The organism is Tatumella sp. JGM91 (assembly GCF_018257575.1).
GTDB classification, from domain to species: domain Bacteria; phylum Pseudomonadota; class Gammaproteobacteria; order Enterobacterales; family Enterobacteriaceae; genus Tatumella; species Tatumella punctata.
Genome location: NZ_JAERJP010000009.1, coordinates 57,672 through 115,342, shown reverse-complemented (window position 1 = coordinate 115,342; position 57,671 = coordinate 57,672). Strand labels below are relative to the sequence as shown.

General features: G+C 49.1%; 54 protein-coding genes and 2 pseudogenes (1 of these 56 only partly in view). 30 read left to right on the top strand and 26 right to left on the bottom strand.

All coding sequences use genetic code 11. From position 1 onward, the window contains the following. Positions 1-72 carry the 3' end of a protease inhibitor I42 family protein gene (locus JK198_RS08155; protein WP_212708952.1) on the top strand. It extends 309 nt beyond the left edge of the window, so 72 of the gene's 381 nt are visible here — the last part of the coding sequence; its start codon lies off the left edge, out of view; its stop codon occupies positions 70-72. Between the two features lie 22 nt (positions 73-94). On the opposite strand, the gene JK198_RS08150 is transcribed toward JK198_RS08155, so the two are convergent. Next, positions 95-1,129, bottom strand: coding sequence for a PilT/PilU family type 4a pilus ATPase (locus JK198_RS08150; RefSeq protein WP_212708951.1), 1,035 nt, complete (start codon positions 1,127-1,129; stop codon positions 95-97). Between the two features lie 14 nt (positions 1,130-1,143). On the opposite strand from JK198_RS08150, the gene JK198_RS08145 reads away from it, so the two are divergent. From JK198_RS08145 to hemW, 4 genes are read left to right on the top strand one after another with little or no spacing between them, the layout of a single operon-like run. Next, a complete protein-coding gene (locus JK198_RS08145; protein WP_212710363.1) occupies positions 1,144-1,851 on the top strand; it encodes a YggS family pyridoxal phosphate-dependent enzyme in 708 nt (235 codons plus the stop codon). Positions 1,852-1,863: 12 nt separating this feature from the next. Further along, on the top strand, positions 1,864-2,418 hold the full coding sequence (locus JK198_RS08140) for a YggT family protein (protein WP_212708949.1): 555 nt from the start codon (positions 1,864-1,866) through the stop codon (positions 2,416-2,418). Positions 2,419-2,438: 20 nt separating this feature from the next. Beyond that, on the top strand, positions 2,439-3,032 hold the full coding sequence (rdgB, locus tag JK198_RS08135; protein ID WP_212708948.1) for an RdgB/HAM1 family non-canonical purine NTP pyrophosphatase: 594 nt from the start codon (positions 2,439-2,441) through the stop codon (positions 3,030-3,032). Then, a complete protein-coding gene (gene hemW, locus JK198_RS08130; RefSeq protein ID WP_212710362.1) occupies positions 3,025-4,164 on the top strand; it encodes a radical SAM family heme chaperone HemW in 1,140 nt (379 codons plus the stop codon). The genes rdgB and hemW overlap by 8 nt, the downstream gene beginning before the upstream one ends. Before the next feature lie 52 nt (positions 4,165-4,216). Here hemW and JK198_RS08125 read toward each other — a convergent pair whose 3' ends face one another. The 3 genes from JK198_RS08125 to trmB all read right to left on the bottom strand — a co-directional run bounded on the left by JK198_RS08125 (position 4,217) and on the right by trmB (position 6,075). Beyond that, on the bottom strand, positions 4,217-4,930 hold the full coding sequence (locus tag JK198_RS08125; protein WP_212708946.1) for a DUF2884 family protein: 714 nt from the start codon (positions 4,928-4,930) through the stop codon (positions 4,217-4,219). A gap of 99 nt (positions 4,931-5,029) precedes the next feature. Then, positions 5,030-5,356 (bottom strand): YggL family protein, encoded by a 327-nt coding sequence (locus tag JK198_RS08120; protein ID WP_212708945.1) that lies wholly within the window; start codon positions 5,354-5,356, stop codon positions 5,030-5,032. Further along, a complete protein-coding gene (gene trmB, locus JK198_RS08115) occupies positions 5,356-6,075 on the bottom strand; it encodes a tRNA (guanosine(46)-N7)-methyltransferase TrmB (RefSeq protein ID WP_212710361.1) in 720 nt (239 codons plus the stop codon). The genes JK198_RS08120 and trmB overlap by 1 nt, the downstream gene beginning before the upstream one ends. Before the next feature lie 154 nt (positions 6,076-6,229). On the opposite strand from trmB, the gene mutY reads away from it, so the two are divergent. From mutY to mltC, 3 genes are read left to right on the top strand one after another with little or no spacing between them, the layout of a single operon-like run. After that, entirely contained in the window at positions 6,230-7,315 is a 1,086-nt protein-coding gene (gene mutY, locus JK198_RS08110; RefSeq protein ID WP_212710360.1) for an A/G-specific adenine glycosylase, read from the top strand. Then, complete coding sequence (locus JK198_RS08105; protein ID WP_212708942.1) at positions 7,315-7,587, top strand: oxidative damage protection protein; 273 nt, start codon at positions 7,315-7,317, stop codon at positions 7,585-7,587. The genes mutY and JK198_RS08105 overlap by 1 nt, the downstream gene beginning before the upstream one ends. Positions 7,588-7,638: 51 nt before the next feature. After that, positions 7,639-8,715 (top strand): membrane-bound lytic murein transglycosylase MltC, encoded by a 1,077-nt coding sequence (gene mltC / locus JK198_RS08100; RefSeq protein WP_212708941.1) that lies wholly within the window; start codon positions 7,639-7,641, stop codon positions 8,713-8,715. A gap of 49 nt (positions 8,716-8,764) precedes the next feature. Here the strand turns inward: mltC and JK198_RS08095 are convergent, their stop codons facing one another. Next, positions 8,765-10,915, bottom strand: coding sequence for an ornithine decarboxylase (locus JK198_RS08095; RefSeq protein ID WP_212708940.1), 2,151 nt, complete (start codon positions 10,913-10,915; stop codon positions 8,765-8,767). 972 nt (positions 10,916-11,887) lie between these two features. Between JK198_RS08095 and JK198_RS08090 the strand changes: the two genes are divergently transcribed. Next, a complete protein-coding gene (locus tag JK198_RS08090; RefSeq protein ID WP_212708939.1) occupies positions 11,888-12,898 on the top strand; it encodes an MDR family oxidoreductase in 1,011 nt (336 codons plus the stop codon). A 68-nt stretch (positions 12,899-12,966) separates the two neighbouring features. Here the strand turns inward: JK198_RS08090 and JK198_RS08085 are convergent, their stop codons facing one another. The 3 genes from JK198_RS08085 to JK198_RS08075 form a co-directional block, all read right to left on the bottom strand. Further along, positions 12,967-13,467: a PadR family transcriptional regulator gene (locus tag JK198_RS08085; RefSeq protein ID WP_212708938.1), complete on the bottom strand. Its 501-nt coding sequence runs from the start codon at positions 13,465-13,467 to the stop codon at positions 12,967-12,969. A 46-nt stretch (positions 13,468-13,513) separates the two neighbouring features. Then, complete coding sequence (locus JK198_RS08080; RefSeq protein WP_212710359.1) at positions 13,514-14,308, bottom strand: siderophore-interacting protein; 795 nt, start codon at positions 14,306-14,308, stop codon at positions 13,514-13,516. Positions 14,309-14,554: 246 nt separating this feature from the next. After that, complete coding sequence (locus JK198_RS08075; RefSeq protein WP_212708936.1) at positions 14,555-14,953, bottom strand: helix-turn-helix domain-containing protein; 399 nt, start codon at positions 14,951-14,953, stop codon at positions 14,555-14,557. 95 nt (positions 14,954-15,048) lie between these two features. On the opposite strand from JK198_RS08075, the gene JK198_RS08070 reads away from it, so the two are divergent. Beyond that, positions 15,049-15,900, top strand: a complete 852-nt coding sequence (locus JK198_RS08070) for an SDR family oxidoreductase (RefSeq protein ID WP_212710358.1) — start codon at positions 15,049-15,051, stop codon at positions 15,898-15,900. Positions 15,901-15,982: 82 nt separating this feature from the next. On the opposite strand, the gene JK198_RS08065 is transcribed toward JK198_RS08070, so the two are convergent. Further along, positions 15,983-16,486 carry a hypothetical protein gene (locus JK198_RS08065; RefSeq protein ID WP_212708934.1) on the bottom strand — a complete coding sequence of 168 codons (504 nt, stop codon included), beginning with the start codon at positions 16,484-16,486 and terminating at the stop codon, positions 15,983-15,985. 292 nt (positions 16,487-16,778) lie between these two features. Between JK198_RS08065 and nirB the strand changes: the two genes are divergently transcribed. The 8 genes from nirB to narI all read left to right on the top strand — a co-directional run bounded on the left by nirB (position 16,779) and on the right by narI (position 29,266). Next, entirely contained in the window at positions 16,779-19,322 is a 2,544-nt protein-coding gene (gene nirB, locus JK198_RS08060) for a nitrite reductase large subunit NirB (protein WP_212708933.1), read from the top strand. Further along, entirely contained in the window at positions 19,319-19,684 is a 366-nt protein-coding gene (gene nirD / locus JK198_RS08055) for a nitrite reductase small subunit NirD (RefSeq protein WP_212708932.1), read from the top strand. The genes nirB and nirD overlap by 4 nt, the downstream gene beginning before the upstream one ends. 6 nt (positions 19,685-19,690) lie before the next feature. Next, positions 19,691-20,818, top strand: coding sequence for a uroporphyrinogen-III C-methyltransferase (cobA, locus tag JK198_RS08050; RefSeq protein WP_212708931.1), 1,128 nt, complete (start codon positions 19,691-19,693; stop codon positions 20,816-20,818). Positions 20,819-21,155: 337 nt separating this feature from the next. Continuing rightward, the gene (locus tag JK198_RS08045) at positions 21,156-22,544 is read left to right on the top strand and encodes a NarK family nitrate/nitrite MFS transporter (protein WP_212708930.1); all 1,389 of its coding nucleotides are present in this window, start codon (positions 21,156-21,158) and stop codon (positions 22,542-22,544) included. 86 nt (positions 22,545-22,630) lie between these two features. Further along, the gene (locus tag JK198_RS08040) at positions 22,631-26,371 is read left to right on the top strand and encodes a nitrate reductase subunit alpha (protein ID WP_212708929.1); all 3,741 of its coding nucleotides are present in this window, start codon (positions 22,631-22,633) and stop codon (positions 26,369-26,371) included. After that, positions 26,368-27,900 carry a nitrate reductase subunit beta gene (gene narH / locus JK198_RS08035; protein WP_212710357.1) on the top strand — a complete coding sequence of 511 codons (1,533 nt, stop codon included), beginning with the start codon at positions 26,368-26,370 and terminating at the stop codon, positions 27,898-27,900. The genes JK198_RS08040 and narH overlap by 4 nt, the downstream gene beginning before the upstream one ends. Then, entirely contained in the window at positions 27,900-28,589 is a 690-nt protein-coding gene (gene narJ / locus JK198_RS08030; RefSeq protein WP_212708927.1) for a nitrate reductase molybdenum cofactor assembly chaperone, read from the top strand. Before narH ends, narJ begins: the two co-directional genes overlap by 1 nt. Beyond that, on the top strand, positions 28,586-29,266 hold the full coding sequence (gene narI, locus JK198_RS08025) for a respiratory nitrate reductase subunit gamma (protein WP_249213282.1): 681 nt from the start codon (positions 28,586-28,588) through the stop codon (positions 29,264-29,266). Before narJ ends, narI begins: the two co-directional genes overlap by 4 nt. A gap of 44 nt (positions 29,267-29,310) precedes the next feature. On the opposite strand, the gene JK198_RS08020 is transcribed toward narI, so the two are convergent. The 3 genes from JK198_RS08020 to idnO form a co-directional block, all read right to left on the bottom strand. After that, positions 29,311-30,318, bottom strand: coding sequence for a substrate-binding domain-containing protein (locus JK198_RS08020; RefSeq protein ID WP_212710356.1), 1,008 nt, complete (start codon positions 30,316-30,318; stop codon positions 29,311-29,313). Positions 30,319-30,330: 12 nt separating this feature from the next. Next, on the bottom strand, positions 30,331-31,608 hold the full coding sequence (locus tag JK198_RS08015) for an MFS transporter (RefSeq protein WP_212710355.1): 1,278 nt from the start codon (positions 31,606-31,608) through the stop codon (positions 30,331-30,333). Positions 31,609-31,689: 81 nt separating this feature from the next. Continuing rightward, positions 31,690-32,454 (bottom strand): gluconate 5-dehydrogenase, encoded by a 765-nt coding sequence (gene idnO, locus JK198_RS08010; protein WP_212708923.1) that lies wholly within the window; start codon positions 32,452-32,454, stop codon positions 31,690-31,692. A 601-nt stretch (positions 32,455-33,055) separates the two neighbouring features. On the opposite strand from idnO, the gene JK198_RS08005 reads away from it, so the two are divergent. From JK198_RS08005 to JK198_RS07995, 3 genes are all read left to right on the top strand, one after another. Beyond that, positions 33,056-33,664: a hypothetical protein gene (locus JK198_RS08005; RefSeq protein WP_212708922.1), complete on the top strand. Its 609-nt coding sequence runs from the start codon at positions 33,056-33,058 to the stop codon at positions 33,662-33,664. 187 nt (positions 33,665-33,851) lie between these two features. Next, on the top strand, positions 33,852-34,844 hold the full coding sequence (locus JK198_RS08000; protein ID WP_212708921.1) for a LacI family DNA-binding transcriptional regulator: 993 nt from the start codon (positions 33,852-33,854) through the stop codon (positions 34,842-34,844). Between the two features lie 210 nt (positions 34,845-35,054). Next, entirely contained in the window at positions 35,055-36,368 is a 1,314-nt protein-coding gene (locus JK198_RS07995) for an MFS transporter (RefSeq protein WP_212710354.1), read from the top strand. Positions 36,369-36,410: 42 nt separating this feature from the next. Here the strand turns inward: JK198_RS07995 and JK198_RS07990 are convergent, their stop codons facing one another. The 12 genes and pseudogenes from JK198_RS07990 to JK198_RS07930 form a co-directional block, all read right to left on the bottom strand. After that, complete coding sequence (locus JK198_RS07990; RefSeq protein ID WP_212708919.1) at positions 36,411-36,689, bottom strand: FaeA/PapI family transcriptional regulator; 279 nt, start codon at positions 36,687-36,689, stop codon at positions 36,411-36,413. Positions 36,690-36,715: 26 nt separating this feature from the next. Next, a pseudogene (locus JK198_RS16980) lies at positions 36,716-37,809 on the bottom strand (acyltransferase). 112 nt (positions 37,810-37,921) lie between these two features. Continuing rightward, entirely contained in the window at positions 37,922-39,940 is a 2,019-nt protein-coding gene (locus JK198_RS07975) for an autotransporter domain-containing protein (RefSeq protein ID WP_212710352.1), read from the bottom strand. Between the two features lie 52 nt (positions 39,941-39,992). Continuing rightward, the gene (locus JK198_RS07970; RefSeq protein ID WP_212710351.1) at positions 39,993-41,057 is read right to left on the bottom strand and encodes a sugar phosphate nucleotidyltransferase; all 1,065 of its coding nucleotides are present in this window, start codon (positions 41,055-41,057) and stop codon (positions 39,993-39,995) included. After that, a complete protein-coding gene (locus JK198_RS07965) occupies positions 41,057-41,692 on the bottom strand; it encodes an HAD family phosphatase (RefSeq protein ID WP_212710350.1) in 636 nt (211 codons plus the stop codon). Before JK198_RS07965 ends, JK198_RS07970 begins: the two co-directional genes overlap by 1 nt. Beyond that, on the bottom strand, positions 41,685-42,320 hold the full coding sequence (locus JK198_RS07960; protein ID WP_212710349.1) for a hypothetical protein: 636 nt from the start codon (positions 42,318-42,320) through the stop codon (positions 41,685-41,687). Before JK198_RS07960 ends, JK198_RS07965 begins: the two co-directional genes overlap by 8 nt. A 41-nt stretch (positions 42,321-42,361) precedes the next feature. Then, the gene (locus JK198_RS07955; RefSeq protein ID WP_212710348.1) at positions 42,362-43,378 is read right to left on the bottom strand and encodes a WavE lipopolysaccharide synthesis family protein; all 1,017 of its coding nucleotides are present in this window, start codon (positions 43,376-43,378) and stop codon (positions 42,362-42,364) included. Between the two features lie 2 nt (positions 43,379-43,380). Next, positions 43,381-43,878: a hypothetical protein gene (locus JK198_RS07950; protein WP_212710347.1), complete on the bottom strand. Its 498-nt coding sequence runs from the start codon at positions 43,876-43,878 to the stop codon at positions 43,381-43,383. A gap of 11 nt (positions 43,879-43,889) precedes the next feature. Next, positions 43,890-45,626, bottom strand: coding sequence for a hypothetical protein (locus JK198_RS07945; RefSeq protein ID WP_212710346.1), 1,737 nt, complete (start codon positions 45,624-45,626; stop codon positions 43,890-43,892). Positions 45,627-45,650: 24 nt separating this feature from the next. Then, the gene (locus JK198_RS07940) at positions 45,651-46,406 is read right to left on the bottom strand and encodes a glycosyltransferase family 2 protein (protein WP_212709424.1); all 756 of its coding nucleotides are present in this window, start codon (positions 46,404-46,406) and stop codon (positions 45,651-45,653) included. Continuing rightward, entirely contained in the window at positions 46,403-46,738 is a 336-nt protein-coding gene (locus JK198_RS07935; protein ID WP_249213152.1) for a hypothetical protein, read from the bottom strand. Before JK198_RS07935 ends, JK198_RS07940 begins: the two co-directional genes overlap by 4 nt. Positions 46,739-47,300: 562 nt before the next feature. After that, positions 47,301-49,253 (bottom strand): ligand-gated channel protein, encoded by a 1,953-nt coding sequence (locus JK198_RS07930; protein WP_249213285.1) that lies wholly within the window; start codon positions 49,251-49,253, stop codon positions 47,301-47,303. Positions 49,254-49,713: 460 nt separating this feature from the next. On the opposite strand from JK198_RS07930, the gene JK198_RS07925 reads away from it, so the two are divergent. Then, positions 49,714-50,901, top strand: a complete 1,188-nt coding sequence (locus tag JK198_RS07925; RefSeq protein WP_212709426.1) for an MFS transporter — start codon at positions 49,714-49,716, stop codon at positions 50,899-50,901. A 71-nt stretch (positions 50,902-50,972) separates the two neighbouring features. Here the strand turns inward: JK198_RS07925 and JK198_RS07920 are convergent, their stop codons facing one another. After that, positions 50,973-51,485, bottom strand: coding sequence for an SRPBCC domain-containing protein (locus tag JK198_RS07920; protein ID WP_212709443.1), 513 nt, complete (start codon positions 51,483-51,485; stop codon positions 50,973-50,975). Positions 51,486-51,745: 260 nt separating this feature from the next. On the opposite strand from JK198_RS07920, the gene JK198_RS07915 reads away from it, so the two are divergent. Next, positions 51,746-52,645 carry a LysR family transcriptional regulator gene (locus tag JK198_RS07915; RefSeq protein ID WP_212709444.1) on the top strand — a complete coding sequence of 300 codons (900 nt, stop codon included), beginning with the start codon at positions 51,746-51,748 and terminating at the stop codon, positions 52,643-52,645. Between the two features lie 120 nt (positions 52,646-52,765). On the opposite strand, the gene JK198_RS16975 is transcribed toward JK198_RS07915, so the two are convergent. Continuing rightward, positions 52,766-52,897 carry a S24 family peptidase gene (locus tag JK198_RS16975; RefSeq protein ID WP_343878094.1) on the bottom strand — a complete coding sequence of 44 codons (132 nt, stop codon included), beginning with the start codon at positions 52,895-52,897 and terminating at the stop codon, positions 52,766-52,768. 671 nt (positions 52,898-53,568) lie between these two features. Here JK198_RS16975 and JK198_RS07905 point away from each other — a divergent pair. The 7 genes and pseudogenes from JK198_RS07905 (at position 53,569) to JK198_RS07875 (ending at position 57,643) form a co-directional block, all read left to right on the top strand. Further along, entirely contained in the window at positions 53,569-54,306 is a 738-nt protein-coding gene (locus JK198_RS07905) for an aspartyl/asparaginyl beta-hydroxylase domain-containing protein (RefSeq protein WP_212709427.1), read from the top strand. A 134-nt stretch (positions 54,307-54,440) separates the two neighbouring features. Further along, on the top strand, positions 54,441-55,373 hold the full coding sequence (gene glsA / locus JK198_RS07900) for a glutaminase A (protein ID WP_212709428.1): 933 nt from the start codon (positions 54,441-54,443) through the stop codon (positions 55,371-55,373). A 109-nt stretch (positions 55,374-55,482) separates the two neighbouring features. Beyond that, a complete protein-coding gene (hdeB, locus tag JK198_RS07895) occupies positions 55,483-55,791 on the top strand; it encodes an acid-activated periplasmic chaperone HdeB (RefSeq protein ID WP_212709429.1) in 309 nt (102 codons plus the stop codon). Positions 55,792-55,902: 111 nt separating this feature from the next. After that, entirely contained in the window at positions 55,903-56,226 is a 324-nt protein-coding gene (gene hdeA / locus JK198_RS07890) for an acid-activated periplasmic chaperone HdeA (RefSeq protein WP_212709430.1), read from the top strand. 389 nt (positions 56,227-56,615) lie between these two features. Beyond that, a pseudogene (gene ssb, locus JK198_RS07885) lies at positions 56,616-57,150 on the top strand (single-stranded DNA-binding protein). Between the two features lie 13 nt (positions 57,151-57,163). Beyond that, positions 57,164-57,361 carry a DUF4160 domain-containing protein gene (locus JK198_RS07880; protein WP_249213209.1) on the top strand — a complete coding sequence of 66 codons (198 nt, stop codon included), beginning with the start codon at positions 57,164-57,166 and terminating at the stop codon, positions 57,359-57,361. An 18-nt stretch (positions 57,362-57,379) separates the two neighbouring features. Beyond that, entirely contained in the window at positions 57,380-57,643 is a 264-nt protein-coding gene (locus JK198_RS07875; protein WP_212710344.1) for a DUF2442 domain-containing protein, read from the top strand. The last annotated feature ends 28 nt before the right edge of the window (positions 57,644-57,671 follow it).

Below are 57,671 nucleotides of genomic sequence, written 5' to 3'. Positions count from 1 at the left end.
AGAACTTTTGATAAATCCGGCTGGCAGGAAAAAAGTATCCGGGTGGTGATTAAACCTTCCCATAACGGATAAGCCGGTGACCGGCGATAGCTAATCAATCCCCTGTTATCGCCTGTCTGTCCCCGCTGAGTAGTCCACCGGTATCAGAGAAGCCCCTGCCCTGCGGTGGCGGAAAACTCTGCATACCGGCTTCCGCACCGGTCTGTATGATCCCCGGCAACTGATGCATTCGCCCTTCACGGATAACACTGGCCACCGCCGGTGTGTTGATTAAAACTTCGAAAACTGCCCGTAACTGTCCGGGCCGGGTGTCGCTTTCTGTCAGCCGCTGGGCAATCACCGCAGATAAACACCCGGCAAGTTGCGCCCTGACCTGGTTCTTTTCAGCCGCCGGAAAGCTGTCTGTCAGGCGTTCTGGTGCCTGCGCTGCTGTCACGGTATGTAAGGTGGACAACACCAGATGGCCGGTTTCTGCCGCCATCAGAGCATGGCGGATGGTCTGGTGGTCGCGTAATTCACCGATCATAATAATATCCGGATCCTGCCTTAAGGCGGCGATTAACCCCTGATGAAATGATGAGAAATCAGCGCCGGCTTGCCGCTGCTGGATCAGGCATCCGGTGCTGTGATGCAGATACTCAACCGGATCTTCGAGGGTAATGATATGCAGCCCGCGGCGGCGGTTAATTTCTGCAATCATTGCCGCCATGGAGGTCGATTTCCCGCAACCGGTCGCCCCGCACACTAAAATCAGTCCGGCCTGTTTTTCGATAAGCCGGTAACTGACTGGCGGTAATCCGAGGCTTTCCATTGACGGGATTTGCGGTCGTAACAGACGTAATGCCAGAGACAGTCCGCTCTGCTGGCGAAAAACACAGACACGCAGCCGCAGGCCACTGGCTAACGTCAGCCCGGCATCACAGTGCCCTTCTCTGTGCAGCAGTTGCTGCTGACTACTGTTCAGCCAGCGCTGACAAAATATTGCGAGTTGTTTTTCACTGATTACCGGCAGGTCCGGAGGCGATACCAGACGCCCCTGACAACGCCACCAGGGTAAATGTCCACAGCAGAGGTGCAGATCAGAGGCATTATGTTTTACACTACGCTCAATAATTTCATCTAACTCCATAAAATAGTCCGGTTATGACTTCCATTCAGCATAATTTACAGCAAGTCCGTGAGCGTATTACCGCGGCTGCCGAAGGTTGCGGCAGAGATCCACAGCAGATCACTCTGCTGGCAGTCAGTAAAACCAAACCTGTGAGCGCTATCCGTGAGGCCTGGCTGGCGGGGCAGCGTTGCTTTGGTGAAAACTATGTACAGGAGGGGGTCGATAAAATTGCCCTGACAACAGATTTAGACGGTCTGGAATGGCACTTTATCGGGCCGCTGCAATCTAATAAAAGCCGTCTGGTTGCCGGACATTTTGACTGGTGCCATACCCTGGATCGTCAGAAACTGGCACAGCGACTGAATGATCAGCGTCCGCCACAGTCTGACCCGCTGAATGTTCTTATCCAGGTGAATATCAGTGACGAAGCGAGCAAATCGGGGATCAGCGTTGCCGAAATTCCTCAGCTTGCCCGCCAGATTGTGGCATTACCCCGTCTGAAATTACGCGGTCTGATGGCCATCCCTGCGCCTTCGGACGATTATCAGTCCCGGCTGGCAGTTTGCCTGCGTATGGCCGAAGCCTTCGCTGTCTTACAGAGCGAACACGCGGGTATTGATACACTATCGCTGGGTATGAGCGATGATATGGATGCTGCCATTGAAGCCGGCAGTACGATGGTACGTATCGGCTCCGCCATTTTTGGTGCCCGCCAGTACCCGCCATCTTCACCCCAATAACTGAGGACACTCATGTACACTCTGACTTTTCTGGTCAAAACGGTTATCGATCTTTACGTCATGGTACTGCTGCTGCGCATCTGGATGCAGTGGGCACGCTGTGATTTTTATAATCCGCTGGCACAGTTTATCGTTAAACTGACTCAGCCAGTGATCCGCCCTCTGCGCCGGGTGATCCCCGCTATCGGCCCTGTCGATACCGCCTCCTTATTACTGGCTCTGGTACTGACTATTATTAAATTCCCGCTGCTGATGCTGGTTCAGTCAGGCAGCTTCGCTATCGGGCTGGATAATGTACTGATTGGCGTGCTATCTCTGCTGAAAGCTGCCGGTAACCTGATTTTCTGGGTGATCCTGATCCGTTCTCTGATGAGCTGGGTCAGCCAGGGCCGCAGCCCGATTGATTATGTACTGGTGCAGCTGACGGAACCTCTGATGTCCCCTGTGCGCCGTATTCTGCCGGCGATGGGCGGGATCGATTTTTCCGCTATGGTCGTGGTGTTGATCCTCTACGGACTGAATTTTCTCGGAATGGATCTGTTTCCGGGACTCTGGTATCTGCTGTAATTCTGAGGATTGAATTGATTATGCAAAAAGTTGTACTGGCGACCGGTAACCCCGGAAAAGTGCGTGAACTGGCCGCCCCGCTGGCAGAGTTCGGGATGGAGATCGTCGCCCAGACCGACCTCGGCGTGGAGTCTGCAGAAGAGACCGGCCTGACCTTTATCGAAAATGCTCTGTTAAAAGCCCGCCACGCTTCGCGGCTCACCGGGCTGCCGGCAATTGCTGATGACTCCGGGCTGGCGACCGATGCGCTGGGCGGCGCACCGGGTATCTGGTCTGCCCGCTATGCCGGCAGCGATGCCAGTGATCAGCAGAACCTGGAAAAACTGCTTGATGCGATGCAGGATGTCCCGGACGATAAACGCCAGGCCGCATTTCATTGTGTACTGGTCTATCTGCGTCACTGGGATGACCCGACCCCGCTGGTATTCCATGGCTGCTGGCCGGGAATGATCGCCCGTGAAAGTCATGGTGAAGGCGGATTTGGTTATGACCCGGTGTTTTATCTGCCGGCGCTCCGGAAAACTGCGGCAGAGATGACCAAAGCAGAAAAGCTGGCGATCTCTCACCGCGGACAGGCCCTTAAAATGTTACTGGATGCACTGGGTAATGGGTAATCTGCCGCCACTGAGTCTGTATATTCATATTCCCTGGTGTGTACAGAAATGTCCCTACTGTGATTTTAATTCACATGCCCTGAAAGGCGATGTCCCGCATATGGAATATGTGGATCATCTGCTGGCCGATCTGGATACGGATATTGCGCTGACGTCCGGCAGGGAAGTCTCCACGATCTTTATCGGCGGCGGGACCCCGAGCCTGTTAAGCAGTGAAGCGATGCAGGCATTACTCGACGGAGTTCGCCAGCGTTTGCCGGTGTCTGCCACTGCAGAAATTACCATGGAAGCTAACCCGGGCACGGTGGAAGCGGATCGTTTCAGTGGTTATCAGCAGGCCGGTGTTAACCGTATTTCTATCGGGGTTCAGAGTTTCAGCAGCAGTAAACTGCAGCGCCTGGGACGGATTCACGGTCCGGACGAAGCCCGACGTGCGGCAAAGCTGGCTGCCGGTCTGGGGCTGCGCAGTTTTAATCTCGACCTGATGCATGGCTTACCTGACCAGTCCCTGGAAGAAGCGCTGGATGACCTGCGTCAGGCAATTGAGCTCTCGCCGCCCCATTTGTCCTGGTATCAGCTGACAATTGAACCGAACACACTGTTTGCCTCCCGGCCTCCGGTTTTGCCGGATGATGATGATCTGTGGGATATTTTCGAGCAGGGACATCAGTTACTGACAGCCGCCGGGTACCAGCAATATGAAACGTCTGCCTATGCACGCCCCGGTATGCAATGTCAGCACAATCTGAACTACTGGCGGTTTGGTGATTATCTGGGCATTGGCTGTGGTGCTCACGGAAAACTGACTCAGCCGGATGGTCAGATTATCCGTACAGTTAAAACCCGTCATCCCCGTGGTTTTATGCGCGGAGAGTATCTGGATAAACGCTATACGGTCGCAGACCAGGAAAAACCGTTCGAATACTTTATGAACCGTTTCCGGTTAGCTGAACCCTGCCCGCAGGAGGAATTTAGTCGTTTTACAGGACTGCCCGTGCAGCAGATTCGTCCGGCACTGGATAAAGCGATTGCCGCCGGATATTTGCAGGAGTCCGCCGGACACTGGCAGGTGACAGAGAAAGGCCGGCTGTTTCTTAACAGCCTGCTGGAGTTATTTCTCGGCCCGGAATAGTAATAAACAGCAGTATCAGGCGAACCTGATACTGCTTACAGACCGCGGGATATCAGTGGCTGACTTGCTGCCAGAGGGATGTGCGTTGTTTTTCCAGCGCCACCACTTTGCCACACACCTGTTTACCGAAGGCCTGGAAATCTTTTTCCTGCTTATCGGCTTCACTGCGGATCGACTGCTGAAGCCCGCCGAGGTTACCCATCAGCGCCTGCAGCGGGTTATCTCCGGACGTTTTAGCGCTCCCCAGTTCATTCAGGCTGTCCTGCAGAATTCCGCCCAGCGCACTCTGTACCAGCTTCTGGCCTTCTGACCTCACCTGGTCGATGGCCTGATGGTGGAACATTACCCCGTCGCTGCGCTGTTCAATAATACGATTCATCTGCTCTTTCAGCTGAGTATCCAGCGTCGCCAGCCGCGTACGCACATGGCTGTCAGCCCCCAGTTTTTCGACGATCACTTTATCCAGCGCAGCTCTGCTGTTTTCCAGCCGCTGACGGGCACCCGAGTCAATCCACGGCAGGTCATTACGCAATGCGTTCTGATAAGAGATCGCCTGCTGACGCAGTGCGTTATCAGTCCGGACCGGCTGACCGTTAAAAGTGATCTCTCCGCGCGGGGTAATTATCATCTGTCCATTGCTGCCGGTGATTTCGACCTGTTGCCCGGTGATGGCAATATCATCCTGCGGTGTAACCGGACATTGATAATCTGCCCTGGCCTGGGCTGCGGCCAGTAACAGCCCGACAGCGATCGCTTTACGTAACATGTATACTCCTTTCTGTCCCGGCAAAGCATCGTTTGCTGTCGGGCGCTATTGACTGACTGATGACTGACTGATTAAAGACGGTCGGTTAACCGCTACAACTTAGTCCCACCAGACGTCAAACAGTTCCGTCACTTTTACATCAGACAAGCCACGCGCTTCCAGCCACTGACGCACGGTTTCGCGGTGCTGTTCGGTACATTTACCGGTTTCCTGCAGACAAACCAGCCCTTCCCACTGCAGATAACCGCTACCGTCATAGGCCAGACCGTTTGGTTCGATCACTTCATTAACGAAAGCATCAAGCGTGGAATCCAGTTCCTGCTCTGAAGTTCCTGCAGCAAAGGTCCAGCTGACAGAAAAACCCAGTTCCTGGAATTCCGCCAGATGCATTTTTTTGCGTAAACGACGACTACGTTGTACTGCCATTATTTAATCCTCTCAAACATCAAATCCCAAACTCCGTGACCAAGACGCTGGCCGCGTTGTTCAAACTTAGTTAACGGACGGCTTTCCGGGCGTGGCACATAATTGCCTGCCGCTGACTGGTTACGATAGCCGGGAATGTTCTGCATCACTTCCAGCATATGCTCTGCATAGTTCTCCCAGTCTGTCGCCATATGGAATACACCGCCCAGTTTCAGCTTGCGTAATACCAGCTCAGCAAAGGGTACCTGAACAATACGACGTTTATTATGACGGGCTTTATGCCACGGGTCCGGGAAAAACAGTTGCACCATCCGCAGTGAATTATCCGGAATCATGGTTTCCAGAACTTCCATCGCATCGTGGCACATTACGCGCAGGTTACTGATGCCGGCCTCATGGGCCGATGCCAGGCAGGCACCGACGCCGGGTGCATGAACCTCAATACCGAAAAAGTTCTGATGAGGGTTTTGCTGCGCCATACTGACCAGCGATGCCCCCATCCCAAAACCGATTTCTAAAACCACCGGGGCTTCACGGCCAAACAGTTCGGAAAAACTGACCGGTTGTGGTGTAAACTCAACCCCCATCTCCGGCCAGTAGTGGTCCAGCGCATGCTGCTGGCCGTTGGTCAGTCGCCCCTGGCGACGGACAAAGCTGCGAATCCGACGTAACGGGCGACCGTTCTCATCAAATTCCGGCGTGATGACATCATTGATCATAGTAATGCCTGTAGGTTGATATTTTAACAAAGACGGGAATTATGCAAACTTCGCTGCCGGAAGCAAGCCTTTGCAATGTTCATGTTTACAGTGTGGCAGGTCTGTGCTGGAATTCCTGCCCTTTGTTAGCTTTTGGTGGAAATTAATCGCGATCATGATGCAATCATCGCAATTTGCGCAATATACACTCGACTGGTACCAGAAATTCGGCCGCAAGACCCTGCCCTGGCAACAGCAAAAAACGCCTTATAACGTCTGGTTATCCGAGGTCATGTTACAACAGACCCAGGTTGCCACGGTGATCCCTTATTTTGAGCGTTTTATGGCCCGTTTCCCGACGGTCAGCGATCTGGCGGCGGCCCCGCTGGATGAAGTCCTGCATCTGTGGACAGGGCTGGGATACTATGCGCGCGCCCGAAACTTACATAAAGCGGCCTGTCAGGTGGTCGATAAACACCACGGAATTTTCCCACACAACTTCGACGATGTCGCAGACTTACCTGGCGTTGGCCGCTCAACAGCCGGGGCGATCCTGTCCTTGTCGCTGGGCCAGCATTATCCCATTCTTGATGGCAATGTAAAACGGGTACTGGCGCGCTGTTATGCCGTAGACGGCTGGCCCGGTAAAAGTGAGGTGGAGAAACGTCTGTGGCAGCTAAGTGAACAGGTGACTCCGGCCTGCGGGGTAAGCCAGTTTAATCAGGCAATGATGGATCTCGGTGCCATGGTATGTACCCGTTCACGGCCTAAGTGTGAGCTGTGTCCGTTACAGTCCGGTTGTATCGCCCATGCCCATCATTCGTGGGAAAAATATCCCGGGAAAAAACCGAAAAAGACACTGCCGGTAAAAACAGCCTGGTTTTTATTGCTGCAAAAGGGTGAAAATGTGCTGTTACAGCAACGGCCTCCGGTGGGGATCTGGGGCGGATTGTACTGTTTCCCGCAGTTTGATAATGAAGAAGGGTTACAGCACTGGCTTGCTGAACAGCGGATTTCAGGCACCGTACAGCAGATGACCGCATTTCGTCATACCTTCAGCCACTTTCATCTGGATATTGTGCCCTGCTATCTTAACCAGCCCCGCTTCGGCTCTCTGATGGATGAAAGCAACAGTCTCTGGTATAACTTAACCCGTGCTCCCGAGGTCGGACTGGCCGCCCCGGTTGAGCGTCTGCTAAACGAACTGAAACACCCGCAACAACTGGTTTTACACTCGCGTAAGCCAAACGAGGAAGAATAATGAGCCGCACAATTTTTTGTACTTATCTGCAACGCGAAGCTGAAGGGCAGGATTTTCAGTTATATCCCGGCGAGCTGGGCAAACGTATTTTCCAGCAAATCTCCAAACCCGCCTGGCAGGAGTGGATGACCAAACAGACGATGCTGATTAATGAGAAAAAACTCAGCATGATGAATCCGGAAGATCGTAAAGTGCTGGAACAGGAAATGGTCAGCTTCCTGTTCGAAGGCAAAGATGTACATATTGAAGGCTATACGCCTCCGGCCCCCTGACAGCGGTTTCCGGCGAAACCTCCCCGACCCACAATCAGCTAAACAGAAAAAATGAAAAAACTGTACCCGCTACTGTTGATTGCTCCGTTACTGGTGTCCTGCTCCGGCCATAAGCCTCCGGCTTTTAATGAGGACTGGGTCAAAGACACCAATGGTTTTGACATTCTGATGGGGCAGTTTGCCCACAATATTGAGAATATCTGGGGGATCAATGAGGTACTGATTGCCGGGCCCAAGGACTATGTAAAATATAGCGATAATTACTATACCCGCAGTCATATCAACTTTGAAAGCGGTAACATTACTATCGAGACCATTGCCGGTACCGATCCGATGGCCAGCCTGCGGCAGGCAATTATCACCACGTTACTGGTGGGCGAGAATCCGGGAAATGTCGATCTTTACTCGGACGCCAACGATATTAAGCTCAGCCAGCAACCTCTGTTATATGGCGAAGTGCTGGATAACACCGGTCGCTCTATCCGCTGGGAAGGCAGGGCCGCCAGTTTTGCTGACTATTTGCTGAAGAATAAACTACAGCGCCGGATGTCCGGACTGCATGTTATCTGGTCTGTCACCATCCCGATGGTGCCTAACCACCTGAACAAGCGGGCGCATAAATATCTGCCGCTGGTGCGTAAGGCTTCTGAACAATACGGTGTCGATTCATCACTGATTCTGGCGATTATGCAGATCGAGTCCAGTTTTAACCCTTATGCCGTCAGTAACTCTGATGCCCTGGGGCTGATGCAGGTAGTGCAGCATACCGCCGGGGTCGATGTGTTCCGTATGAAAGGTAAATGGGGCAAGCCGAGCCGGGGGTATCTGCTGGACCCGGCAAATAATATTGATGCCGGGACTGCCTATTTATCGTTACTGCAAAATACTTATCTGTCAGGGATTAATAACCCGGTATCACGGCGTTACGCCGTAATCACCGCTTATAATGGCGGTGCAGGCAGTGTGTTACGGATCTTTTCGGCCAGTAAAGATCGTGCTTTCACGATTATCAATGGAATGTCGCCGGATCAGGTTTACCAGACTCTGGTCACTAATCACCCGGCGATGGAGTCACGCCGCTATCTGTATAAAGTGAATAACGCCCAGCGCGGTTACTACCGTTATTAAGCGGGTTGCCGGTGGCAGATTCGCCGCCACCGGCAGTCTCAGGCTGTTTTCAGCTATTTTCAGCCAACAGCACCCAGCCATACAGACGCTGAATATTGTCTGCATCCTCACGCATATATACCCCCTGTAATTCAGGTGAGAATCCCGGTAACAGGTTTATCCCGGCCTCCAGTGCCAGGAAATAGCGTTGCACCGCCCCGCCCCACTGCTCTCCGGGGACAACACAGAGTACCCCTGGCGGGTAAGGTAATGCCCCTTCTGCGGCAATCCTGCCTTCAGCGTCGGCCAGTGCGACCAGTTCCGCTTCACCACGCAAATACCGATGATGGGCATGCTGTGCATTCATTCTGACAACCGGCAGGCTTTGCTGACGGAACATCGCTTTCTGTAAATCTTTAACCTGCCAGCTGACACAGAGATCATGCATTTCCTGGCATAATTGCCGCAGAGTATATCCCTGATAACGCTGCTGATATTTACGATAAACCGTCGGCAGGACATCTTCCAGTAAGGCATCCTGCTGAACATGTTGCTCAAACTGCACCAGCATCTCTGTCAGGTGAGCCATTTTCCCGGCACTTTCTGCCGGAGTCAGCAGAAACAGTATCGAGTTCAGGTCACATTTTTCCGGCACAATGCCGTTTTCCCGCAGATAATGGGCCAGGATAGTGGCCGGAATACCGAAATCACTGTATTCCCCGCTGGCAGCATTAATGCCCGGTGTCGTCAGCAGCAATTTACAAGGATCGACCAGATACTGCCCTTCAGCATAACCGGCAAAACCATGCCAGCTGGCCTCAGGTTCAAAACTGAAATAGCGACGATCAGCAGCCAGTGTTTCAGTGGCAATCGTTTCCCAGCGCTGGCCGTCGACCTTTTCCGGCAGAAAAGGTTTGATCATCCGGCAGCGTGACAGGATCTCTTTACGTGCCTCAATCCCCAGCCTGACACATTCCTGCCATAGCCGGCGCCCGGCCTGACCCTGATGCATTCTGGCGTTGACATCCAGTGCCGCGAACAGCGGATAAAACGGGCTGGTCGACGCATGCAGCATAAACGCATTATTTAACCGCTTATGAGGACAGAAGCGTCGCTGACCACGGATATGGTTATCCTTTTTATGGATCTGTGATGTCTGTGAAAACCCTGCCAGCTGTTTATGTACCGACTGGGTGACAAAGATCCCCGGATCATTTTCATTCAGTTCCAGCAGTAAAGGCGAAACGTCGGCCATCATCGGAATAAACTGTTCATAGCCCAGCCAGGCAGAATCAAACAGGATGTAATCACATAAATGACCAATTTTATCCACCACCTGACGGGCGTTATAGACAGTACCGTCATAGGTGCCCAGCTGAATAATCGCCAGCCGGAAAGGTCTCTCCGCCTGCGCCCGCTGTGGTGCCACCTGCTGCAATTGCTTACGCAGGTAATCTTCATCGAAACAGCGGGCATCAATTCCGCCAATAAAACCAAACGGGTTGCGCGCCGCTTCCAGATAGACGGGAGTTGCTCCGGCCTGAATCAGTGCCCCGTGATGGTTGGATTTATGGTTATTACGATCGAATAACACTAAATCACCGGGCGTCAGTAACGCATTAGTGACCACTTTATTGGCGCTGGAAGTACCGTTCAGTACAAAGTAGGTTTTATCTGCATTAAACACCCTGGCGGCAAACTTCTGGGCATCTTTGGCCGACCCTTCATGGATTAACAGATCCCCCAGCCGGACATCCGCATTACACATATCTGAGCGGAAAATATTTTCTCCGAAAAAATCATAAAACTGCCGCCCGGCAGGGTGCTTACGGAAAAATTCACCGCCCTGATGGCCGGGACAGGCAAAAGTACTGTTCTTCATCTCAACATAACGGGTCAGGGTATCGAAGAAAGGCGGCAGTAAAGTCTGCTGGTATTCGCTGGCAGCCTGCTCCAGGGCCATATGCCCTTCTTCATCGGGCTGATATTCCCTGTATTCTGTCCGGTCGCTGATCTGCGGCGCTAATTCACCACCGACAAATACCGGTAAGTTAAACCCGCTGCGTTCCAGCAACGAAAGCAGTGCCTTACTGGCATCCGTGCTGCTCAGCACTACCGCAGCAACATCAGTAAAGTCAGTATCTTCCAGTGCCACCAGCGGACGAGCGGAAACAATTACCGGAATCAGCGCGGCACTGGCCGCAATTTTCATAGGAGTCATAACACAAATCCCCAAAGGTCAAGGATGAGTGGGTGCACAAAGGCACAGCATGGGGACATATCCCCGGCGAATAATGTCAGATATCGGGCTGAGAACAGGGTTCAGTTCAGGGTGATAGACATCAGTAAAATCAGAACCGTTTCTGTTTTTACTCATATCCAGCAGGCAGCCACTGGCAGGCGTCACCGAATGGTAAAGAACAGAGGTTTCCGGCAGGCACCCTTTATCCCGGCAACACAGTGTGTGCGGGTGATAAGATTACGAGCAGAACAGGCAGTAATGTTCACCGTAATATCCTCACGGGGCAGTCGATGGTGGCATAAAATAAACGGCGATTATCATGTCACCTTTCCCCGGCCCAGGCAAGCAACAATATTCAACATCACCAGACAATAAAAACACAAAATATTGATAATAAAGAAGTAAAATAAACAACAGGAAATAAAAAGACATATTTTTTGACTTTATATTCACTGACAGCTGATTTCCTCAGTACCGGCTAAAAAGCCTGATGATACCTCTGGTAGCAGGTATCCGTATCCTGAACCTTGTGCCTGTAAACCATATATTGCGGTAAAAATGGGCTATACCGTCCGGTAAGGACGTTGTTTTGATACGGGGAGATATCTGAAGGTCTGCTCCTCACTCTTCGCAGACTCAGACCCGTACAATCGTCCTGCACAGTGAGTCACTGCTATAAAACTGAGACCGATAATCACACCATTCCTGATCGTATAGTCGATAGCAATAGTGATCACACCGAATAGAATCAGCAACCTGTTTGCCAGGGTAACAGTATCTCCTCAATGGCATCCGCTCCCGGCACTGAACAGATATTCATAAAAGGATTTCGTTTTCCTGTAAATGGCCTGATTTCTATCGATCAGCGGGACTGATATGCTGCATTATGTATTTCACAGCTTATCCGCCAGGCTTTCTTTGCCAGGGCGTATACCGTTATCCGGGGGAAATATGTTTCAGGCAATAGTGATCGATAAGGATGAGCAAGGGTATCGGACGACCCTGAGTCAGTTACAGGAAGCACAATTACCACCGGAGACGGTGTTGCTGAAGGTTTTATTTTCCGGCCTTAATTACAAAGATGCTCTGGCGATAGTTAACCGGGCACCGATTGTCCGTCAGTTTCCGATGGTCCCGGGTATCGATTTTACCGGTGAAGTCATCTCCAGCCAGCATCCCCGCTGGCAACCCGGCGATGTAGCGATACTGACAGGCTGGGGAGCGGGTGAACATCACTGGGGCGGTCTGGCAGAAAAGGCCGCCGTCAATGGTGACTGGCTGGTGCCGCTACCCGCTCCTCTGGATCCTGTCAGTGCTATGGCGATCGGTACTGCGGGGCTGACGGCTATGCTGTGTGTGATGGCACTGGAAAAGCACGGCATCACCCCGCAACAGGGAGAGGTACTGGTCACCGGTGCCTGCGGTGGCGTCGGCAGTATTGCCGTCTGGCTGCTGTCGCGGGCCGGTTACCGGGTTATTGCCAGCAGCGGCCGGGCGGAAGAAAGCGACTATCTGATCAATACACTCGGTGCCGGGCGGATTATTATGCGGGATACTCTGAATACACAGGGTAAACCTCTGGCAAAAGAGCAATGGGTTGCAGCGATCGATACGGTTGGCAGCTATACGTTAAGTAATGTTCTGGCCGCCACCGCCAGAAACGGTGTAGTCGCGGCCTGTGGCATGGCCCAGGGCCTTGACCTTCCTGCCAGTGTTGCCCCCTTTATTTTGCGGGGGATAACTCTGACGGGTGTCGACAGTGTTATGTGCCCGCTGGCGGTACGGCAACAAGCATGGCAACGGCTGGCGGCCGTCTATGACCATAACAGTTTCGAGAAAATGACCCGAATCATCCCGCTGGCGGCCGCTATCGGCGGGGCCGATGACCTACTTTATGGCCGGGTCCGTGGCCGGCTGGTCGTCGACTGCCGGCCGGAAACGCGGCAGTCAGGTTCAGAATAAATGAATAACTGGCCGCAAAAGGCGGGATAATCAGTGTCCGCACTGACAGCCGGTGAATATCACGTTGTTTAACTGCGCTCTATTCGTCTGGCAGCATCATCCAGAGCATCGATTATTGCATACAGCGTTTCCGTGGATAAAGACGGTTCCGCAAGCCGTGTGTGCAGAGCCATTTTCAGGTTATGGACTGCCCGCTCGATTTGCGGAATGTTGCGGTTCCTGCCGACAATTGCCAGCATTTTCAGACGGGCCGAGATTTCTTCTAATTGTGCTGCACCATCGGTCAGTAACTGCTGCCCGTAACCTGTCAGCTGGTAACTTTTACGCCCCGCGCCGGGATGTTGCGGGACGATGGCATCCATTTCTTCCAGCAACATCAGTGCCGGATAAATAATCCCCGGGCTGGGGGTATATTCTCCGCGGGCCAGATTTTCGACGGCTTTAATCAGTTCATATCCATGGGCCGGTTGCTGCTGTAAAAAACTGAGTATCAGTAACCGGATATCTGCAGCATCCAGAATTTTTTCACGCCGGCGACGCTGGAGTAAACCGGATTTAGCAATATTCATGGTAACGGTATCCTTTTCCCCTGCCGGCTGTCAGCAGAGGCTATTATCAGCTTTTGCGGTGCCAGTAAGCCACAGCCCGTACCAGGCCAGGATGGCACTGGCGTTGTTCAGTCAGATAGTCACTGAGTTGTTTTACCGACTCACCTTCACCGGTCAGCCAGATAAAATAATCATCTTCCGGCAGCGGCAATGACCCCAGTTTCTGCCGGCAAAGTTCAAGAGTCCGGGGGCTGATCGCCGGACCGCCAAAACAGGTCAGTTCACTACTGGCTGGTAGTTCCGGCAGATAACTGTTTACCAGCTGCTGATCGGCAAAGGCCAGCAGAAAGAGTTGTTCAGCCGTGGTTTCGGCTAAGCGCCGCTGCACTGCCGGCATTCCGGTTTCATCAAATACCAGTACCTGTACCCGGTAATCCACGGGAATAATCATCGACCCGCGAGGTCCGCCGATTGCCAGCTGGTCACCTGCGGTTGCCTGCTCAGCCCACTGGCTGGCGACACCGCTTTCGTGACGATAAAAATCGAGGGTCAGGCTGGATTTCCCGTCGAAATACAGCGGGGTATAGTCACGGGAGACCGGACGTTCTCCGTCTGGCCAGACTATCCCTTCATCACTGACCTCCGGTAATAACAGCGCTCCGGTTTGCGGGTCGGGGAAGAAAATTTTGCTATGGTCATCAAAGCCTGGCGAATGATAACCGGCCAGTTGCTGGCCGCAAAATGTAATACGCCAGAACTTTCCGGCAATCAGTTGTTTACTCTGTACGGTTATCTGACGAAAACGCAGTTCATTTCTGACCCGTTTTGGCAGAGCGCGCCCTGAAGATAATAATGCAGACATAAAAGATCCCCGCGTAGCTATTTTCCGTTGGTGCCTTTCCGGCAACGGCATGGTTAATGATTCTCATTTGAGATTATATAATCTATCTATGATATATCTTAAGCGCAAGGAAAATACCCTTCAGTCAGGAAAGCCACGGCCCTTCGGGGGATAAATAAATTAAATATTCTTTTAAAATTAATGCGTAATAAACAAACACCCCGGCAACAGATCGCATTTTATGTCTTTTTTCCCGCAGGCCGTTGATCAGGGCGTATCATCCGGCGTCTGGCGTTCAAAATTGTCGCGGTTTTGCTGTATTCGCTGAACATTGTCTTCCAGCCAGTCAGCAAGACCAACCACCTTCTGTTCCGCTTCATGTCCGAGCGGCGTCAGCCAGTACTCAACATGCGGGGGGACCACATCATAAGCTTTACGGGTAATAAAACCATCCTGCTCCATATTACGTAAAGTCTGCGCCAGCATACGTTCACTGACCCCGCCAATTTTTCTGCGCAATTCACTAAAACGTAATACATCCTGTTTAAGTGCCAGCAATACCAGCACACTCCAGCGGCTGGTTATCCTTTTCAGCATATCCCGGGAAGGGCAATTCGAATTCAGTAATTCACCACGCATATATTTCTGATGCAGGTTGTTTGACATTTTCCAGACTAACCTTTTTGTAAGTACTTACTAAAAGTAAGCTTAGCTTTTATAGTACCCATATGTCGCCGTATTTATTAAAAAGAGAGGCTATTATGATCGCTATTACCGGAGCTACCGGCCAGCTGGGCCGGAAAATTATCCACCAGCTACTGAAAACACTGCCTGCCAGTGAACTGATTGCCCTGGTACGGGGTCCTGCGGCCGCTGCGCCACAGTTACCGGCCGGTATCACCCTGCGTGAAGCAGATTACAACCGCGCGGAAACTCTGGCACCGGCATTAAAAGGCGCGGAAAAACTGCTGTTTATCTCTTCCAGCGAAATAGGTCAGCGTGAAGTTCAGCACGGAGCGGTGATTGATGCAGCAAAACAGGCCGGAGTAAAATTTATCGCCTATACCAGCCTGCTGCATGCCGATAGTTCTCCTCTGGGGCTGGCGGCAGAGCACCGGGCGACAGAAGCGCTTCTCGCCCGCTCGGGGATCGATTACGCCCTGCTACGCAACGGCTGGTATAGCGAGAACTATGCAGCCAGTATTGCCCCCGCCCTCAGCCATCACGCCTTTATTGGTGCTGCCGGTGAAGGAAAAATATCTTCAGCTTCACGCCAGGATTATGCCGAGGCTGCCGCGAAGGTTATTACTGACGATAATCAGGCAGGAAAAGTCTATGAGCTGGCCGGTGATGAGAGCTGGACGCTGCAACAGTTCAGTGCAGAAATTGCCCGTCAGAGTGGTGTGGCCGTAGAGTATGTGAACCTGACGGCGGATGCGTTTGCGGCGGCACTGAAACAAGCCGGCCTGCCGGATGCACTGGCTGATCTGCTGGCTGATTCTGATGCCGGGGCCGCGCAGGGTGGTCTGTTTGATGACAGTCATACACTGAGCACGCTGATTGGCCGTCCTGCCACGCCTTTCCGGCAGACCATTAGCGACACCCTGAAATAACCACCACCCTCAAAAAAAACCGCCCTGTATCAGCAGGGCGGGGTTTCATCGCAATATTCAGTCTCTGTCTCTGACAGGCGAATTAATTGCCGGTTTTCTCTGCGATTGATTTTTTGGCATCTGCCGCAGCATCTTTGGTTTTATTCCATGCTTTGGTTGCGCCTTCTTCGGTACTATTGACGGCTTTATGAGTCGTCTCTTTGGTTTTATTCCAGCCTTTCTCAGTACCTTCTTTAGTGTGATTCCAGGCCTTTTGAGATTTTTCTTTCAGGGCATCGCTTTTGCTGTTGCCGCCATTTTTCAGTTTATTAACCGTCTGCTGGTTTTTTTCCTGCAGGCGGTGTTCTGCTTTGTGGGCAGCTTCAGTGGTACGGTTGGTTGCCTGCTCTGCCGTCTCAGACGTTTTGTTCTTCAGTTGCTGCGTCTGCTCCTGCAGTTGCTGGCTGGTTGTTTCTGCAAATACATGCGCTGTGAAGAAAGTCATAGAAATTGCTACAGCAGTTAATGTCTTTTTCATCATGGTTTTCCTTGTTTTTGCTTGTGAATTAAACCTAGCAGCCAATAATCTCTCTGGCAAGGCATCCACTTACAATACGGAATTCTCTTACACATTAAGCCGATAAATAGCTATTAATCTGGCTTTTTATCAATTTTTGTCAAAAACAGTCAATTGTTCTCCACAGATACCGACAGGCACTGACGGATAAACTGGCGACCCGCGATGCCGCGAATCCCCGATAACTAATAACATCAACTTATCTTTATCCGTCCTGAGGAGAATTTTTGCCGTACCAACAAAAGATGCATTTGATTTGCATCAATGTGCTGTTTGCGGTGCCGTCGTAGAGTCAGCGTTCAATAATTGCGGTGAGGCCATAATGAGTAATATCAGACTCTGTGTGATTGGTAACGGGATGGTGGGCCATCGGTTTATTGAAGAGTTAATCGACAAAAATCCCGCCGGTAATTTTGAGATAACGGTTTTCTGTGAAGAACCCCGCGTAGCTTATGACCGTGTTCACCTCTCCTCTTATTTCTCACACCACACAGCAGAAGATTTATCACTGGTTCGTGAAGGCTTTTATCAGAAATACCAGATCAGAGTACTGATCGGAGAGAGGGCCTTAACTGTCGACCGGCAGCGCAGAGAAGTCAGTTCCGGTCAGGGGCGTATTGTCGGTTATGACAAACTGATTATCGCCACCGGCTCACGACCATGGATCCCGCCGATTAAAGGCAGTGATACCCCTGATTGTTTTGTTTACCGGACCATAGAAGATCTTAACGCCATCGAAGCCTGTGCATTACGCAGCAAGCGTGGTGCCGTTATCGGTGGCGGGCTGCTTGGCCTTGAGGCCGCCGGGGCCTTAAAAAACCTCGGGACCGAAACACATGTTATAGAATTCGCGCCAGTACTGATGGCGGAACAGATTGATCCTATGGGCGGCGAGCTGTTACGTAAAAAGATAGAACGGCTCGGCGTGACAGTGCATACGGGTAAAAATACCCGACAGATTGTCCAGCAGGGAGAGCAGGCACGAAAAACCCTGTTGTTTGCTGATGACACTCAGCTGGAAGTCGATTTTATTGTATTTTCTACCGGCATCCGTCCTCAGGACAGTCTTGCCAGACAATGCGGGCTGGCTGTCGCCGAAAAAGGCGGTATCCTGATTAATGACCACTGCCAGACCAGTGATCCTGATATTTATGCCATCGGCGAATGTGCCTGCTGGAATACACATGTCTACGGGCTGGTAGCCCCCGGTTATAAAATGGCACGGGTGGCTGCTGAGCATTTAACCGGTCATCCGGCGGTCTTCAGTGGTGCGGATATGAGTGCCAAACTGAAATTACTCGGCGTGGATGTTGGCGGGATCGGCGATGCGCACGGCAGAACAGTGGGCAGCCAGAGTTTTGTCTATCTTGATGAGATAAAAGAAGTCTATAAACGGCTGATTGTCAGCGAAGACTGCCGCCATTTACTGGGTGCTGTGCTGGTCGGAGATACCTCCGACTACAGTAATTTGTTACAACTGATGCTGAATGATATCGAACTGCCGGAGAACCCCGGTCAGTTGATCCTTCCGCCGGCCACTGGCGGAGATACTCCGGCGATGGGCGTTGATAAATTGCCCGACAGCGCACAAATCTGCTCCTGTTTCGATGTTACCAAAGGTGCCCTGATTAAAGCCATTGAACAGGGTTGCCATACGGTCGCGGCGCTGAAAGCCGCCACCAAAGCAGGTACCGGCTGCGGAGGCTGTGTCCCGCTGCTAACCCGGGTATTGAATAGCGAACTGTCACGCCAGGGTATTGAAATTAATAATCACCTGTGCGAACACTTCCCCTACTCCCGCCAGGAGTTATTTCATTTGATTCGGGTCGGTCAGATAACCACTTTTGACGGCTTGCTGAGCAAGTATGGTCGCGGTTACGGCTGTGAGGTATGTAAACCCGTGATTGCCAGCCTGCTGGCTTCCGCCTGGAATGACTATATTCTGCAACCAGAGTTAGTTCCGTTACAGGACTCCAACGATAATTTCCTCGCAAATATACAGAAAGATGGCACTTATTCGGTTATCCCGCGGACTGCAGGCGGAGAAATCACACCACGGCAATTACAGGTTCTGGGCGATATTGCCAGTGAGTTCAGGTTATATACCAAAATTACCGGTTCACAGCGTATCGCCCTGTTCGGGGTGCAGCAAGACGATTTGCCGGCGATCTGGACACAGCTGATCGCCGCAGGCTTCGAAAGTGGCCATGCTTATGCCAAAGCGCTGCGTATGGCGAAAACCTGTGTCGGTAGCCGCTGGTGCCGTTTCGGTGTCGGTGACAGTACCTCGCTCGGTGTGATGCTGGAGAACCGTTATAAAGGCATCCGTACCCCGCATAAAATGAAATTCGGGGTATCTGGCTGTACCCGTGAATGTGCAGAGGCCCAGAGTAAAGATGTCGGCGTTATTGCCACCGAAAAAGGATGGAACCTGTATGTGTGCGGTAATGGCGGGATGAAACCACGCCATGCCGATTTACTGGCCGCCGACCTGGATCAACAGACACTGGTCCGCTATATCGACCGGTTTATGATGTTCTATCTGCGTACTGCCGATAAATTGCAACGTACCTCGGTCTGGCTGGAAAACCTGCAGGGCGGGATCGGCTATCTGAAAAAAGTAATTATTAATGATGAACTGAATATTGCTGAGCAGTCTGAGGCGGATCTGCAGTTACTGAGAGACCGTTTCAACTGTGAATGGAAAGAAACACTGCGCCGGCCAGAGGCACAGCTACGTTTCCATCACTTCGTCAACAGTGCCCGGCGGGACATGCTGGTACAAATGGTGCCGGAGGGACAACAGCATCGGCCAGCGACCGTCAGTGAACGTATTCCCGTTGTTATTCAGGAGGAACAGCCATGAGTTGCTGGACTAACATATGTCAGCTGGATGATATCCTGCCGGCGACCGGAGTCTGTGCACTGTTAAATGACCAGCAAATTGCCCTGTTCCGTCCCTCAGCAGACCCGCAGGTCTTTGCTATCAGTAATATCGACCCTTTTTTCGGGGCCAGTGTACTGAGCAGAGGGATTATCGCAGAGCATGAAAGGGAGTTATGGGTCGCCAGTCCGCTGAAAAAACAGCATTTTCGTCTGCGGGATGGCTGGTGTCTGGAAGATGAAAATTACTCAGTGGCAGCCTACCCTGTCAGAGTTGAACAGGGGGTCGTCCAGTTACAGCCTTGTGGCACCGTGGCAGCCGGCCACGGAGTACTGGCCGGGTAACGGGCGATGCACCTTTCCCTGGTATGCCATCTCCGCCAGCGTCTCTGCCTGGTCGCCGGAGGAAATCACCTCGCAGAAACCAGAGTGCATCAGTTACTGCAGGCCGGTGCGGATATTTTAGTCTGTGCCTCTGAGCTTACTCCCGGGCTGTCGGCTCTGGCAGAGCAACAGCAGATCCGCTGGAATCAGGGCCGTTATCACTCCGGTCTGCTTAAGGGCTGCTGGCTGGTGGTCGCGACCACCAGCGATCAAACACTGAATAACCAAATCAGCCGCGAAACCAATAGCGCGCAGATATTCTGCGAAATCAGCCAGCAACAGGGATCATCCGCCGTCCTGCAGACAACGGCAACGGTACTTCCGCCGGAAATGAATATACCGTCACCGGGGGCCGGAGAAGTTGCCCTGGTCGGTGCCGGCCCCGGAGATGCCGGATTACTGACACTTAAAGCCCTGTCCTGTCTGCAACAGGCTGATGTGGTACTGGCTGACCGCCTGGTTTCTGACGATATCCGGGCATTAATCTGCCCGGCGACAGAATATATCAGTGTCGGAAAACAGTGTGGCCGGCATTCCACTACCCAGCAACAGATCAATCAGTTACTGATCTCGCAGGCGCAGTCAGGAAAGCGCGTCGTGCGGTTAAAAGGCGGTGACCCGCTGATTTTTGGCCGTGGCGGAGAAGAACTCGAGGCTCTGGCTGCTGCGGGGATCCGTTTTTCGGTAGTCCCCGGCATCACCGCAGCCAGCGGATGCGCCGCATATGCCGGGATTCCCCTAACCCATCGTGATTATGCTGACAGCCTCCGCCTGATTACCGGCCATACAAAACATGCCGCCAGTCCGCCGTTCCTGTCGGGTATTTCGCCGTCGCAGACCACTGTTTTTTATATGGGATTACAACAGGCCGGTGATATTTATCAGCAACTGACCGCAGCCGGAGTCAGTGATCAGACGCCGGTTGCCGTCATCGGGAAGGGCACCCGCAGAGAGCAAAAGGTCAGTGTCGGGATCCTCCATGAGTTACAACAATTATGTAAAGATGCAGCCAGCCCGGCACTTATTATTGTCGGCGAGGTTGTCCGTTTACAGCATTCACTTAACTGGTTTTCTGCCGGGCAGAATTTAATTTAAATTAACAAACAAAATAACATATTAATTTAATTAAACATTTACTCTTTAAATTTATTTCCTGCCAATACGTTACTCAATAGTGAACAGTAAATAGTGAATAGTGAATAAAGTCGTAAAAAAATATATTTATTCACTGATGGTTCCTGAACAAAACCTGTCCGGGATCAATCAGTACCTGCTGAAAGTCAGGATAAAATCCGTCATGTAATAAAAGCGATAACAAAATATATCCTCAGATAACAATGATAATTATTAACTACTTATATTTAAACCATTAATTAACTCGGTCATTACCTGAAACCGGTAATTTCATCCACCTTCAACACTGGACCTGGCTATGTCGTTAACCAACCAACGTTCCGGGCTTTTACAGCAATGGGAACCTGAAAACCCTCAGTTCTGGGAGCAGTACGGAAAGAAAATAGCGCAACGTAACCTGTGGATTTCGGTCTTTGCCTTATTACTTTCTTTCTGTGTCTGGATGTTATTCAGTGCGGTATCCATTAATCTGAATAAAGCCGGTTTTAATTTTACTACTGACCAGCTTTTCATGTTAACAGCACTGCCTGCATTATCCGGGGCCATTCTGCGGGTACCCTACTCTTTTATGGTGCCATTAATCGGTGGACGTAAATGGACCGCAATTTCCACCATCATCCTGGTGATCCCCTGCATCTGGTTAGGATTGGCTGTGCAGGATACGACCACCGGTTATTCAACCTTTATTGTTATCTCTCTGCTGTGCGGCTTTGCCGGGGCTAACTTTGCGTCGAGCATGGGCAACATCAGTTTTTTCTTCCCGAAAACCCGTCAGGGCAGCGCGCTGGGGATTAATGGCGGGCTTGGTAACCTGGGTGTCAGTGTTATGCAGCTGGTCGCGCCGCTGGTTCTGGTTGTACCGTTATTCAGCCTGCTCGGTACCCACGGAGTACAGCAGACTGACGGTAGTGTCCTTTTTCTGGCGAATGCGGCCCTGTTCTGGGTCCCGCTGTTGATCCTCGCAACCCTCGCCGCATGGTTCGGGATGAATGATGTTCCGGGTACTCAGATGTCGGTACGGCAGCAATTACCGGTACTGAAACGCGGTCATATGTGGTTGCTCAGCCTGTTATATCTGACCACCTTTGGTTCTTTTATTGGCTTCTCTGCGGGGTTTGCCATGCTGGCAAAAACCCAGTTCCCGGGGATTGATATCCTGAAACTGGCATTTTTTGGCCCCTTTATCGGTGCCCTGGCCCGTTCCTTCGGCGGGATGATTTCCGATAAGTTTGGTGGTGTACGGGTAACACTGATCAATTATGTTTTTATGGTTATATTCTGCGGCTTACTGTTCCTTACCCTGCCAGACACTACCCCGGGCTCAGGCAATTTCACGGCTTTCTACGCTGTATTTATGGGGTTGTTCCTGACCGCCGGACTAGGCAGTGGTTCCACTTTCCAGATGATTGCGGTGATCTTCCGTCAGCTGACTATCAGCAAATCGCTCAAAGAAGGTGCCAGTCAGCCAGAAGCACAACAGATGGCCGTGACTGAAACTGCCTCCGCGCTGGGCTTTATCTCTGCGATTGGTGCCTTTGGCGGGTTCTTTATTCCCAAGGCGTTCGGCACCTCCCTGGACCTGACTGGCTCTCCGGTAGGGGCAATGAAAATCTTTCTGGTCTTTTACATTATCTGTCTGCTGGTTACCGGACTGGTATACGGCCGTAAAAAACCGGCGAAAGGATAATTGCGGAGCTCCGGCCTGCCGCCAGATCAACCACCGAATACCTGACAGAGTGATGGCAGAAATACGGTTTCTGCACGGAGAAAAAAATGAGTAAATTACTGGATAAACTCCGCTATTTTAAGCAAAAGGGCAGCACCTTTTCCGACGGCCACGGACAGGAAATGGACAGCAACCGTGACTGGGAAGACGGCTATCGCCAGCGCTGGCAGCATGACAAAATTGTCCGTTCCACCCACGGCGTAAACTGTACCGGTTCCTGTAGCTGGAAAATTTATGTCAAAAACGGGCTGGTCACCTGGGAAACCCAGCAAACAGACTATCCGCGGACACGCCCTGATTTACCTAACCATGAACCCCGCGGATGTCCGCGGGGTGCCAGTTACTCATGGTATATCTACAGCGCCAACCGGCTAAAATACCCGCTGGTGCGTAAACAGCTTATCCGGTTATGGCGGGAAGCACTGCAGCAATTCAGTGACCCGGTAGAAGCCTGGGACAGTATTGTCCGTGATGAGAAGAAAGCAACCAGCTATAAACAAGCCCGCGGTAAAGGCGGCTTTGTCCGTTCTGACTGGAACGAACTGAACCAGTTGATTGCCGCCGCGAATATCTGGACAGTAAAAAACTATGGCCCTGACCGGGTTGCCGGATTTTCGCCTATTCCGGCCATGTCGATGGTCTCCTATGCGGCGGGTACCCGTTATCTGTCACTGATGGGCGGAACCTGCCTGAGTTTTTATGACTGGTATTGTGATCTGCCTCCGGCATCCCCGATGACCTGGGGAGAGCAGACAGATGTTCCGGAATCTGCTGACTGGTACAACTCGGCGTATATTATCGCCTGGGGGTCCAACGTGCCTCAGACCAGAACCCCGGACGCACACTTTTTTACCGAGGTCCGGTATAAAGGCACTAAAACTGTTGCTATAACCCCTGATTATGCAGAAGTGGCTAAACTCAGTGACCACTGGCTGGCACCTAAGCAGGGTACTGATGCCGCACTGGCAATGGCTATGGGCCATGTGATCCTTAAAGAATTCCACCTCGATAACCCCAGCGATTACTTTATTAATTACTGCCGCCGTTATACAGATATGCCGATGCTGGTGATGCTGGAAGAGACCGATAAAGGTTATTACAGCGCCGGACGCCTGCTGCGTGCAGCCGATCTGGTGGATAATCTCGGCGAAAGTAATAATCCGGACTGGAAAACCGTGGCTTTTGACAGCGATGGTCAGCTGGTGGTGCCGAACGGCTCTGCCGGTTTCCGCTGGGGGCAAAAGGGGAAATGGAACCTGGAAGCCCGCGCGGCAGGCCAGCAAACAGAATTACGTCTCAGCCTGGCCGAGGGTTACGATCAACTGGCAGAGGTGGCCTTCCCCTATTTTGGCGGTCAGCCATCCCCTTATTTCCGCCATGTCGAACAGTCACCGGTACTGGTGCATAAACTGCCGGTCAGAGAGATTAGTCTGGCGGACGGCCGCCGTGCCAAAGTGGTCAGTGTTTATGACCTGACGCTGGCCAATTACGGTGTCGGCCGGGGGTTCGACGATAGTAATACCGCGGGCAGTTATGATGAAGTAAAAGCCTACTCACCGGCCTGGGCAGAGCAAATTTGCGGGGTGCCCCGTCAGCAGATTATTCGTATTGCCCGCGAGTTTGCCGATACTGCTCACAAAACCCATGGGCGTTCGATGATTATCGTCGGCGCAGGAATGAACCACTGGTATCACATGGATATGAATTACCGTGGTTTAATCAATATGCTGATTTTCTGCGGCTGTGTCGGACAAACCGGTGGCGGCTGGGCCCATTATGTCGGTCAGGAAAAACTGCGGCCGCAAACCGGCTGGCAGCCGCTGGCATTCGCCCTGGACTGGGCTCGTCCGCCACGCCATATGAACAGTACTTCATTTTTCTATAATCACTCTTCTCAGTGGCGTTACGAAAAATTATCGGTCAAAGAGTTGCTGTCTCCGCTGGCAAACCCTCAGGATTTCGCTGGTCAGCTGATCGATTTCAACGTCCGTGCCGAACGTATGGGCTGGCTGCCTTCTTCGCCACAACTTAATACTAACCCGCTGACGATTGCCGCTAAGGCAAAAGAGTCCGGACTTTCCCCGGCGGATTACACGGCCAAAGCGTTACAGCAAGGGGAATTACGCTTTGCCAGCGAACAACCGGATAACGGTAACAACCACCCGCGCAACCTGTTTGTCTGGCGCTCAAATCTGCTGGGTTCTTCGGCGAAAGGCCATGAATATATGCTGCGCTATCTGCTGGGGATCGAGAGCGGTATTCAGGGAAGTGAAACCGTTGCAGATCCGGAGATGTCCCCGCAAGAAGTCGACTGGCAGACACCGGCACGGGAAGGGAAACTGGACCTGCTGGTCACTCTCGATTTCAGAATGTCCAGCACCTGTCTGTTCTCAGATATCGTATTACCTACCGCGACCTGGTATGAAAAAGACGATATGAATACCTCGGATATGCATCCGTTTATTCATCCGTTATCTGCTGCCATTGACCCCGTCTGGGAGTCACGCAGTGACTGGGAAATTTATAAAGATATCGCCAAAACCTTTTCAGCCCTTTGTCCGGGTCACCTCGGCGTGGAAAATGATGTGGTGCTATTGCCTGTTCAGCATGACTCTCCGGCAGAAATTGCTCAGCCTTATGACGTGAAACAATGGCATAAAGGGGAATGTGAACTGCAACCGGGCAAAACAGCCCCGCATATCATGCTGGTTGAACGTGATTACCCTGCCCTCAGCGAACGTTTTATGTCAATCGGGCCGTTGATGGAAAAACTGGGCAACGGAGGCAAAGGCATCAGCTGGAACACCGATAAAGAGATCCATCTGCTGCGTCAGCTTAACCATACTCATACCCGCGGAGCAGGCAAAGGTCAGCCACAGCTGAATTCGGCGATTGATGCTGCCGAAATGATCCTGACTCTGGCCCCGGAAACCAATGGGCAGGTGGCAGTAAAAGCATGGCAGGCCCTCGGTGAAATTACCGGCCGGGACCATACCCACCTTGCCCTGCCAAAACAGGAAGAAAAAATCCGCTTCCGCGACATTCAGGCACAGCCCCGTAAAATTATTTCCAGCCCGACATGGTCAGGACTGGAAGATGAACATGTTTCCTACAACGCCTGTTATACCAATGTTCATGAGTTAATTCCGTGGCGGACGCTGACCGGACGTCAGCAGCTTTACCAGGACCATCCGTGGATGCGGGGCTTCGGTGAAAGCCTGGTCAGTTACCGGCCACCGGTCAATACCCGCAGCGTCGAGCAAATGAGTCATATTCCGTCCAATGGTTACCCGGAGAAAATACTCAATTTCCTGACGCCACACCAGAAATGGGGCATTCACTCAACTTATAGTGAAAACCTGCTGATGCTGACACTGTCGCGTGGCGGGCCAATTGTCTGGATGAGTGAAGATGATGCCAGAGAAATGGGTATCGCTGATAACGACTGGATTGAGGCGTTTAACAGCAACGGTGCACTGACTGCAAGGGCGGTCGTCAGTCAGCGGGTACCTGCGGGTATGACCATGATGTATCACGCCCAGGAACGTATCACCAATATTCCCGGCTCTGAAGTCACCGGTATGCGTGGCGGGATCCATAACTCAGTGACCCGTATCAGTCCCAAACCCACCCATATGATTGGTGGCTATGTGCATCAAAGCTACGGATTCAATTATTACGGTACCGTCGGTTCTAACCGTGATGAATTTATCATTGTCCGCAAAATGAAAAATATTCTCTGGCTGGATGACGAAGGCCGGGATCAGGTCCAGGAGGCTCAAAAATGAAAATACGTTCCCAGGTAGGCATGGTGCTTAACCTCGATAAATGTATTGGCTGTCATACCTGTTCTGTGACCTGTAAAAATGTCTGGACCAGCCGTGAAGGCATGGAATATGCCTGGTTTAATAATGTCGAAAGTAAACCGGGGATCGGTTACCCCGCGGCCTGGGAAGACCAGGAAAAGTGGCAGGGCGGCTGGATACGTAAAATCAGCGGACGACTGGTGCCGCGGCTGGGTAATAAAGCCGGGGTACTGAGCAAGATTTTTGCTAACCCGGTGGTGCCGGGTATTGATGATTACTACGAACCTTTTACCTTTGATTATCAGCACCTGCACAACGCGCCTTCCGGCAAACATCAGCCGACCGCCCGTCCCCGCTCGCTGATCAGCGGAGAGCGTATGGATAAGATCACTTCCGGGCCTAACTGGGAAGAGATCCTTGGCGGGGAATTTGAAAAACGTTCAGCGGATCAGAACTTCGCGCGGATGGAAAAACAGATTTACGGCCAGTTTGAACATACCTTTATGATGTATATGCCCCGGCTGTGCGAGCACTGTCTGAACCCTGCCTGTGTGGCGACCTGTCCGAGCGGTGCAATTTATAAACGTGAAGAAGACGGCATTGTTCTTATCGATCAGGACCGCTGTCGTGGCTGGCGTTTATGTATCAGTGGCTGCCCGTATAAAAAAATCTACTTTAACTGGAAAAGTGGCAAGTCTGAAAAATGTATTTTCTGCTATCCGCGTATCGAAGCCGGTATGCCAACCGTATGCTCGGAAACCTGTGTCGGACGGATCCGTTATCTGGGTGTATTACTCTATGATGCCGACAAGATCCTCGACGCCGCCAGCACAGAGAGCGATCAGGATCTTTATCAGCGACAAACAGAGGTTTTCCTCGACCCCAATGATCCACAGGTGATCCGCGAAGCCCTGCAACAGGGGATCCCGCAGAATGTACTGGATGCTGCCCGCCACTCACCGGTCTGGAAACTGGCAATGGACTGGAAGCTGGCGTTACCTCTGCATCCTGAATATCGCACCCTGCCAATGGTCTGGTATGTGCCGCCATTATCCCCGATTCAGTCCGCTGTCGAGGCCGGTGCTCTCAGTTCAGAAGCAGTCTTACCTGCTGTTGAAGAGCTGCGTATCCCGCTGCAGTATCTCGCTAATATGCTGACCGCAGGCGATACCGGGCCGGTACTGTCGGCACTGAAACGGATGATGGCAATGCGTCATTTCAAACGCGCACAAACCGTAGAAGGTAAAACAGATACCAGCGCACTGGATGCCGTGGGGCTGACCGCTGAACAGGCCGAAGATATGTACCGTTATCTGGCAATTGCCAACTACGAAGACCGGTTTGTGGTGCCTTCCGGACACCGTGAGCTGGCCGGTGATGCTTTCCCTGAACGTAACGGCTGTGGTTTCAGCTTTGGTGATGGCTGTCATGGCAGCGACAGCCGTTTTAATTTGTTTAATAGCCGCCGGATTGATGCCATCAATGTGTCGGGTAAAACAGGAGATCAGTAATGTCACCTCTGAAACTGATCGCAGTCATGCTCGAGTATCCTTCTCAGGAATTATGGGATGCTGCAGACGAAATTTTGCCGCTGATCGAAGCTGAATGTCCGCAGTTACTGGCCTTCGCCGCTTGTTACCTGCAGGCCCCCCTGTTGGACCGGCAGCAGGAATGGTGCGAAACCTTTGATCGCGGTCGTGCCACCTCAATGCTGATGTTTGAACATGTGCATGCCGAATCCCGCGATCGTGGCCAGGCAATGGTCGATTTGCTGGCACAGTATCAGGCAGCCGGGCTGGAAGCCGGTTGCCGTGAGCTGCCCGACTATCTGCCGGTGTATCTGGAATATCTGTCACTCTGTTCCGCAGAAGACAGCCGTCAGGGATTACTGGATGTCGCCGAAATTCTGGCATTACTCGGCGGCCGTCTGGCACAACGTGGCAGTGACTACCGGTTGTTGTTTGACCAGCTGTTAATGCTGGCAGACAGCCCGTTACGCAGCCACAGCGTGCTGGACAAAATCGCCGGAGAGTCACGCGATGATACGCCACAGGCAATGGATGCAATCTGGGAGGAAGAACAGGTGAAATTTATAGCAGATCCGGCATGTAAAAATGCAGCGGAACAACAATACCGGCAACGCTTTCGCCAGCAGGTCACACCACAATATCTGGATCTCTCTGCAGGAGGTGGCAAATGATCAGCTGGCTGAATACTTTTTTATTTGATCTCTATCCGTACCTGTGTGGTGCCGTTTTCTTAGCCGGTAGTTGGTTACGCTACGACTACGGCCAATATAGCTGGCGGGCGTCTTCCAGCCAGATGCTGGATAAAAAAGGCATGACGCTGGCATCAAACTTGTTTCATATCGGCATTCTCGGCATTTTCTTCGGTCACCTGTTTGGTTTACTGACCCCGCACTGGGTATATGAACCATTTTTATCCATTGCCGCTAAACAAAAAATAGCCATGATGGCCGGGGGCATTTTCGGTATTATGACCGTTGCCGGGGGGGCATTACTGCTGAAACGACGGTTGTATAATCCGCGGATCCGCGCCACTTCTACACGGGCCGATATTCTGATCCTCAGTTTACTGCTGATTCAGGCCTGCCTCGGTCTGATTACCATCCTGTTTTCTGCCCGTCACCCCGATGGTTCAGAGATGATGAAACTGGTTGGCTGGGCCCAGTCTGTTTTGACTTTCAGGGGCAATTCAGCCGCCTTACTGGAAGGTGTGGATATGATTTACCGGGTACACCTGGTACTGGGGATGACACTGTTTTTACTGTTCCCCTTTACCCGGTTGGTACATATCTGGAGTGCGCCGGTCGAATATATTACCCGCCGCTATCAGCTGGTTCGTTCACGCCGCTGAAAATGATGGCAGCGGCATCTTCTGCCGCTGCCCTTGCAGATAATTTATACTGTATCACCAAAAAATAACTGGTATCCCAGGTCAATGCCGCTTGTCTGTTCCGCTAAACGGCCCTGCTTACCCGCCAGTCTGTCCATCAGTAATTCCGTCGCCAGCTGGCCCATCCGGAAACGTGGTGTAATAACACTGGCCAGTTTTTGCTGGTTAGCCTGTCCGATATCCAGCCCGTGAAACCCGGCCACCGCCATCTGTCGGGGAACCGCTATCTGACGGGCCTGACATTCCAGTAATACCCCCATAGCCAGATCATCATTGGTACAGAAAATGGTGTCTGTCTGCGGATACTGCTGCATAATTTTGCGGAACATTCGCTGGCCGAGAGCCATCGACGATATTTCTTTCGGCACAATATGCCTGCCGGTCAGCCCGGCCCCCGTTAACTCCATCTCTACTCCCCGGTAGCGGCAAATATCGCGGGGATCATCCATCGCGCCGAGAAAAACAATCTGTCGCCGGCCTCGGGCAATCAGGTGACGGGTCATTTCTCTGGCAGCCTGAAGGTTATCAAACCCCACCTGTATATCCAGAGCGTCATGACTGATTTCCATTAACTCAGCCACAGGGACTCCCGATGTCCTGATACTGTTTATCGCCGACTGAGTATGCTGCCTGCCGGTCAGGATGAGGGCATCAATATGGTATGACAGCAGTGTAATGATTTTTTGCTGGCCGATCAGCGGATCATAGTTATCACTGGCAATGATGGTCTGATAGTTATACTGCGTGGCAACCTGCTGAATACCATCCAGCACATCGGAAAAGAGTTGATTACGGAATGAGGGAATAATAACCCCGAGTGTCCGGCTGCGGGCCCCGGATAAAATATCAGGTAAGCGGTTAGGGATATAGTCATGCCGGCGCATCACAGCATCAATGGCCTGCCTGCTGCGTTCTGAGACCATTTCCGGGTCACGCATATAACGACTGACAGTCATTTTCGTCAGCCCTGCAAGGCTGGCGATATCCTGTAACGACATCCTGCTTTTCTTCATTCCTGTTCCTGTTTAGTCCGAATTATCAGCCAGTATCAGTGTGCCTGATGGTATCCGCAGTAAAAAAACCAGTCCGACGGCCACCAGCAAAGTGATTGCCATAAAAGTATATGATGCTCCCGGCCCGCCGCTGATACCGTTCAGATATCCCACCAGCCATGCGCCAAGAAAAGCCCCTGCCGCCCCGCAGCCGTTGATCAGACCGATGGATATTCCGGCAACATTTTTCGGCAATAACTCGGGGATCAAGGCAAAAAAGGGACCGTAAGGGGCATACATGCAGGCCGCTGCCAGCACCAGCAGACTATAAGATAGCCGGAAAGAATAACTGCCCAGCCACCAGGAACCAAAAAACGTTACAGAGGCAATCAGTAATAATGGCCAGATAAATCGCCGGCGTAATCCTGACTTATCCGATAACCAGGAAACCACCAGCATAGTAATAATCGCCGCCAGATAAGGGGCTGCTGACAGCCAGCCGGTCTGTACAATATCAATAACCGCGACCATCCGCAGAATGGAAGGCATCCACATCATAAAACCATAGACACCGATACTCCAGAAAGCATGCAACAGACAAAGTATCACTACATTACGCGATCTCAGTGCCCGCGAGAGATTGCGCATCGGCTGGATCTGTTGCTGCTCTTCGGCCAGTGCCCGGTTCAATGCCTGTTTTTCATCGTCATTCAGCCAGCAGACCTGTTCAGGTTTGTCGCGAACTATCTGCCACCAGACGACGGCCCAGACCAGTGCCGGAACTCCCTCCAGAATAAACATCTGTCGCCAGCCAAAAGCATTGATCAGATATCCGGAAACTATCGACATCCATAACACCGTCACCGGGTTACCCAGTACCAGCAGCGTATTCGCCCGTGAACGCTCTCTGCGGGTAAACCAGTTGCTGATATAAATCAGCATTGCAGGCATAACTGCTGCCTCTGCCCCTCCCAGAATAAACCGGATAATCATCAGCGCCGGTATATCACTCACCAGCCCGGAGGCTGTCGCACACAGCCCCCACAGCAACAGACTGGCAAATACCAGTTTTCGGGCACTGCGCCTGACAGCGTAAATCGTCCCCGGCACCTGAAAAAAAAGATACCCGAGGAAAAACAATGCGCCAATCAGAGAAGATGTACCGGGGCTGATACCTAAGTCCCTTTCGATCCCGGAGGCTGCCGCGAATCCGTAATTTGCCCGATCAAGACAGGCCAGACTGTAGGTTATAAAAATAACCGGCATTAAATACCACCACCGTTTTACCGGCAATTGGCGGGGTGTATTCATCGGAGAGGATCCTGTGTACTGGCGGGGGCAGGGCAAATAACATGCCGGGCAAGCCAAATAATTATCTGCCCGGTCAGTACGCTATACGGAAGCGAGCATTCCGCCATCCACAAATAAAATATGACCGTTAACAAAATCAGAAGCAGGTGCTGACAGGAATACCACCGCCCCTTTCAGCTCTTCCGGTTTACCCCAGCGCGCTGCGGGTGTACGGTGACACAACCAGTCAGAGAACTGCTTATCATTGACCAGCGCTGCCGTCATCTCCGAATCAAAATAGCCGGGGGCAATCCCATTGACCTGAATATTATGCCGGGCGAGTTCAACACACATTCCTTTAGTCAGCATTTTCACCGCCCCTTTAGAGGCCGCATAAGGCGTAATATTATCACGGCCTAATTCACTCTGCATCGAACAGATATTAATAATTTTACCGCGTTTCCGTTCGATCATTTTCCTTGCAACTTGCTGAGAAACAATGAAAACAGACTTCTGATTAACTTCAATAATCCGATTCCATTCTTCAACCGGAAATTCAGTAAAAGGTGCCCGATGCTGGATTCCGGCATTATTTACCAGGATATCCAGCGGCCCGGTTTCTGTTTCAATAGTGGCAATAGCTTGCGCCACAGCAGCAGGATCAGTCACATCAAAAGCACAGGCACTGGCCCGGATCCCGTCAGCCCGTAAATCTGCTACCGCCTTTTCACAGCGCTGCGGGTCGCGGCCGTTAATAATAACCGAGGCACCGTGTTCACCCAGTCCGCGGGCCATCAGCAGCCCCAGCCCCTGAGTTGAGCCGGTGATCAGAGCACGCTTACCGGTTAAATCGAATAAATTATTCATCAGATGACCTCATTTTATGAACTGTTACGCGTAACTTTACCTTCGACCTTTGTCAGGGTAAAAGAGTCTGCCAGACCTTTATCGGGCTTTATTTGTAATCTGTGATCTTTGTCGGATTTATTCGCGGCTCCGGTTTACGGCCTTCTCTGCCACTAAACATTTAACCGTCAGCCTTTTTATCCGGCAGAGAGATCCGGCCGGAATCCGTTGGAGCCTGAACCTATGCACCTGTGCCCTCTGGCCAGAGAATGACAAAGATGAATCTGTAAAATGACAAATATTCCCGGGGAAACTACTGTTTATTTGTCCCCCCTTCTATTTAAAAAACCGGAAAGTTTATTTTCATAACTGCTCACTAAAACTGTAATATTCTTATTTTTTGATAATTGACAATAGCTCTATGGAACAGAGCATAAATAACTGACATAATCTGTCGATATTATTCTCAACCGAAGAGTTAATATCAATTAACACAACATACAGTGAGTCTCACTGGCATAATAATGCCCTTTCCCTGCTGCCCTGCCAGGTGACCTTCACCATGGAAAGTAAAATATAAAACTCACTTAAAATCAACCTGACAAATTAAATGTGGTGCTATATGAATAACAAGGAAGTCATTCGTTCCATTGCAATTATAGATACCTGTAATTATACCTGCATTGCGATTAAATCCATATGCCGTTACATTTCAGATAATATATCTATTCATAAATTTTCATCCGTTGAAGAACTGCTTAATCACCCTTCAGCCAACAGCTTTGATTTCATATTTTATGATACCCTGACGACACGTTCGATTGTCATCGATCCGGAAAACGATATTATTCGGATGAAAAAAATGAATCCGGAATGTAAAGTTTGCCTGCTCTCGGTTTTGCATCAGTTTATGAGTATAAAAAATGCAGATTTTGAACTGGATAAACGTCTGTCCCTCGACGATTTTAGCTTTTTCATTCGTATCCTTTGCCGGGAAACGAACGAAAAATGTAAAAGAAATTATAGTGTTATCCTGAAAAATCGCCTGAATCTGAACAAAGAGCAAGTCTCCTTATTACGCGCCTATCTCTATAACCTGAATACCAAAAACATCGCAGAATTACTGAACTGTAACCTGCGAAAAGTCTATTTCTATCGTGAAGGCGCAATCAAAAAAGGAAGCGGGCAGCGTAATTTCTTCCGTTCTATCGGCCGCCTGATTAATCCATAATGCGCTGTCCCTGCCTGACGCAGGCATAATCTCTTTGCAAATACCGGCTGCTGCCAGCCGGTTTGTTCCGGCTTCAGAACAACAATCAGTGACATCTGCGCGGTTTTTACAGTAGTCTGTTCCATTATTACCTGTACCGGTAACTCCGGACCGGTCATTTCCTTTGAGGATATTTTGGATATCAGGCATGAAAAACCAGCGTATCACGTTGCATGATATAGCCTCTCTGGCCGGGGTTACTCCGATGACTGTCAGCCGTTACCTGCGAACACCGGAAAAAGTCACCCCGCAGACATCACAGCGAATCGCTGCCGTTATTAACGAAATCGGCTATCAGCCCGATACAGATAATCCGCAAATATCCGGCCAGGCAACTGCGCGTATCGGGGTGCTGATCCCTTCCTTTCACAACCAGATTTTTCCCAGCCTGCTGGCGGGAATTGAGGCAGCGATCAGCAATACGGGGTATAAAACGGTTGTCGTCAGTTACGACTATGATCCGTTACGCGAAGAAGAACAGATAGCGGCTCTGCTGGCAATGCAGATTAAAGGCATTATTCTGACCGAGTCGGTGCATACACTACGTGCCGAAAAATATCTTAAAGCTTCGGGGATCCCGGTCGCAGAAGTGATGGGTAATCAATGTCAGCCAGGCAGGATCTGTGTCGGGTTTGATAATCAACAGGCCGGATTTGATATGACCCGGCTGTTACTGGCGCGGGGTAAAAAACAGATTATCTATTTCGGGGCGATGTCTGATCACAGAGACAGATTGCGCTATTCCGGCTATTGCGAAGCCATGCAGCAAGCCGGACTCCGGCCGGGTCAGATCACCCCGAATAAAATATCATCGGTTTCGGTCGGTAACGGTATGATGGGGGTTGCCAGACAGAAATACCCGCAGGTCGATGGCATACTCTGTACTAACGATGATTTGGCCGTCGGCGTTTTACAGGAATGTTTGCAGGCTGGTATTCAGGTCCCCGCGCAGCTGAGTATTGCCGGTTTTCACGGACTGGAGATAGGTCAGGTTACTCCGTTAAAACTGGCCAGCGTTATTACCCCGCGTTTTGCCATCGGTAAAACTGTGACCGAAATTATGCTCAGAAGCATTGCCGGACAGGAAACACCTGCCCATGTTGACCTCCATTACCAGCTCTCTTGCGGGGAAACGCTTTGATCCTTTCCCGGTTTCACTCCGCTTATCCCGCCGTCTGGCTCACGAACCTTGTAACAGGGTTTTCTAACATGATTATACGTGACCGGGATCCCATAACATCCTTCTGAAATCGCGTTTTATACCCCCTGATAAGCGTTGCAGACAGTCACAGAGCACTGACTTTGCTGACCCTGTTTTCATCGTCCTGAAGAATGATAAAGGGGTTTTATTATGCAGAACACTATCCCCGGCACCCGCTGGTTTCGCGTTATTGTGCCGATCCTGATTACCTGCATTATGTCGTTTATGGATCGGGTCAATATCAGTTTCGCTCTGCCTGGCGGTATGGAAACTGACCTGGCCATGTCCAGCCAGATGGCCGGCGTTGTCAGTGGCATCTTCTTTATCGGATATCTTTTTTTACAGGTCCCCGGAGGACACATTGCTGTACGTGGCAGCGGAAAACGCTTTATTGCTTATTCGCTGATTGCGTGGGCTGTGGTGTCCGTCGCCACCGGGTTTGTGACTAACCATTATCAGCTGCTGATTTTGCGTTTTATTCTTGGTATTTCCGAAGGCGGAATGCTGCCGGTGGTGCTGACCATGGTCAGTAACTGGTTTCCGGAAAAAGAACTGGGCCGGGCTAATGCATTTGTGATGATGTTTGCCCCGCTGGGCGGTATGGTCACCGCGCCCGTTTCCGGGGCTATTATTGCGATACTGGACTGGCGCTGGTTATTTATTATCGAGGGATTACTGTCTGTCGTGGTTCTGGTCTTCTGGTGGTTTATGATAAGCGACAGGCCCGGGGAAGCCCGCTGGTTACCTGCGGCTGAACGAGAATATCTGTTACGCGAGCTCGCCAGGGAACAGGCCGAGCGTCGGAAACTGAATCCGGTCAGCAATGCGCCGCTGAAAGAGGTATTCCGTAATAAAGGTCTGATGAAACTGGTAGTACTGAACTTTTTCTATCAGACCGGGGACTATGGTTATACCCTGTGGTTGCCAACCATTATTAAGAATCTTACCGGGGCCAGTATCGGTAATGTCGGCATGCTGACCGTATTACCTTTTATTGCTACCCTGCTGGGGATCTACAGTATTTCATACCTCAGCGATAAAACCGGAAAACGCCGCCAATGGGTAATGATATCTCTGTTTTGTTTTGCTGCATCACTGCTGGCGTCGGTAATATTGCGCCAGAACATTATCGCGGCTTATATTGCATTGATCTGTTGCGGATTTTTTCTTAAAGCAGCCACCAGCCCGTTCTGGAGTATTCCGGGGCGTATTGCTTCCGCCGAAGCGGCAGGCAGCGCACGGGGCGTCATTAACGGATTAGGTAACCTCGGCGGGTTCTGCGGGCCTTATCTGGTAGGATTGATGATGTATCTTTACGGGCAGAATACGGCCGTCGTGGTGCTGGCAGCCTCACTGGTGCTCGCAGGCATTATTGCAGCATTACTCCCGGCACAATGTGATCTCCGGCCGGCACCTGCCGCAGACAGTGACCCTTTGCCTCCGCCACTGGCGAATAACAAATAATCCGGTAGTTTCCCCGGCCTGCCATCAGGCCGGGGAAACGGGTCACTGGCTTGTCTTTTTAATGTACCAGCGTAACGAGTTAAAATATAATTGCGGAGACTTAATCACTTTTCCTTCGTCAGCCAGCTGTAATAATACCGCCCTGGTAACATAAATACTGGCATCACAACGGTCAGCTACCTGACGGGTTTTCGGCCAGTATTGTAATTCAGGTAACATCCCCCCCTGCAATGGTTCAGGACAGACATCCAGGCATAATTCGTTTAATGCATGAAGGATTTCCCGTTTTTTATTCTTTCGTAACTTTCTTTCACTGTACATAATTATTCCATTCCATTAGTTTCTGGTTACAAAGGGAGACGTTTTAGTAATTTGTCTCTTAAAAAAACCGAAAGCTTTATCTCAACAAATAAATAAAACACCCATGAACATATGTAGGTCAGCACCAGGCTTACCCATAACAGATTAAACCGGTTTGAAAATGAATCGAAATAGTCCTCACCCAGATATCTCTGCGCGGCAGAAATCACCGTAAAGATAACGGCCATATGTAACAAATAAAGTGAGTAAGATATTTTCCCGGTAAACATCAGCAAGCCGGGAACCCGCCGGGATGTTATCTTGCTTAATTTAAGTCCGGACAGGAAAAGAATAAAGCAAGGCAGCGTCATAACATTGGTATGTAAATTCCAGCGTTCACCAAACGGGGCATATAATCCGCCGACGGCAAATAAAAAGAAAACCACAGATCCTGCCATCAGCAGCCAGCAGCCGATGCCTGCAGAAGATGACATCCTGCTGTAAAGCATCGCTGCCAGCAATCCGGCCAGAAAATCAATATTAATTGAATCACTGATCATAAGGATATATTGCTGATAGAAATGCGGATCACTGGCCTGACGCTGTAACAGAGCATCACGGGGCACCAGTAACATTAATGATAAAAAAAGTATGACCAGAAAAAGGTAACGAGAACGGCCACATAACAGCATAACTGCAACCATCAGGTAAAAAAAAACTCATAATTCAGCGTCCAGCCATTTTCCAGCAACGGAAAGCCGTAAGCAGGTGACTCTCCGCCATTCAGCGGAATAAAGAATAATGATTTTATCGTCTGGTTAAATAATCCGCTCGCCGGGCGGGTGAACCAGTAATAAATGGCATACCCTGACGTCAGGATTGCATAGGCAGGAAATATTCTAAAACTGCGCCGGATAATATATTTCAAGCTGTTTTTCCATCCGGACTGCAACTGTCTGGTGGTTATCCATACCAGAAAACCGCTGACCATAAAGAAAATATCTACCCCCAGATATCCGCGGCGTAACAGGGTTTGTTCCAAAGGTGAAACAAACCAGCTGTAGTGATAGAAAATAACCGCTAATGCAGCAATAGCCCGATAAACCTGAATAATATCGATATGTTGACGTTCACTGGTCATAGAGATGTCTCTTTATCTGATACTAATGGTGCTGGTGAATAAACAGATGCCTGCGGGCTGACCGCAAGCCATCTGTCTTTATTTACATATCCCAAAGCATGTCGGCTGCCGGTCAGAATGAATAGTTCAGACCGGTGGCATAATTAACCACAGTATTACTGTCGTTGCTGTTACTTAACTGAACTGCTGCGTAGGTACTCAGATTTTTACTTAGAGAAGAGTACATCCCCAGTTTCACTTCCCGCCATTGCCGTGATTTCCCGCCCTCTGTCAGCCGGTAAAATTCCGTTCCGGTACTTTTTAACGAGGCGGTTATTTTACCCGGCGCAGTCACAGATTCATTACGATAGCTGAGGTGAAGATAGGGGTTTACCGGCAGGTTGCGGGTATCTATCCGCCAGCCTGCTGTAATATTGCGGCGATTCAGTCGCTGATCACCAAACTTCATTGAGGTACTGCTATTGCCTTTTTCGGCATACCCATTGAGCAGCGAACGATCGTAGCTAAAACCCAGCAGAGGGCCAGTGGTAACATTACGATGTAATGCCATATCAAATCCGAGATTAACACTTAACCCGCTGAAGCGGGCGCGGGTTGCAGCCTGTTCTGTTCTGACCGCTTTCCCCAGCGAAACACTGCGTCTGATTTTATTAAAATCAGCACTGCCGCTGCTGAGTTCCAGGTTACCCCATACACCGTTTTCCATCACCAGCTGACTAAACAGGCTCATAGTGGTGCTGTTGTACTGGTACTTGAAGAGATCTGAAGATTTAAAATGTGTATTTCCGGCACTGACCATACCACCGAGGCTGAACCCTTTCACTGGTTGCAGGGAAAAACCGATATGGCCGTTACTGGCAAGCCCGTGTCCGCCAGTCAATAGCGTATTTTCTTTAGCCCTTGCGTATTTACCGCTGTATCCTCCGAAAATACTGACTTTGTCATCGGAGGACATCATCCGTTGTTTTTGTAATTGCGAATCAAGGTATAAACGCCTGTCAGACTGAATATTATTGATCCCCTGATTCAGCCCGGCCACCTGAAACGGCGCATCAATAATCGACATCATATATTCAGCAATCACCCCATGGGCGACCGGGCTGGGGTGAAACCAGTCTGAAAATAAATATACCTGATCATTATAAAATCCCGGGGTATCTTCTTTACAGAAAGGAGCTCCGATACCAATCTGGCACATCGGGACTAAAATATTATCGAAACCATAGGCGGCAGGAGAATCAATGATTTCGGCGAAAAGCCGGTTAACATCAGCAAGAACAATATTTCCCTGCAACCCGCTCAGTCCCTTTTCCACATCATTATTGAACTGCTCAGTCAGTTTATTTTCCATGCTAAGGAATGTACGAAAAATGGCAGAGGTGATCTCAATCGGCACATTCAGCCCATAACTTTCCAGTACCCGTTCAACAGAAGCGGTAACCGCCGCCTGGCGTGCTTCTTCGCCATTAACACTGCCCAGTGAGCGTAGATAGGCGTCCTGTAATGCATACAGACGCGGGAGATCCAGCAGATTTCCGCCAAGGAAAGCCTGAGCAAAACCAAATAACGCGGTCCCCGTCCATGGGCTCATTCCGGCATCAGGAAGGTTAGGTACTACCACCATCCCTGCCCCCGAATCCAGCAGCCGTCGGGCCTGGCTGACGACATCCTGCGGGGCACTGGATAGCAGGTAGTTCTCCCCCTGATTGAATATTTTACTGAAATTAAAGCTCAGTAAGCTGGTTTCCACATCAACTGACAGGTCATTAGCTCCGACCCAGAGAATATATAAGCCATCAGGATTTCCCTGCTGATTATTGTCTTGCAGATACATATCAATTTGCTGACTGGTTTTATAAATCAGAAACGGTGTCTGGCTGGCTGTGGCTCCTGACTGTGCATAATTGGTTCCGCCCTGGGTATAAGGTGGTGAAGTTTCACCTGTGTAAGCCTCTGAGATCAGCTCGTTATACAGTTTACTGTCATATCCCGACAGAAAACGGGTAATAGGCCCGGCAAAACCACCATCACTGATACTGTCCCCGAAGGTATATACTTTATCAAAAGCAACTACCGGAGCAGAAATGGCAAGTGTCGCCGAGATAACACCGGCATGGAGTACACTTTTCATTAAATATCCTTATTTAAATTGAAAGTTTTTGCTTCATTAAAGAATGAAACTGTTAAGTCACTTCAGACTGGCTGATATAAATTATTTTTCCTTTCTCGCTGACAGTAATCGTATCCAGTAACCGCCGGACATTCCCCTGGCAATACAGAGTATAAAGAATAATGACCTGATGACTTTCTCTGCCGCTCAGTTGACCTTCTGCCCGGAACTGTTCAGCAGAGCACAATAAACGGGTCAGATATTCGGTTACCGCTGTAATTCCGGATAACTGCCGGTCTTTTTTTTGCAGAATTACCCGCGAATCAAATACCATTTCAGGATCGATAATCTCTTTTACTGTAAAAATATCGGAATAACAGAAACCGGCAGGCAGCCGTGCTTTCCCGGGTTTACGGAAAGACGAAAACTCTTTAATAGCATGATAATCATAGAAATTATGGTAACTTCCCTCCTGTAATGACCAGCCAGTAATTTTCATATTCTGCAAAATCATTTCGTTCAGGCATCCGGAAAGATAATACTGCCCGTTGACCATTGCGCCTTTAATAATACTGCGCCTGGCCGCGTTGATAAAAAACTCACCTTTTCTGAAGTAATAAAAACCTGCGATGGCTTCGCGACTGATGGCTCTTTTTTCCGCAACCTCAATAATTCTTCCGTCAGCCTGCTTTCTGATAAATGCCCATTTAGGATGTAATGAAGTAAAGGTCAGCACACCGGCATCGGCCTGTTTCTGGCGAAAATAATCCAGGATGTTATGAATATCACCACTGATATATTGATCGCCGGAAATAATAATCACCTCATCATCAGGATCGATATCATCAACAGCCAGTAAACAGCTGCAAACCGCACCTCCCGTATCACCCTGTAAATGAATTACTTTTCCCTGACCATTACTGACAATAGCGATCATTGAAGATAACTGCAGTGCTTTATCTTTTTGTCCCGGGATAAGGAAGATACGCCGGGTATCTGTCGGTAACCCCGCAACAATCTCCTGCGAATATTCGAACAACGTTTTCTTATCAATTTCGTTAAGGATTTTCGGATAAGAGAATTCAGCGCTCATTTCATATAATGCGCTGCCTCCCAGTGGCGTGATTATTGTCATCATCAGGATTTACCCTCAATTATGTTGATAAAGTTTCTGATATTGCAGTAATTGACATCACTGACTGTATCCACTTTCAGCACATGGGCACCACTCTCTGTGGCGGCACGAACCCCGTTGTCGTTATCTTCCACCACCATACATTGCTCCGGTAGCAGTCCCAGTCTGGCGATAGCTTTCTGATAAATTTCCGGAGAAGGTTTTCCGTAAGTCACATCCTGGTTAGAAAGAAAAAACTCAAAATTAGCCAGCAGATTCGCCCGGGTCAGCATAACTTCGATACTGTCGCGTATGGAGTTTGATGCGACAGCCAGACGATAGCCTTCATGCCGCAACCTGGCTAAAGCAAATTCATGATGAAACACGGGACGGCAATATTGATATACCATTTCCATCGTGTATTGCTGCTTCAGCTGATTGATAAAGCCGTGCAGTGACGGCGGTAATCCTTTCTCTGTACTCAGAATAGACAGCTTATCGCGGGTAGGAAGACCGTCAAATTTAGACAGATGTTCATGACGGGCAATCACCATTCCGAACAGTGCCAGCGCTTTGTTCAGAGCATCATAATGCCAGTCTCTGGCATCAATCAGGACACCATCCATATCAAAAATGATCGCCTGAATCTTATTATTCATCCCACACCTCCCTGGCATTTTCAGGTCTATCGGTACATAACATCAGTTGATCAGTCAGCTCTGATCCGGCCGTAAAATGGCTTAGCTGCTGCCAGTAGTCGCGGTGATCCCGCTGATGTAATTCCGGAGAAACACAGCAGACCTCTGCACCCCGGCGAAGAAAATATTCTATTTGTCGGACATCACATTCACCGGACAAAAAACTATCCAGCCACAAGCCCTGTAATTCCCGGAACAGCAGATTTTCGGTTTCAAATTCACTGATCCGCCCATAGGTCTTCACCCCTGCTGCGATATAGCTGTGCATATCAGGAACTGACATATCAAAACAGAAATAATTTTCTATTTTAAAAAATTGCAGATGCTGCCGGATTTCCATCGCCAGCCCGTCAGACTTAATATTCAGCGCCAGCGGCAGGCGATAGTCATAGCTGGCATGTAATTGTAAAAAATCACAAAACAGCAGGCACCCCTGCTGCGCCATATCATGAGAGATCACCAGCTGACCATTAAAATCACGAATATCGGTCTCACAACCAAACCCCTGGCTGAAAGCACGTCTGAATGCCGTAACCGTATTTTTTTCAGCCACCGTTTTCCATAACCCCCGGTGTGATAAAATCTGCATTTCCCCTCCGGTATAACTTTCCCTGTGGTACTGTCCCGGGTCTAGCAACGACGCCCAAAAACTCTGATAGCAACCCCGCGGACAAACGTGATGTGTAACGGCAGAAACTTAATCCATAACATCAGCCGTAATATAAAAATATGCAGCCTTTTTACTTTATGACGTAACTGCTGCACTGTTCCCTGAGAAGGGTTTTCCCCTGGCTGTAATTTTTTCCAGTCATCAAAGCAATACACACTGGAAAGTCCTTTACTTTTATATACCTGATGATGTTTACCCCAGTAAAAATTAAGCATTTCGCTGGAGTAAGGGATAAAGTTATTAATATAATAATTCTCTGATCTTTCCCGCAGCGTTTCAGAGGCGAAACGATTTCCGGGGAACTCCATATTCCCGCTGACCTTTTCAATATACTTAACCCATATGTATTGCTCAGGCACATAACGCATAAGGGTAAATATTGAAAAGCAAAAGCAAACTTCAAACACTGAACTGTCTGCCAGCGGAATGTCAAACAGGTCATATAAGTCCTGCTGATTCCCCGCCAGAAAAATATCACCGGGATGAAACAGATATGGCATATATCCTCTGGCATTGCGGGCAAATACATTACCGTTTATTACCCGATGACGAAATAATGCATAGCCAGGATCTCGTGGGAAGCGGCAGGCGTACTCCTGTCGGTGTTGTAAAATATGCCTGATTTCCGGGCCATTAAGCCGTGAATCAGTGCGTAACTTAACCACCAGTTCATGGCTTGCGCGGCGAATACCTTCCCGCGAAGAAACTATCAGCCGGTTTATATTCGTTACCCAGCGGGCTGTTTTTTGCTGGTATATCAATGGACCGGGATCCTGACTCTCCAGAAGAATAATGTCATAAGGATTTATCTTTTGTTTTAACTCCCTCCGTAAATCACGCCTGATATTCCATGTGGATAAGATAATTTCATCTTGTGGGAAATTCTTCCGGGTAATGGCTATATTCTCGATAATATCATCACATATCTTATTATTTTCTATAACCCGACCCTGAAAAATTATACTTACTCTCTCCATGATCATCCCCTGATCGAACTGATTTTCTTTTTTACCAATTTAATAAGTTTTTTAAATTTTTCAGTAATAGTCACCCCGAGAAAAATCATTGATACATTATTCAGCAACGCCCTGTATTCGCCAAAGTGCCGGACTCGAAGGTATCTGGTGCTCATATTAAAAAAAGACCAGAGTTCATTCTTATAGTCTTCATGCTTTGCGGAAACAATAAATACCGTCACACTCCGGTCCGGTCGGGAGTCATCCATCAGCAGAATTTTTATCAGAGTAATCAGATGCTCACGGTAGGTATCATATTCTTTATCATTACTTACCTTAACAAAGATCGCATAGATTTTTGTTTCCAGATCGACAGAGAAATTCTTAACTTTTTCCATATCAAAACCCAGTAACAATACCTGTGATATTTCTCTGTTAAGTTCGGGAATTCTGGTTTGATCATTACCATTTAACCATAGCCCGTATTCTTCTTCGCTGACGCCCTCTACCTGCAGTTCCATCTGTTCTCCGGTCACTTTTTATAGGGTGTACTGTCATTTAATAATCGGGCTACTTCTTTCACAGACATCGGGAAGTAAGCACCTTTATACAGGTACTTCAGGTAGCAGGCCGAAATCCAGGTGCTTATTTTTATTAATGGTGTTTTTTTAATAAACCAGTCATCATTATTTCTGTAAAACGGTGAGTAAAACCATGAATGTGACAACTGGTTATTAAGAATAAAGCTTCCCACCAGTGTGCTTTTCTTAGTTGCAGGACTGGCTGAGGAATTCATTACCCGTAAAATCTGAATCAGTTCATTAGGTGCTATCTCTTCACACAGAATAAGACGACTAAAATCATTGATAAACTCACTGGTCCGGGACAATTTTACTGTAATTTCTTTAATCACATTCTTTATCAGTAAGAACCGGGCAAGTCCGCTCATTCCTGATGAAGATATGGTCTGTAAGACCTGGCGGGTGGCCCCGTACTTACAGGCAAACTGATAAATACGCCCGCGGGCCTGCTCATCTGACAGGCGGAATAACGGTTTTTTTCGCACAAACGGCAGTATTTCCATAATACTGCGACTCATACGGTTTCTTCCCCGGTAATCTTTTACGGCTACACAACCGTAGTAATGAATCACCGAGCGGGCGTTCATACTCTGGGTCACCGTCAGCGGATTAATGATAGAAGGTATACCATCATCGCTGCAACGTATCCCCTGTTCTATATCTTCATAATCATTCCAGTACAGTTGTTCATTCTGTGGGGAGTGTAGCCAGACTGATTTTTTACACAAATACAGGCTGCCGGTCAGATAATCATGGCCGAACTGGCTTCTGGCCGGATGCTGGTAGCAGTAAAAAAGTTTACTGATCAGTGCGGTATCTTTTTTCGTTACTGTCCGGATATTCAGCTCCCGGGTCAGGTCCTGCTCTATCGTATTGAAATCTGAATATTTTCTTGGAATGAGATTATACTGATCGGCAAAATAGAATGACTGAAAGCCGGTCATCGGATAAAAGTCACCAAAACGCAACACTGCTTCAGAAAAGTTCAGTGGCAGCATCACCCGGTCATGGATAATACACAGATTAGGGAAGCGGGCGGCCTGTGCCAGTGCATTTTTCTTACGGGTAATATGTACCGGCGGAGCAGTAATTTCCTGGCCGATAATCCGGACCTGATCATAAAAAAGAAAATCGGCATGGGGCGTTCCGCACAGGATAATCTCGAATTCCGGCAAATTAAGCTGCAGAATACGTTCCACACAGGCATTAAGAAATGTCGGATCTTCAGGTCCTGTCGGAATACAAAAACTCCACTGTTCCAGCCCCCTGTCCTGCTCTGCCGTCAGCGGGTGCTGCTTGAGATATACCCTGAATCCATCACGGGCTTCAACTTCAGTAAAAGCCCGCTGGTAATAACGACGCTCCAGCAGACTGTCACAAGGGATCTGTTCTTTAATATAAAGACGGGCCCCGACTGGCATCTGATGAGTGATATCCCACAACAGATGGGCATACAGTGAAGAATCGTTCTGCACGTTAATCAGTGCAACATGGTGAATATCTTTTAACAGAAAACGTGAACAGCCATTTACCACGTATTCTTTATCTGCTTTTTTACCTTCAAAGGCAGAAAAACTAATCACCGTCATACGGGTACCCTCTTCGGCTTGCGGAAGATGGCCGCTGTAACAACGATTCAGGACCGGGACCCTGAGTTTTCTGTCATGTCTGTAACGAATAATTCTCATATTTGTTTCCAGCCTGCCCGGTTATCAGAACGATACAGACTGGCGGAAAACCGGCAGGCTGCAGAATTTTTGCAAGTCCTCAGGTGTCCCCAGACCATACATGCCGTCCATTTCGCTGCCAATATTAAGGATCCCAAGCCGGGAGTTGCCCTCAGCCAGCATATAGTTATAAACGGGAGCGACATAGAACTCCCCTGCGCTGCGATCATTCTGACGGATCATCTGTCCGGCAAAATGGCAGAAATCTCTGCCTCTGCGGTAGTTATAGATACCGACTGTCGCCTGATCCGACACAACCTGTTTTTCTACCACCGAAATAACCTGGCCAGAATGATTGCAACATGCATAGGACCACTTAGGATCACTGGCAGTCATCGTCATAATTAATCCATCCAGCTGTTGATCATCCAGCTGCTGTAAATAGTGGTTAATATCGATATCTACCCACTGATCAGAATTGGCAATCATTAACTGGTCATCGTTATTAATAAATTCTTTCGCGGCTAATACTGTACAGGCAGCACCTTCAGTTATCCCTTCTAATGGAATAATCACTGCCCCCGGAGCAGCTGAACTCAGGATTTCGTCTGCAGCATAGTCGGAAATATGTGATTTCTGACAAATAAAAATAAACCGGTGTTCTGCTGCAGGTCGGAGATTATTGATGACGACTTCTATCATCCGTTTATTATTAAGCATGATTAATGGTTTGGGATCCTTATAACCGGCAGAAGAAAAACGACTTCCACGTCCGGCCATGGGTATAACGATATTAATCATACAATCACCTCAGCGCTGTATTTATCATTTTTCACCGCAGGAAGTTTCACCACCAGAGTCGTGGTATTCTCTAACACATTAAAATCTGTTATCTCTTCAGGTAAAATAGTCACAATATCGCCGGAACGGTAATTATTCCCGTTCATCATGACATTCCCTGTGATTATCATCGTTATTTCGGTGGAAATTTTATGATAATGCGCGGGCTCATAATCCCCGGTAACATAGTGTTTCACCGCAACTTCGACATGTTCAGAATAAAACACTGAAGGTTGAAAAGGCCCGACCAGCCAGCCTCTTACCATCTGATCTATATGTTCTTTTTTCATCATTTTACCGGTATCAAAAAGTCCTTGTTATTGTTCCCGGAATACGGCCGGATATCCATAACCTCTTATTTAACTGCCAGGAAAATTGTGCATTAAAATAAGATTTTTTCAGCCCCATTGCTTATACAAGCAGATAATATTTCCTTTTTAATGCTATGTAAACCATCTGTTTTGGGTAAAAAAACCATACTACAACCATGAAGCAGAATAAAAAACTAAAAACATAAACACAAAAAGATTTAGGCGTTGCTATTTTATTTAACTTAAGATAAAAGATCGTTTATTTTAAGTATTTACGTTTTAACAATTGAGATTATTTTTATCATATCCACTATTAAAAACAGTGCTCTGCCGGCAGGATTTATTTACAAGTAAGTCAGAAGAAGTATTTCAGGCTGTGATTATAACTGTAATTATCCTAAGAACAATCAGCAGGATGACTTCAGTATTATCCAGAGGTAAATGGGAGAGTAACGTGCTTTGAAAGGAAAAAACCATCGCCACGTAAACAATATTAAAAATAAACATCACCGGCCATATATATATGGCCGGTGATGTTCACTGATCAAAAGCTGTAGGTTATACCAAGATTATAACGCCTGCCGTCAAGTACCGTATCATACACCGAATAATCAATTTTCTTATCGAAGATATTATATACTCCGGCAACTACTGAAAGTTCTTTACTTACATTATACCGGGTGCCTATATCAACAAAACTATAGGAAGGGACGCCCTGTGCCATAGAGGTACGACTGAGATATTCCGAACTTTTACCACGGAAGTTTATCCGGCTCCAGAAAGATAAATCTTCACGGGCCTGCCAGTTCAGCACAGCATTGAACATATGTTCAGGCATTTTGTTTAAGGGTTTACCAGAAAATTGTCCGCTTTTCTGTTCTGAGCGGGTATAAGTATAATTTGCTGTCAGTTGCCAGCCGGTTGCCGGTTGCCAGCCAAATGTCGATTCCACTCCACGCATTGTTGCTTTATCTACATTGACCCTGTCGCTGACAAAATCATAAGAGGTATTACCGATAGTACAGGAGGGTTCGGCACTGCTGTTACAACGGCGAACTTCGGTTATTTTGTCTTTAAAATCCGTATTAAACAAGGTAATACCGGCATTCAGAGTATCACCATTATCCCAGAGTAAGGCGATCTCTTCACTGAGGCTTTTTTCCGGTTTCAGGTCCGGATTACCGACAATAATACCGTTAAGCCGCCCGCCGCCAGTCGTCTGTCCCCAGTTGGCCGAAGACTGACGTAAATCAGGAGAGCGGTAACCGGCAGAAATTCCCCCTTTCAGGATCCACTGGTCACTCAGATGCCAGACACCATACCCCCTCGGAGTCCAGTGTGTTCCGTAATTTTCGTCCTGGTCCATACGCAACCCGCCAGTCAGGCTTAGCCCGCCGGTAATTGCCCATTCATCTTCCGCAAAAATAGCATAGCTCCAGCGAGTCAGCTTATTCAGTCCCTGTGCAGACTGAAGCTGATTACCATTATCCCGTAATTTTTCGTAGCGATACTGTCCCCCCAGCGTAAGAGTATGCTTATCCAGTAATAGCTGGTTCTGGGTATTAAAGGTTGTGTTATAAGATTTCATTTCCCGTACAGGGTTATTCGTTTCTTCCTGTTGCAGGTAGCTGGTCGTATTTAGCGAGTCATAGTAACCATTGTGGGTCAGGGCATAACTGGTATGTTCATAACGATTTTCACTGCGGCTGTTGGGGGTACATCGGGTACCACGACAGGTTTCTATGGCCTTCGATTTCCCCGGGGTGCTGTTCCGGTCCTGTAATTCCCTCGCCATATCAACTGCGAAGCTGTTTCTGTCGTCCGGTGTCAGGGTAAAGGTGGCAGCCCCGTTACGCATCCGCTGCTCATTATAACCATTAAGAATTTTATCTTCCTGCCGCCGGGAGAGTAAACCACTCAGCTTAAGTCCCAGCAGCCCATCAATCAGCGGACCTGAAACATACGCATCGGTCTGGAAAAGATCCCCGGAACGGCTGTTTTCCTGCAATGTGGTATCTGCATGCAGAGATCCACGCCATTTACCGTTGTTATGCGTTTTTTTGGTGATCACATTGATCACCCCCCCCATTGCATCAGAACCATACAGTGATGACATCGGGCCACGGATCACTTCAATTCGTTCGATAGATTCCAGCGGTGGCAGCCAGCCCTGTTCGATACCTGCATTATCACTGTTTGGCCGGGTTCCGCGGGTACTGACCCGTCGCCCGTCTACCAGAAATAAAGTGTATTGGGAAGACATACCACGAATACTGATATCACTGCTGCTGCCTCCCCCGGTAACAACGACTCCGGGCACATCTTTCAGGGCATCGGTAATATCCCGGTATGCCTTATCTTCAATTTGTTGCTTACTGATTACCGAGATGGATGCCGGTGCATCTTGTATTTTCTGTTCGAAACCTGTCGCAGTAACCACCAGCGTTTCTTTATCTGCGGCATCAGCGACAGGGCATACTGCCGTAACCATCACCATAACCAGAGGTCTGACACGAAATGTTGTCATTATCATCAATCCATTTGTTGAATAACATGAGTCATGTTTCACCGGCACCGCAGGAACAAAAATGTAACAATAAATTGCTGCACCGAAGAGCATTTATTGTACGACCATATATATAAATGTAAACATCAATGATAATAACTATCATTTATATTATTTTATTTTAAAATAAATCCTTATTTATCATGTTTATGGGTTTGGTGAGGTATTTTCCTTCTATTGGCTAACTGTTAATTTTCTATTAAAAACAACCTTAGCTGCTCTCCGGAAGTTACATAAGAAAATATTTTTTATTATTAAATGTGATAAAGGTCGCAAAAAAAATTACTGCCGACAGAATATCCACCATCATGGTGTTAATGGTTCGACGCCATGTAAAATACGCAGTACCGTTATCTGCTGTTGCCAGATTCACCGTCCACTCAGGAAAATAATGGGAAATATTCAGCGTCCGAACCCTCATATTCAGCAAATCGCACTATTTGCATTAATGTTTTTACCCGGCCTTAGCTGGTCGAGCTGGGTCAGCAGAACCCCTGCAATGCGGGATCTGTTACAGGCGCCGGTTGAGTCAATGGGATTAATGCTATTCGGCTTTTCCTGCGGCTCTATGGCAGGAATTTTACTGGCAGGTAAACTGATTAACAGTTTCGGTATCCGCAGGATCATGCTATGGGGATACCTTTTGCTGTCTGCCGGTCTGCTAATACTGGCATTCAGTATGGCTATACCGGATATTGTGCTGGCATTTTTTGCACTGGCTGTTTTTGGTTTCGGTGCCGGACTGTCTGATATCACCATCAATATTGAAGCTTCAGCCTTCGAGAGACAGCAGAATAAACCCGTCATGACGATACTTCATGGTTTTTTCAGCGGCGGTACTCTGGCGGGAGCTGTTACCGGAATGCTGATGGCTGCCTTAAACCTGCCACCTCAGTGGCATTTTACGTTAATCGCCGGTCTGCTGTTGGTCTGTATTTTTCCGCTAATCAATCGCCTTGACTGGCAGAGTGAAAAAGAGGCTGCGGAACAACCTCAGTCAGGAAGCTATCAGTCCCAGGTGTTCAACGAACTACGTGATAAGCGATTACTGCTGCTGGGCGTCGTTATTCTGGCGATGGCACTGGCTGAGGGTTCTGCTAATGACTGGGTTCCTTTATTGATGACCGACGGTTATCACTTCAGCCATACTACCGGTACCCTGGTATACGTTGGTTTTACGGCCGGAATGACACTGGGCCGCTTTATCGGTGGCAGCTTTGTACGCCGCTTCGGGCGCGTCCGTATGCTGAGATTCAGTGCTTTATCTGCTGTCAGCGGCTTATTACTGGTGATTTTTTCTTCCGTCCAATGGCTGGCAGCTGTTGCAGTGATATTGTGGGGGATTGGCGCTTCTCTGGGCTTCCCCCTGACGATCTCTGCTGCCGGGGAAGGGAAAAACAGTAACCTGCGGGTCACTATTGCTGCCACACTGGGTTATATTGCTTTTCTGGTCGGCCCGCCCTGCCTCGGGTTTCTCGGCCAGTATGCCGGATTAAGGATGGCAATGCTGCCGGTACTGCTCATGGTTATAATCGCGTTTTTCTGTACTTCGTCGGCAGCATCCCCCCGCCAGGACTGAGCGTTTCCTCTGATAACCGGGACCGGAGAGACTCCCCCGGAACAGAAGTGACTCTGTTCCGGTAAACGCTTTTATTTCAGCGCTTTTGCTGCAGTAATAAGACCATCCAGCCACTCCTGATGACCATTGATCATCGGATTAGGAGTGGTCTTTGCCAGTTCAACAGCCGGCTGCCCGTTCTGAGTTTCCTGGGTAAGAATACGGACACGGTTGCCAGGAAGATCCTCCACCAGCCACGCATGCAGTACATCCAGACGTTCATCACTGCCCGTCTCACCTGACCAGCCATGCCAGGAAACACGAGCAACATCTCCGCTATCTGGTGCACAATATTCCGTGACCTGCGCTTCGACATGGAAGCCAAACGTCTCGAAACTGAAGCGCATATCTGCCGCCAATTGCGGACCTTTATTGTCATAATACCGTGCGTTGGCGGAATTTTTATAGTAATCCGGCCATCGTGCCGGAGTAGTAAGCAATGGCCAGATATCCCGGGTCGTCAGACCGGATACAATGACTTCATTTGAGCAGTAATTGTCAGTAAAGCCAGGAACAAAACCTTCCGGCCAGTTAATCCCATTCATTTTCATACAATTTTCTCTATATAAGGATGCTACACGTTCCGGTAGCAGACAAATAAAGTATCCTGTCAATGCAGAAATAAGACCAATCACCATTTTTTATTTCTATTATTCTCTGTGGTGATATCTTAATCACAGAATACAAACGGAAGCATTATGCTGTCCGTGAACCGGTCACTTGTTCAGCCCGGCACTGTAGAACAGTATATGACCCGTCACATACAATGTTAAACATAAACCGGGCTTACATGACGAAGAAGCCAATGCACAACGATATCCGTACTGTCGATCTTAATTTACTCAAAACACTTGATGCCCTGTTGGACGAACGCAGCGTAACCCGCGCAGCAGCACGGTTATCACTGACACAACCCGCCGTCAGTGGCATGCTGAACCGCCTGCGGGAATATTTTAATGATCCGCTTTTTACCCGTACACAGCGGGGGATTATCCCGACATTACGGGCACTGGAATTGCAGCAACCAGTGAAAGATATACTCACAGAAATCAGTGGATTACTGCAGCCAAAGACCTTTGACCCGCTAACCGCAGAAATAACCATTAAAATTGCAGCCACTGATTATGCTCTGCGGGCTGTGGTCGTTCCTTTTATAGAAGCGCTGAAGTTACAGGCACCGCATATTCGCGTAGCGGTTCTGCCCGTGAATAATGAGCAACTGGCAGCACAGTTTGAACGCGGGGATATCGATATTGCCCTGGTGACTCCGGAAACTGCGCTGCCCGATTTACATGCCAGACAGCTGTATGAAGAATACTATGTGTGTTTATTACGGAAAGAACACCCGCTGGCACAGCCCGGAGCACTGACTCTTGATAGTTTCTGTGCCATGGATCATGCACTGTTCTCCTACACCGGTGACAGTTTTCACGGAGTCACCGATGATGCGCTGGCTGCGATTGGCCGTTCCAGGCATATAGCACTTTCCGTGTACAGTTTTCTGGTATTGCCCGAAATACTGCGAGTCAGTGAGCTGATCAGTGTGGTACCGCAAAGACTGGCACGTAATCTGCCGGGCTTAACAGTCATGCCGCCGCCACTGGCAATTAAAGGCTTTAGTAAAACTGCAATCTGGCATGAACGAACACACCGTGATCCCGGCTATCGCTGGCTGCGTGAACTGTTGTTCACTATCACCCACTGAGCTGATACATGCCTACAGGGGCAGGGTAAATTATCTGTCTGCTCAATACCTTTAATGACATGTTTAACCACACCGAAGCTCTCAAACGGGTCAGCATCCGTCACAGAGACCAGCGGGGATTCATTCTTCTGAGATGTAAAGAAGGCCGTAAACTTGCCCCGCCAATGAGGCCACCACAATATCACCCGCTCCGGCGGTCAGTGAGCTATCGACAATCAGCATATCACCGTCAGCGATACCTTCTTCTGTCATCGAATCACTACTGCCCCGGATAAAACAGGTTGTTACCGGATACGCAATCAATAACTAATTAAGATCAATTCTTTGTGCAATATAGTCCCCGGCAGGTGACGGGAAGCCACAGGTAACACGACTGATAAAAAATGGCAGGTCCAGTAATAGTGGTTTATCTGCCGCCCGGTAAAGTATCACAACCCCGTTTATTACTGTTGCTATGTGCTGTGTTATGGCCGGGTCATCCTGATCACCTTTTAGTGTGCAATTTTTTAAAACCTCTGATTCAAAAGGATTTACTTATATTGATCGGATCCATTTGCTCTGATCTTCCTGCATAAAATAAAGGGATCAGCAATCACCGATCCATGCCAGCCGCAAAGGATCCCTCTCTGCAATAACCTTACCCTGCCTTTATCCCCGGAGCCTGGCGGAAAAAAGCAGAGTATCAAAACTGACTCCTTCGCCAGTTTTGATAAAAAACACAGGGGCATTGATGGCATTTTACAGACAGTTTATTTCAGGTGCCGTATGAAGGAATAAATAACCACAGATATCAGATTATCTCCATTAATTACCCAGCATTCAGTAAATACCCTGAGTAGCACTTATAAATATGATTAATCTGTTTATCCGGGCATTCCATCATCATAGTGCATATATTAATTTATTATGACAGGAATATAATTATGCAGCCCGCATCACGCCCGGCTTTTTATCGTCGTTTACTGATAAAAACGGGGAAAAAATTCTTACGCTGGAATAACTATTTCCAGACAAAACATTCACTTATTGCAACTACTCCAAAAATTGACAACTCCGCTTTCGACTGGGTTTATTTACTGGAAAATAACTGGCGGGAAATCCGCGGAGAATTAGATATATTACTGAAAAAACCACAGAATATTCCTTCCTTCCATGAAATATCTCCTGACCAGCAACGGATTTCCAAAGGTGACAACTGGAAAACTTTCGGGTTATATATATACGGTAACCGGATTGAAGCAAACTGTGCCCTCTGTCCGAAAACAGCAGCACTGATCAGTGCAATCCCCCATATGCGTACTGCCATGTTTTCTATACTACAGCCCCGCTATCATATCGTTCCTCACAAAGGCCCGACCCGAGCCATGGTGCGTGTGCATCTGGGGCTTATCGTGCCAGAAGAACGGGATAAAGTATGGATCAGGGTGGCTGACCAGAAAATGCACTGGGAGGAAGGTAAAGTCATCCTGTTTGATGACTCTCTGGAACATGAAGTACGTAATGATAGCGATGAATGGCGTGCCGTCCTGTTTCTGGATGTCGACCGGCCCATGGACAAAACCGGAACTCTGGTCAATAAGCTTCTCTTTTCCCTGATTAAAGCCAGCCCTTATATCAAACAGCCATTGAAAAATATTTCTGCATGGAACCGGAAGTACTGAGCGGGAGTAGATTAAGCCTGCTCATATAAGTACCCGTAATCTGCTATCAGGCATTCCCTGGTTCAGGAAAGGCTATACTCTTATCGACTCCTCCATGAGGTAAACGCCACACTGTTTTATAACAGGAGATTACTATGCAACAGGATCCACAGGTCATCCGGCAGTCCATTGAGCAGGCCCTGCAAGAGTCACTCTCCCTGCAAGGAGGGAAAAATGCAGACTATATCCCCTTTCTGGCACAAGTCCCTTCACACCTCAGCGCCGTGGCGGTCGTCACTGCAGAAGGGGCTGTTTATCAGGCCGGTGATAGCAGTTATCCCTTTGCCATAGAGTCTATATCGAAAGTCAGTACCCTGGCGCTGGCCCTCGAAGAAGCCGGTCCTGCCGCGATTAAAGAAAAAATAGGTGCCGACCCGACCGGACTCCCTTTTAATTCAGTTATTGCCTTAGAACTGCACAGCGGGAAACCTTTATCACCCTTAGTCAATGCCGGGGCAATGTCTGCGGTCAGTCTGCTGAAAGCAAACGATGCTGAACAGCGCTGGCAACGTATTTTACATCTGCAACAACAAATGGCCGGTTCAGCACTCGCCCTCTCAGAAGAAGTTAATCAGTCGGAGCAAAGTACCAACTTTCATAACCGGGGTATTGCCTGGCTGCTGTATTCTGCCGGCTATATGTATTGTGACCCTATGGAAGCCTGCGAGGTTTATACCCGTCAGTGTTCAGTACTGATTAACACGACACAACTGGCGACTTTCGCCGCCACCCTTGCAGCCAGAGGGATGAACCCACTCACCCGCCAGCAGGTACTCAGGAAAGATAACGTTCCCTGTATCCTCGCAGAAATGACAATGGAAGGTATGTACGGTGCCTCGGGCGACTGGGCATACAGTGTCGGACTGCCGGCAAAAAGCGGTGTCGGCGGGGGTGTTATTGCCGTCGTCCCCGGAGTGATGGGAATTGCGGCTTTTTCACCGCCACTGGATAACGAAGGCAACAGTGTACGTGCTCAGGCAATGGTCGCTTCGGTGGCCAGTCAGCTGGGCTATTCGCTGTATCGCTGAACATGCCTGCGGCAAAATATCTGTTCACTATTCTGGATATTTCCTATTGTCAGACTACTATTATGAGTAAGGCTATCCTTTTAACTCACAGGTATAAAAGAGAAGACTCATGAAAATCAAAGCGATGATACTTGCTGTTGCCGGATTATCTTTTTTTTCTGCAACCGCCGTTCAGGCTGCAGATACTAATACCGAACATATGACCTGCCAGGAATTTATAAATCTGAATCCCAAAGCAATGCTGCCCGTTGCATTCTGGATGCTGAATGATAAAACAACCTATAAGGGCGGAGATACTGTTGATTTACAGGAAACTAATAATATCGCCATCCCGCAGGTTATCGATTTATGTAAAAAGCATCCGCAAAATAAACTGTATGACTTTAAAAATGAAATTCATGACCTGCTGAAAAAATAATACACCATCATATTACATGGAAATATAGCTATTTAATAAAATATAGCTTTATTTCCTATGGTTATATTCACCGATGTATCTTTTAACAATACAGAAAGAGAGGTTAGTAAGATGAATAAGTTCTCCGGAGCCATTGTTGCCGCTTTACTCGTATTGCCTGCAGCCAGTTTTGCGGCTGATCATACCGCACATCAGACCAGGCCTATTACTAAATGGACCTGTAATGATTTTCTGAATCTGGATATGTCTTTCCAGCCAACTGCCGTCGGATTCGCTGAGGCACTGAACCAGAAACAAAAACCTGAAGACGCAGTACTGGATGTCAGCGGCATTGAGAGCGTTACCCCGGTGATCGTACAGTTGTGTGAACAAAACAAATCTGCCAACTTCAAAGCGACTACCGATAAGGCCTTCGAACAGGCGCCAAAAAAATAACATCTCGGTGCTGTTATTGTATGGCGGTGACCCTCTGGTTATCGCCATTATATTGTTATTAACAGATAACCTGTTTACCGACATCTGAAACAGTTGCGAAAGATAGTCACCGGCAAGACAATATTAATAAAAACGTCATCCTCCTGAGTATTTGAAAACATAAAAACCATACTATTTTAATATGCTATTTAATAACTCTGATATAAATAAATAACCATTAAAATATTAATATATATTTGTATTGAAAAAATTTTTATAACTTTTCCGGTTAGTGGTTCTGAGATTTTGCTTTGTCACGTGAATGCCTGATCTGATCCTTCAACTCAGCACAAATGCGATTTATTCAACACCGCTGTGTGTAGTTATCATCTCCTGACGTATCCGAATCTATTAAGTCACTACAGGTCATTCTTGCCGGATATTTAGACCAGCCCCCCGAAGTACGCTATACATCCAGCAGCAGCGCAGTAACCACTATTTCAGCTGACGTGATAAGTAAACCAGTGAAATGAAGAAGCAGACCGAATGGCTCCGGGTCGTACTGTTTGGCAAACTGGCGGAAGTGGCCGGTGAATTTTTGCGTAAAGGCTCACAGATATACATTGAAGGCCAGTTAGTTACCGGTAAATGGCAGGATAAGCATAGTCAGGAGCGTTATTCTACAGAAGTGATGGTCAACGTGAACAGTAGCATGCAGATACCGGGAAGTCGTCAGCAATCGGGTAGCTCCTCTTCTCACTCCCGGGATTCTTAACAACAAGGATGGGGACAGCCTCAGCAGCCCGTATCAGGGGGTCAGCCACCTCAGGTGGGGCGTTGTCTTCAGGAAGTCCGGCTGCGGGGATGCCGATGGATTTTGACGACCACATCCCTTTTATCGGATCTGGTTATGGTATTAATCGGGCAGCCATACACGTAATCTGACAGGGAGAGTATTATGCCAACAGTATTAAGGATCGGCGCCTATCGGTTTTACTTTTACAGTCATGAACCGAATGAACCGGCGCATGTCCATATTGATAAAGGTAATGCAACCGCTAAAATATGGTTACATGATATCAGCGTCGCGCGTAGTGTGGCTTTGCTTCGCACCAACTTCGTGAACTACAACGTCTGGTTAAAGAACATCAGATAACACTCCGGGAGGCCTGGGATGCTTACTTTGCAAAGTGAGAACGATATTCGCGTAATGAATATCTGCATTGATGATGATCGGCTGACGGTTGACCTCATGGACGGGCGCAGTATCTCTGTTCCCGTTGCCTGGTTCCCTCGTCTTGCTGCGGGTACTGCTGAGCAGCGACAAAACTGGGAGCTTTGTGGTGCCGGTTATGGTATCCACTGGCCTAAACTGGATGAAGACCTGAGTACCGAAGGACTACTTCGTGGTGCTAAAGGTGTGACTCCACGCCATTGACCGGTGTCATTTAACAAAACGGAAACGC

Bases quoted from the DNA above. Each gene is read 5' to 3' on its own strand.
- JK198_RS08020 (WP_212710356.1), bottom strand. From the start codon at position 30,318: ATGAAGAAAAGCAGGATGTCGTTACAGGATATCGCCAGCCTTGCAGGG.
- JK198_RS08125 (WP_212708946.1), bottom strand. From the start codon at position 4,930: ATGTTACGTAAAGCGATCGCTGTCGGGCTGTTACTGGCCGCAGCCCAG.
- JK198_RS08105 (WP_212708942.1), top strand. From the start codon at position 7,315: ATGAGCCGCACAATTTTTTGTACTTATCTGCAACGCGAAGCTGAAGGG.
- hemW (WP_212710362.1), top strand. From the start codon at position 3,025: ATGGGTAATCTGCCGCCACTGAGTCTGTATATTCATATTCCCTGGTGT.
- JK198_RS07905 (WP_212709427.1), top strand. From the start codon at position 53,569: ATGCAGCCCGCATCACGCCCGGCTTTTTATCGTCGTTTACTGATAAAA.
- idnO (WP_212708923.1), bottom strand. From the start codon at position 32,454: ATGAATAATTTATTCGATTTAACCGGTAAGCGTGCTCTGATCACCGGC.
- JK198_RS07945 (WP_212710346.1), bottom strand. From the start codon at position 45,626: ATGAGAATTATTCGTTACAGACATGACAGAAAACTCAGGGTCCCGGTC.
- JK198_RS08040 (WP_212708929.1), top strand. From the start codon at position 22,631: ATGAGTAAATTACTGGATAAACTCCGCTATTTTAAGCAAAAGGGCAGC.
- JK198_RS08000 (WP_212708921.1), top strand. From the start codon at position 33,852: ATGAAAAACCAGCGTATCACGTTGCATGATATAGCCTCTCTGGCCGGG.
- JK198_RS07990 (WP_212708919.1), bottom strand. From the start codon at position 36,689: ATGTACAGTGAAAGAAAGTTACGAAAGAATAAAAAACGGGAAATCCTT.
- JK198_RS07925 (WP_212709426.1), top strand. From the start codon at position 49,714: ATGGGAAATATTCAGCGTCCGAACCCTCATATTCAGCAAATCGCACTA.
- JK198_RS08150 (WP_212708951.1), bottom strand. From the start codon at position 1,129: ATGGAGTTAGATGAAATTATTGAGCGTAGTGTAAAACATAATGCCTCT.
- nirD (WP_212708932.1), top strand. From the start codon at position 19,319: ATGAGTTGCTGGACTAACATATGTCAGCTGGATGATATCCTGCCGGCG.
- JK198_RS08090 (WP_212708939.1), top strand. From the start codon at position 11,888: ATGTTTCAGGCAATAGTGATCGATAAGGATGAGCAAGGGTATCGGACG.
- JK198_RS08080 (WP_212710359.1), bottom strand. From the start codon at position 14,308: ATGTCTGCATTATTATCTTCAGGGCGCGCTCTGCCAAAACGGGTCAGA.
- JK198_RS07960 (WP_212710349.1), bottom strand. From the start codon at position 42,320: ATGCAGATTTTATCACACCGGGGGTTATGGAAAACGGTGGCTGAAAAA.
- JK198_RS07955 (WP_212710348.1), bottom strand. From the start codon at position 43,378: ATGGAGAGAGTAAGTATAATTTTTCAGGGTCGGGTTATAGAAAATAAT.
- JK198_RS08070 (WP_212710358.1), top strand. From the start codon at position 15,049: ATGATCGCTATTACCGGAGCTACCGGCCAGCTGGGCCGGAAAATTATC.
- trmB (WP_212710361.1), bottom strand. From the start codon at position 6,075: ATGATCAATGATGTCATCACGCCGGAATTTGATGAGAACGGTCGCCCG.
- JK198_RS07995 (WP_212710354.1), top strand. From the start codon at position 35,055: ATGCAGAACACTATCCCCGGCACCCGCTGGTTTCGCGTTATTGTGCCG.
- JK198_RS07930 (WP_249213285.1), bottom strand. From the start codon at position 49,253: ATGGTGATGGTTACGGCAGTATGCCCTGTCGCTGATGCCGCAGATAAA.
- JK198_RS08085 (WP_212708938.1), bottom strand. From the start codon at position 13,467: ATGAATATTGCTAAATCCGGTTTACTCCAGCGTCGCCGGCGTGAAAAA.
- glsA (WP_212709428.1), top strand. From the start codon at position 54,441: ATGCAACAGGATCCACAGGTCATCCGGCAGTCCATTGAGCAGGCCCTG.
- JK198_RS08145 (WP_212710363.1), top strand. From the start codon at position 1,144: ATGACTTCCATTCAGCATAATTTACAGCAAGTCCGTGAGCGTATTACC.
- rdgB (WP_212708948.1), top strand. From the start codon at position 2,439: ATGCAAAAAGTTGTACTGGCGACCGGTAACCCCGGAAAAGTGCGTGAA.
- cobA (WP_212708931.1), top strand. From the start codon at position 19,691: ATGCACCTTTCCCTGGTATGCCATCTCCGCCAGCGTCTCTGCCTGGTC.
- narI (WP_249213282.1), top strand. From the start codon at position 28,586: ATGATCAGCTGGCTGAATACTTTTTTATTTGATCTCTATCCGTACCTG.
- JK198_RS16975 (WP_343878094.1), bottom strand. From the start codon at position 52,897: ATGACAGAAGAAGGTATCGCTGACGGTGATATGCTGATTGTCGATAGC.
- JK198_RS07970 (WP_212710351.1), bottom strand. From the start codon at position 41,057: ATGATGACAATAATCACGCCACTGGGAGGCAGCGCATTATATGAAATG.
- hdeB (WP_212709429.1), top strand. From the start codon at position 55,483: ATGAAAATCAAAGCGATGATACTTGCTGTTGCCGGATTATCTTTTTTT.
- JK198_RS07915 (WP_212709444.1), top strand. From the start codon at position 51,746: ATGCACAACGATATCCGTACTGTCGATCTTAATTTACTCAAAACACTT.
- hdeA (WP_212709430.1), top strand. From the start codon at position 55,903: ATGAATAAGTTCTCCGGAGCCATTGTTGCCGCTTTACTCGTATTGCCT.
- JK198_RS07965 (WP_212710350.1), bottom strand. From the start codon at position 41,692: ATGAATAATAAGATTCAGGCGATCATTTTTGATATGGATGGTGTCCTG.
- JK198_RS08140 (WP_212708949.1), top strand. From the start codon at position 1,864: ATGTACACTCTGACTTTTCTGGTCAAAACGGTTATCGATCTTTACGTC.
- JK198_RS07880 (WP_249213209.1), top strand. From the start codon at position 57,164: ATGCCAACAGTATTAAGGATCGGCGCCTATCGGTTTTACTTTTACAGT.
- JK198_RS08120 (WP_212708945.1), bottom strand. From the start codon at position 5,356: ATGGCAGTACAACGTAGTCGTCGTTTACGCAAAAAAATGCATCTGGCG.
- JK198_RS07975 (WP_212710352.1), bottom strand. From the start codon at position 39,940: ATGAAAAGTGTACTCCATGCCGGTGTTATCTCGGCGACACTTGCCATT.
- JK198_RS08005 (WP_212708922.1), top strand. From the start codon at position 33,056: ATGAATAACAAGGAAGTCATTCGTTCCATTGCAATTATAGATACCTGT.
- narJ (WP_212708927.1), top strand. From the start codon at position 27,900: ATGTCACCTCTGAAACTGATCGCAGTCATGCTCGAGTATCCTTCTCAG.
- mutY (WP_212710360.1), top strand. From the start codon at position 6,230: ATGATGCAATCATCGCAATTTGCGCAATATACACTCGACTGGTACCAG.
- JK198_RS08075 (WP_212708936.1), bottom strand. From the start codon at position 14,953: ATGTCAAACAACCTGCATCAGAAATATATGCGTGGTGAATTACTGAAT.
- mltC (WP_212708941.1), top strand. From the start codon at position 7,639: ATGAAAAAACTGTACCCGCTACTGTTGATTGCTCCGTTACTGGTGTCC.
- JK198_RS07935 (WP_249213152.1), bottom strand. From the start codon at position 46,738: ATGATGAAAAAAGAACATATAGATCAGATGGTAAGAGGCTGGCTGGTC.
- JK198_RS07940 (WP_212709424.1), bottom strand. From the start codon at position 46,406: ATGATTAATATCGTTATACCCATGGCCGGACGTGGAAGTCGTTTTTCT.
- JK198_RS08045 (WP_212708930.1), top strand. From the start codon at position 21,156: ATGTCGTTAACCAACCAACGTTCCGGGCTTTTACAGCAATGGGAACCT.
- JK198_RS07950 (WP_212710347.1), bottom strand. From the start codon at position 43,878: ATGGAACTGCAGGTAGAGGGCGTCAGCGAAGAAGAATACGGGCTATGG.
- JK198_RS08015 (WP_212710355.1), bottom strand. From the start codon at position 31,608: ATGAATACACCCCGCCAATTGCCGGTAAAACGGTGGTGGTATTTAATG.
- narH (WP_212710357.1), top strand. From the start codon at position 26,368: ATGAAAATACGTTCCCAGGTAGGCATGGTGCTTAACCTCGATAAATGT.
- JK198_RS08095 (WP_212708940.1), bottom strand. From the start codon at position 10,915: ATGACTCCTATGAAAATTGCGGCCAGTGCCGCGCTGATTCCGGTAATT.
- JK198_RS07875 (WP_212710344.1), top strand. From the start codon at position 57,380: ATGCTTACTTTGCAAAGTGAGAACGATATTCGCGTAATGAATATCTGC.
- JK198_RS07920 (WP_212709443.1), bottom strand. From the start codon at position 51,485: ATGAATGGGATTAACTGGCCGGAAGGTTTTGTTCCTGGCTTTACTGAC.
- nirB (WP_212708933.1), top strand. From the start codon at position 16,779: ATGAGTAATATCAGACTCTGTGTGATTGGTAACGGGATGGTGGGCCAT.